A 57,671-nucleotide genomic window follows, 5' to 3' on the forward strand; every position below is an offset into this window, starting at 1 on the left:
AATCGGCAGTTGCCTGGCAGCCCAATTTATAAAACTGGGACATTCGGTCGCTATTGCCAACTCCCGTGGCCCGGAATCCTTACAAGAGCTTGCCGAAGAAACAGGCGCGGAAGCCGCTACGGTAGCATATGCGGGAAAAAATAAGCACTACATCATCGTAGCCATCCCTCAAAAGAATATTCGCGATATTCCAGAAGGCTTGTTTAATGACCTGCCGGAAAACGTAGTGGTTATTGATACCGGGAACTATTACCCGGCTCTCCGCGATGGGGTGATACCCTCATTGGAGCAAAGCGGCCTGGACAGCTTATGGGTTCAGCAGCAACTGGGCGTTCCGGTGGTTAAGGTATTCAACTCCATTTTCGCGACCAGCCTGAACCTGCCGGGCAGGCCGAAAGGTGATAAAGACCGTATCGCTTTGGCGGTTTCAGGTGATAGCGCCCAGGCAAAAGCGATTGCTTTTAGACTGGTAGACGAATTGGGGTACGATCCTTTTGATATCGGCACAATCGCTGACTCCTGGAAACAGCAACCGGGCAGCACGATTTATTGCAGGGACATTCGGCTGGATGAAGTCAAAAAACGCGTTGATGCCATGGGAACGAATTGGTCTGAGATGCGCGACACCATCATCGGACAACATCAGGCTAATGAAGCAGCCATGGCGGCCGATTTTCCGGCTTGGCTGAAGGCCTTTAAGGATTAGAAAACAAACCAATCAAAACAGCTGATCCATAAGCCAGGTGCCTTGCATCCGGCTTTTTTTTAATTCAGGTATTGCATATTTAAAAACTATTAGTAAGTTTGCACTTACCGTAAGTTAATACTTACTAATAGAAATATGAATAGTCAATTAGCTTTTAATGCGCTGGGCGATCCAACCCGCCGGGCAATCTTCGAAAAACTACAGCATCGGCCAATGGCCGTAGTGGACATCGCCGATGGCTTACCCATCAGCCGCCCCGCCGTATCACAGCACCTCAAAGTACTGAAAGAAGCCAAGCTGATCACCCTGAAAACGGTAGGCAATAACAATATTTATGAACTCAATCGCGACGGGATATTAGCCATGAGAAATTATTTAGACCAGTTCTGGGATGATGCCCTAACCAATTTCAAAGCTCTGGCCGAACAAACCGAAAAAGACAAAAAATAATATGCAAACCATCAATCTGACCTCCATCAAAAAAGAATTTACGGTCGAAGCCTCGCAACAGACCGCCTTTGAAGTATTCACCCGCAAAATAGATTTGTGGTGGCCGCGCACCCACCATATCGGCAGCGCCGAGATGACCGAAATGGTCGTCGAACCGCACGTGGATGGCCGATGGTATTCCAAACATACCGACGGTAGCGAGGCAAATGTCGGTTATGTGATGACCTATCAGCCTTATGACCTTCTCGTATTGGCCTGGCAGATAGATGGTGATTTCAAATGCAACCCTAACCTCATTACTGAAGTGGTTACCGAATTTATTCCCGAAGGACCTACTACCACCCGCGTCAAATTCGAGCATAAAGACCTGCACAAACTGGGCAACGGCAAAGTCGTGGAAAGCATGGACCAAGGCTGGGGCGAGATCATGAATCTGTATAAACAATTCGCCGACCAATGAAAATCGCATTAAGAATCGCAGCCGTCCTCATATTGTTGCATACATTAGGGCACACCATGGGCGCGCTGACCTGGAAAAACGCGCCGAACGTCCGTGTGGCTGCCGTTGTTACTGGCATGGAAAACGAACACTTTGATTTCATGGGAAGGTCATTAACATTAGCCTCCTTTTTTAATGGCTATGGTTTTATCATGATCGGCGTACTCTTGCTGATCAGTATTTTACTGTGGCTGTTGTCATCAGCGCCGGTACGCAGCATGATACTTTTATTGGGCTGTTTCTGGTTTTTATGGCCATCACGGAATTCATCTATTTCTTCCCATTTGTCGCTGCGTTCTCGCTGCTCGCCGGGATCAGTACCTTATTTGCTTATCAAAAATCAAAAGCGTTATGACTAAAGTAATCTTCGGCAATCATTCCTCGATACTGGTTCCGCGCAAAGACCGGGACAATATCAATCTGTTTTATGTTGAAGTATTGGGCGGTCAGCTTATGCAGGCCGATCCCGACCGCGACTTTATCCGCCTCGGCGACAACTTCTTTATCGCCTTCCTTTATGGCGAAGTGGAAGACGCCAGCGAGTTCCACCGCAGCGCCCGCGTCATTTGGCTGGAGCTGAAATCCGATAACGTAGCGGCGACACGCAAAAAAATCCTCGACTCTGGTTTGGTTCACCAACTGGATATACCCGATCCGCACCTGTATTTCCAGGCACCGGGCGGGCAATGCCTGCGGCTCGTAGATATAGACGAAGACCTGTCCTTTTATGAAGGAACGGGAACCGGGCCGGATATGGTCAAAATTAATGAAGCACTTAACAACCTATAAATATGGCACATGCAATCAACTGGTTTGAAATTCCAGCCAAAAATTTAGCACGGGCGAAAGCCTTTTATGAAGCGGTACTCGGTATCGAAATGATCACCCCGTTTCCCGATATGAAATACGCGATGTTCCCGGCGGATATGCAGAACGGCGAGATCGGCGGCGGCCTGCTGGAAGAAGAAGGTTATGAACCCTCACAGCAAGGCGCATTGATCTATTTGAACGGCGGCGATGACCTGGACATTCCTTTAGCTAAAGTGGAAGCAGCCGGCGGCAAGATCATCCTGCCCAAAACTTCCATTGGCCCAAACGGTTTTATGGGGCGTTTTATTGACACCGAAGGCAACCGGATCGCTTTTCATTCGATGAAATAAGTCGTGACTCTTTAAAACTGATAACTATGAATAATTACGAAAAATTCGTGCAATTACACCACCAGGAAAAACCGTTGATCATCGCTAATGCCTGGAACGTAAAAAGTGCACAACTCATCGAAGCTCAGGGCTACGCCGCTATAGCGACCTCCAGCGGGGCTATCGCGGATTCATTAGGCTATGCCGATGGTGAAAAGATTCCGTTCAGTGAACTGTTGTATGTAATTCAACGAATAGCAGCCTGCATCAGCATCCCCTTGTCTGTTGACCTGGAAAGAGGTTATACCGATGACCTGAACGAATTAAACGACAATATCCAAAAACTCATTGACCTTGGTGTAGCGGGCATCAACCTGGAAGACGCACAGGGTGAAGACATTTACTTAAAAAAGCTGACCAGCATTAAAAATTATTTAACGCAGACCAATCAACAGTTGTTTATCAATGCCCGGACGGATGGATTCTTGCAAAAACTGGAATCCCCGCTGGAAACAACTTTGAAAAGGTCCAAATTATATGCGGATGCTGGCGCGGATGGTTTATTTGTCACTGGCTTACAAGACAGGTCGCTGGTTAAGGAGATCGCCGCGTCGGTCACGCTGCCCGTAAATGTGGTTGGTGTGCCCAAGCTTGGCTCCATCGAAGCGCTGGCTGAAAGCGGTGTAAAGCGGATCAGTATGGCGGTGCTGTTATATAAAGCAACTTACGGGCAATTAGAAAAGCTCGTCCAGGCTATTCAAACGGAACAATCATTCACGCCCTTATATTAACTTTGTTTTTAGCTGCTAAGAAGGCGCACCCCACCCGAACATCGGTTAACAATACCCAGGACAAACAAAACCACCGTTTTTTAGTTATTTTGGTGGTTGATTGAAGAGCGATTTGAAAAAGGATTTATAACTGGCATTAAAATCGGGCTTATTAAAAACGCCATCATTCCGGGCTAAATTGACCATGTTATTGCGCGGATAAGTGTCGAGCATCAGTTTTATTGTGCTAATTTGATAATAGTCCTAGTAGGACGTTTGTTCATCAAAGACACTGCCTAACGCCTTTAAATCTTCTACAAAGCGATGCGTGAAGCGTCCCTCACGGGCTACAAAATGAAAGCCCCTCAAGTCGGAAGATTTTAGGGGCTTTTTGCTTATATTCGATAGTTGGAGGCTGTCGGCATATTCGTCCGAAGTTATAAACTTCGGACAGCGATGGGTGTGAATCGATTTTGCATAAATTTGAGGGGATTGGCGCAATCATTCTAAGGCAATGTATGCGCCTTTCCATATTGAATTTAGGGGATTAGCACAATCAGCCCCCATTTCTATAGCGACTAAAACCAAGTTATGCGTCCTGCTTGGCAGCAGTGCTAACTTGAACTTTCTGCAAGAAACGAACAGAAAAAAAATAATCACAATTAAAAACAAAATTATGAGAAAACTAATTGCAGCAATCAATATGACACTTGACGGGTTTTGCAACCACACGGCAATGATTGCAGATGAAGAAATACATCAACATTATACTGAGCTGTTAAGAAATGCAGGCACCCTTTTATACGGAAGGATAACATATCAACTTATGGAAAGTTATTGGCCATCTGTCGTAAAAACACTACCGGTAACAAATCAAGGGATGAATTTGCAGTAACAATAGATAATATCTCAAAGGTTGTTTTTTCCCGCACGCCGAAAAGTGTTGATTGGGGAAATACAAAATTGAAAAAGGAAGTCACTAAAGAAGAAGTTTTAAAACTCAAGCAACAGACGGGTAAAAACATTTTAGTTGGCAGCCCAAGTTTAATAGTGGCCTTAACGCATCTTGACTTAATTGATGAATACCAGCTTAGCGTTCAGCCAATTATTTTAGGAAGCGGCTTACCATTATTTAAAAACGTGAAGGATAGAGTTAATCTTAAACTCTTAAAAACAAAAACATTTGGTTGTGGTGCAGTAACTCTTTACTATGAGCCGACAAAAAAATGAGTGCATAGTTGAAACGACAGATCTTCGTGACGACAGTAACACGAACGCATAACAAAAGTATTGCTGCAAGTGGGGCTGGACATTGAATTGACGCGTTGCAGCAAAAATATGCATGTGCAAAATCCGGGTATAAGTCTCACCTTTATTGGGGATATGAATCAAATGCGCCTGTCAATAATATTGTATCATGTTTAACACATCACCCCTACATGATATTTCTATGAAAACACAAACTCGTCGTCCACTTGGTGGATTTGAAAGGTTTTTTTGGTTGTTTAATCTGGAAAGACCGGTACATTTTACTATGGTAGCAGAAATTACAGGCAACTTACCGGTTACGGCCTGGGAAAATGCCCTGGCAGCTGTGCAGCAACTGCATCCTTTACTTTCTGTAAGCATTAATCTTAATGAAAATAACGCCCCTGAATTTGTAACCCAACCCGGCGCCACTATTCCGTTAAGGATTGTGAAAGCCACATCCGAAACAGCATGGATAGCAGACTTAGAGCATGAGGCGATTAATAGATTTCATGCCGCCTCTGCTCCGCTTATAAGGGCTGTTTTGTATGAATATCAAAACAAATCAGTTATTGCCCTGATTGCCGATCACGCCATAGCTGATGGCCGGTCTTTGTCTTTCGTTATCCGCGATCTGCTGAATGCAACGAACGGGAAATATGCCGAACCTTATGCCATGCCTCCATCGCTTGATGATTATACCGACCTGCCTAAAAACGCGCTTAGTCAGTTTCCGGCAAGCGATGCAGACATTGCCTTACTCAGCCAACAGCCGCAAGCCGTTAAGACAACCCCGCAGATCCAGCTTTTGCAATTGTCGCCAGAGCTTTCCAGCCAGGTCATTAAACGTTCCAAACAGGAAGGTACTACGGTTCACGGCGCTTTGAGCGCTGCCCTGGCACTGGCCAGTAAAACCTGGAAACCCCAGCCAATTCGTTTATTTAGTCCCTCATCAGCCCGCGAAACCTTGGGTGCCGGTGAAACCGTCTGTCTATCTATTGCTGGTCGTGTAATTCCTTTTGATATGGAGAAGATTAGCGCCTTCTGGGATATTGCCCGGTATGCCAAAGAAAGTTTAGCCGGCGCCAGTTCAGAAGAAGAAATTTTGGGATTTGCCCGGGCAGTATTCGGACTTATAACGAGTGGTGTAAATGCCGAAGGTACAGCACAGTTTACAGATACCGTCCTGGCTAATGAATATATGATAACCAATGTTGGCGCTCTACCGTTTGAAAGTACCTTTGGAAAGCTAAAATTAGATGCCGTATGGGGGCCTATCACCATAACCGGCTATGAGGGCAGCCAAACCGTTGGCATTGCAACCATCAACGGCTCTATAAATATGGCGCTCACATCACCCAGCCATATGCAGGTTAAACCGGTTCTTGAATTTATGGAGCAGATTTTAAGTATGGAATGCATCCCGTTGAACAGTTTATCGCAGGAACAAAGTTTGTAATAACAGCCCTTATATAATCACAATGGCGGCATTTAAAAAGTGACGCCATTTGTAATGGCATGAAAAATAAAAACAGTGCAGGATGGAGCAGTTGGTAGCTCGTCGGGCTCATAACCCGAAAGTAGTAGGTTCGGGTCCTGCTCCCGCTACCTGATGTCTCGTCCTAAGAAAAAAGGTACACAAATCCTTTATAAATCAATACTAATCTAATTATACATCTCTCTGATTTGTTCACCGCAAAATCAGTTCGTCATAATCAACAATTTCATCAAGCTTAGCGCTCAAACATCGCTGCGCTCTTAGGCGTTACTTTGCCTACTCTTTTATCCTTGCGCGAAACAAGTTCGCAAAGCTGTATCGCGGCGGTTTCAAAATCATCGTGGCTGTCGCTGAGCAGCAGCCATGCTATATCAAAGGTCTCGCCCTCATCGAATACAAAATCAGTAATGGCCGGAATCTTCGCTTTCAAACTGGCGTGATCTTCCCGCTTAGTGGAGATCCAAATACCATTGTGCTGCGGGTTCTTTCCGACCCGCCGGAAGATCAATACGATCTTTTGATCGAAATAAATATAGAACATGCCAATAGCCGGCTTGACTATTACGCCGGCAGGTAAATAATCCAGCAGAAAATCGAACGGCACTGGCTTTTTCATGGCTCAGGAATAAATGTTATTCTTCAATAAGTGCAATATAGCTTACCTGAATGAAAAACAAAGGGCCTTTCATTTAGTTTGAAGATCTGACAGCCAGTGAAATATTGTCGCAACACACCCCTAAAATGTCCCGAATCCCCCCGCCCTGGCAGCAAAAAATCATTTAATTTTGAGATAGTTAAACAACGCTATTAAAACAATTAACGCTTACGAATTTTAACTATATATCAACACCAAAATCATTTAACTATGTTACCCATCAAACCACACCTCTGGTTCGACCAGGAAGCAAAACAAGCAGCTGAGTTTTACGCATCATTCATGCCTGACTCGGCCATCAATTATGCCAATCATTTTCCAATGCCCGGCGGCGATTGCGAAGTGGTAGAATTTACCGTTGCCGGCCAGCCGTTCTTTGGTATCAGCGCCGGGCAAGGCCTCGGGATCAACCCGTCCATTTCGTTCATGATTAACTTTGACCCCTCGCACGATCCGGATGCCGCAAAACGCATCGGCGAGGTTTGGAACAAGCTGATCGAAAATGGAAAAGTGCTGATGCCACTGGATAGCTATCCCTTCAGCGAACGCTACGGCTGGGTAGCTGATAAATACGGTGTATCCTGGCAGCTCATCCTGACCAACCCATCCGGTGAAGAAAGGCCTGTGATTGTTCCATCGTTGTTGTTCACCGAACCGGTGGCCGGTAAAGCCGATGAAGCCATCGACTTTTACTGTTCCGTGTTTAAAGACAGCAAACGTGGTAATACGGCCCCGCGCCAGGAGGATCTGGGGCCGGACAAAGCAGGCACACTCATGTTTGCTGATTTTTACATCGACCAAACCTGGCTGGCCGCCATGGACAGCGCGCATCCGCATGGTTTCAGTTTTAACGACGCGCTGTCGCTATTGATTCCATGTGAAACCCAGGAAGAGATCGATTATTACTGGTCGGAACTTGCATTTGATGGTGAACCCGGCCAATGCGGCTGGCTGAAGGACAAATACGGCGTATCATGGCAGGTAGCCTCCACCGTCATGTTCGATGCACTCAAGAATGGCAGCGCTGAACAGATCGCACGCGTTACGCAGGCTTTTATGACGATGAAGAAAGTTGACATCGCAGCCCTACAGCGCGCCTACAATGGTGAGTGATCAATTAATTTTGCTTACCTTGGTCTATGAGTATTACGGAATTCATCAGCGGAGCGCCCAGCGAAAGACAGGTCGTTTTAACCGCGTTGCACGAGGCTATAATGGCGAACGACCTGACGGTTATCCCGGTCGTGAAGCCGATGATGGGTAAGGAAATGATCTTATACGAGGAGCGTGGTTATATGAAGTACGGGCTGGCCAGTACGAAGCAGTATATGTCGCTGCATTGCTTGCCGATGTATATGAACCCGGCGCTGCATCAGCAATTTGAAAAGCTGTTGCCGGATGCTAAGTTTCAGAAAGGCTGTATCAATTTTAAAGATGAAGCCGGTATACCGGTAGCGGTCATGGCCAAACTGATCGCTGATTGTTCCGCTATCAGTATCGCAGCGATGCTCGAAAAACGAAAAAAATAGATCACCTATGAGCTGGACCTGTCCGAAATGTGAGCGAGAGCTACCAAAACCGGAGCAGCGCCACTATTGCGCGCGTGTCAGTCTCAACAGTTTGTTCGCAGGCCGACCGGCCGAACTGGTGCTGGTATTCGATAAGCTGTTGGCCGAGGTCGCGGATTGGGAGGGCGTACTCGTCGGTACTACGCCGAACTGCATCGTTTTCACCCGGCGGCTGACCTTTTTGGTGATCCGGCCGATGAAAAAGAAACTGGACCTCAAGTTCTATTCAAAAGTACCGCACCCAGAAAAACCGGTGCTTAAAAGTACCGCTGCCGGGAATAAGTTCGAAAACCATATCCGCATCTCGTTGCTGGATGATCTACGGCCGGCTTTATTTAACCACCTTCGGGAATCTTATCTGCTGTTATGATCAAAAAACAATCAAATAAATAATGACAGTATCTGAATACATCAGCAGTTCACCTGGCTAAGTGTCCGAAAAGATAAATTCGATAAAATTTCCAAATCTTAAACTAAACGGTTCGAGTTGAGTACGATTCCCGCTACCTTTTAAAAAGTCAAAAGCCTTTTAGCCGAAAGATTTGAGGCTTTTTTGTATCTTGCCCTCGTCGTTTGCGCGAATGGAGACACTCGCAATTATTTTTCGTTTAAGCGTGACACTTAACCGGGCACTCGTGTGACGTATCTGTTTTTTTTTTAAAATTTTAAAATAAAAAAGCAACCATTAAATTTGAGCAGTGTAATTAAAACCTTAACCGAATAATCATAACTCCTAACCTTAACCAACACCAACATGAGATCAATTTTCATTGGCATTAAAAATGATGCTGCAAATTATGTAAAAGCAAAACAGGAGGCATTGCTGTCCTATTCAGAGGGGAATGGCCAGTTGTTGCCTGATGTATTGTCATCAATTGTACAACAAGCCTTATCACAAATCAAAGGTCCGCCGCCTCGCATTGCCACAAAAGAAGAGTTTTACCAGGTAAACAAAGAGCAAATGACGCAGATAGAGGTGGCCCAGCGCTGCGCCATACAGGGGCTGGTTGAAAATGCGCCACTTATTGAAGGCGAAGAGGTAGAAGAAGATTTTTTTAGTTACCTGCTTGAGCCTATTGACGGCTTGCCTGTAAATACCGGCGTTTTGCAGAGAAGGACCAATATGGCCGAAATCCTGTACATTTTCGACCTGGTATTGATAGATAACGGCAACCTTGTCCACCTCGATCCGCCACCGCCGATAGAGCCTCCCGGCCCGCGCAGGCTGTTGAAGCTTAGTTTTACCATTACCGGTAAGATGATAAAAAGCCTGCTGAAGACTGCCGGGACAAAAGTAGCAACTACCGCCCTAAGCAAAGTAGGCGCCGTAGTGCTCAACATCGTGATGAAGGAGTTGGGCATGGAAAACGACAATGAAAAGATGCTGAGCGAAATAAGGAAAGTCATAAAGGAAGAGATAGATAGCGCGGAGATCACCAAAATTGAGGGTACTATTGACGGCACTTTACAGTTCCTGAGTGTAGAGTATAAAAATCAAAAAGCAAATTTGGACCTCAGCAATGTAGTCAACAGGAGAGCCCTGTTGACCGATCTGAAAAATTTTTCCAACAAGTTCTATACCGATGTTATCGGTACCTTAAAGCAGGACAGGTATGCCGTTCGGGGGCTAAAAACCTTTATGTGCGCCGCCCCGGTGCATTTGCTGCTTACACAGGAAATGGCGCTTGTAGACCCTGATTACATGAACCCAAATGAGTCGGGCTTCCTTCAAACCCTGCGCGACAATGCCACTATTTACCGCAACCATGTACAAAATGCTTATAACAAAGCGATAAACGACAGAAATAATATGCAGGTGTATACCGAACCGTTTGTTGATTCGATGGGAAATAGCGCGGTTAGGAAAACCACATGGTGGTGGAGGGACAATGTAAGCAGCCAACGCGCAGGGCAGTTTATGGATACCAAAAAGCCGGAAAGATCAGCATCACAAAACGCTCATGAATCGCTGGAGCGGCACCGGAATGATGTGCTCAATAAAAGGCGCGAAGAGCTCGGAAAACCGCAGGAAACCTTCCTGGATGTGATCGGCGACCTTCAAAATTTTTCCTTCCCGAAAGCGTAGGAATTTTTGAATTATGCAAAAAGCCCGGTCAATTGGTCATGTGCGTTTTTTTCTGTTGGTGACTTTTACGCTATGCCTGTAGTCTGCCCGTTGTCCGAAGTTTGTAACTTCTGACAGTTATACCTGTAGACTGCGTTTGCACTGATGCGAACAAATTTTTTAATAATGTAAAATCCTCCAAAGAGTTCGACATTTCGCCCATTCCTTCTATCGAAGCAAGTCAGAAGCCTCAAGTCGAAAGATTTTGAGGCTTTTTTAGTTTAAGTGCTGTTTGTAAATTAATGATACTTTGAGAATACCGGCCACAGGCTGAACCGCCAAAATAATTTCAGGCCATCATGTAGTTTTTTACACTTTCGATATACTAATTGTGTATTAATAACTTAGCAAAATCATTCGCTAACATGCAGAATATTACTGAGGATAAATTTGTAGAAGACATCAACAGAAATAATGGAATCATTCATAAGATCTGTAATATCTATTTTCATGATGCTGACGACAGAAAAGATGCACGCCAGGAAGTACTATACCAATTATGGAGGTCATACCCCAGTTATAAAGGAGGCGCCAAATTTTCCACATGGATGTATAAAGTTGCTCTTAATACAGCCATAACTTATTCAAAAAAAGGCAACCGGGAGTTTACAGCCGACCTGCACACCGGCCATTGGGACCAGGTTGCCGACACCAATGACCAGCAGCATATCAATGAAAGAATGGAGTTGCTTTATGCAGCAATCAATACACTAACTTTAACAGACAAAGCAATAACCCTGCTATATCTTGAAAGCAATAGCTACGATGAAATTGCTGAAATAACGGGCCTTACCACAACTAATGTAAGTGTCAGGCTGGTACGGATCAAAAGAGCCCTAAAAGAAAAACTGAAAAATATTATTTAATAAAATATATTATGGAAACATTAGATGAAGCCAGAAATTTCTGGCAAAAAACAAACCAGGAATCTAATCCCTCCCCGATAATTAAGGAAGAGGTAGACAATGTGATTAAGACAAGGGTAAAAATGGAGCAGAAAAATGCTGCACAATACTTTTGGCTGTCATTTGTTTTTCAAATCGTTATTTATTCTTTCGCCTGCTACCTGATCATCAAATATTGGGGTGATGGCAGGATGATGACATTAAGTGCTGCCGGGATTTTATTATATATTCCACTCACCATTATTTTAATGAAGAAATTTCAAACCTTCTTTAATCCGCCGCCACAAATTTTTGATATACGTACTGGTATCAAAAATCAATATCAATCATTAGATCAATTCTTTAGCTTCAAGAAAAGGTTTGACCTAATATCCATCCCGCTCAACTCCATTATTTTAACAGCAATATTGTTTAAACTTTATGTACCCGGCGGGATCGAAGGCCACCCGGCCGGGGCGGTAATGGTTTGTTTAGGAATGCTGGTGATCTATAGCACAGCAACCTGGTTCGAAAATAAAAAACATTTTACAAAACCTCTCAAGCGGTTCAGATTCATTTTGGAGGATATAGAGAAGCTGAATTAACCTCGCAGTTGGTAGCTCGCCGGGCTCATAACACGAAGGTCGTAGGTTCGAACCCTGCTCCCGCTACCTGATCAAGTCTTAAGTCAAGAGTCTTAAGACTTTTTTATTGGGCTTAATTAGCTACCCATCATAAGCTATCCGCATAAACTTCCGTACCTCATCATTTATATCTTCCTTATGCAGGATCCTGAAATGATGGTACACAGTATGTCTTTTAGGCACCTCCTGGATTCGCTGAAAACAAAGGTTATCATTATACCGTTGTTTAAAAGGAAATACCACATGAATAAAATTTTTGCCTGCTTGCGTAATATAAGCTACCCGCTTGTGCGCATTGGCAATACTGACCATTGTTTTGTGCGGATGAATGCTAACAGGGCCGATTTTTTGCAATTCAGCTATAAAATGATCGAACAGCATTAAAGCGTGCGCGGACTTGATGATAGAAAATGCGGATAAGTGCCTGGGATCATCCATGTCATGTTCATATAGTATCAAAGCTAAATATAACTGCGCAAATGGATGGCATCTAAAATCGTTTCGATACAATTCACCTGCTCCACTTCGGATACATGGAGTGTGTATGCCATTTTTATTCGACCATGGCGGTTTAAATACCGAAAACGTTTCGCTTGTTACCACTTAAGGAGAAGATCTGACAGTTGAAACCAAGCCTTATATTTATAATAACATTATTGAGCTGTGAAGGTGGCTTCGTGAGGTTCTAATATTGGTTGATCATTTTGAAGATACTTTTTTAATTCGGCTGCTGTCTGCATAAGTAAAGATTTGGTTTGCGGAATTTCTGCCAGGGCATTTAAACATCCAAAATCATGAATCGTACCATTATAACGGATGGAAGTCACCGGCACACCTGCTTCCGCCAGTTTTCTGCCATATGCTTCGCCTTCATCTCTTAGAACATCATTTTCAGAGGTAATAATAAGTGCAGGGGGTAATCCTCTTGATTGATCAACAGTAGCCTTTAAAGGTGATGCATAAATCTCCTTTCGCTGATCAGGGTTGGGTATGTAATTATCAAACATCCATTTCATCATCGAAGTAGTTAAAAAACGCTGTTCCCCAAACTGCTGATAAGAAGCAGTTTCAAAATTAGCATCTACAACCGGCCACATCAATACCTGCAATTTAATTTCAGGGCCGTTATTCTCCTTAGCCAGCAGCGCAGTTACGGCAGACATATTCCCGCCAGCACTATTGCCCACAATGGCTATATTTTTACCGTCAATATTAATTTCTTCACCATGTTCTGCCACCCATTTCGTAGCTGCGTATACTTCATTTACAGCCTGTGGATATTGTGCCTCCGGTGAAAGTGTATAGTTAATAAATACAGCGGCGAAACCAGAAAGCACTGAAAGATCACGTACTATTCTTTTATACGTATCATAATCGCCTAATATCCACCCGCCGCCGTGGATAAATATAAACGCGGGCAGCTTTTTGTTAATAGCTAAAGGCCTGACAATATTCAGTTTAATCGTAAAGCCGTTAGTTGTTATCGTTTTTTCAGATTCCTCAATTCCTGAAAGATTAACATCTACTGAGGCCTGTACAGCAACAAAAACATTTCGGGCATCCTGCCTGGGCATAGTTTCAAGCTTTATTCCTGCTGAATTAATATTGGTTAAAAAGGCCTTAACCTCAGGTGAGAAATGAGGGTCAACAGCAAAGTCAAGAGCCTGTATTTTTTCTTTGTTTGTTTCCATGGTTGGTAATAGTTGTTTGTTATTAGGCAAAACTATAGCCATTGATCAAATATATCAATCCCCAAAAGTGGGGGTAATACCTTAAGTACACCGAGATACTCAAAACACAGATGTCTAAGGGAGCAAGCTGCTGATTGACAATGGACACGAACGACATTTCACTGATATTCAATACCCAATATTTCGGATGCTTTTGTTTTGTACAACATAGCTTTTTTAAAAATTATTCGGCCACATCGGTGATCATTTTATTAACGATCATCCATCGGCTATCGATTTTATGAAATGACAGGAACTCATCATAATTAAACTCGTACATTTTAACATGCACTTTGGAAACAGCTATAGAGTTAACCACATCAACCGAGACGATCGTTCCTTTAAAGGGTTTGCCTGAATCTTTCGGGCTTTGGCGATTCTTTACACCGTCGAGATATTGATCCAGCGTTTTGGCGTAAGGCTGCCCCTTCACATCCCCAAACAATAATGTGCCGGGATTTAAAATATTTCCCAGGATATTAACGTCGCCTTCATATATACCTTTGAAGTAATATTCTTCCAGCGCCTGGGTGATCGCTAATGAATCTTGCTGATTAGTTTCCATTTTCTTTGTGTTTTTAATTACGCAAAGTACGGCAGGATATCTCGGGTAGCCGTGTGACCTATATCACATTTAAAGTTATGCATGATCTATGTGATGCAGGTCACTTTTCAGGCATGAAAACTTACAGAGCTCAAAGTCTCCTGAAAAAATTCAAACATTGATCCTCGCGGTTCAAATTTTTCCAAAACAATACTTATCCCAATAAGAGAGCAATAGTTTTTGCCCCGATTTTGTAAAACGGCAGCCTAATCCGGGGGTTGGTGTAAATTCTCCGAATACAGCTCCTTTATCAGTTGCATAAAAATCAATTCTAATAAAAATTTCATAGGCTTTACTTAATATTTTTGCCTGTGTAAGCATTTCATTTAAACAAAGCGGGGGCCTTTCATATTCTCCTTCCGGAAAAATTTTGTTTAATGCTTTCAGCTGTTCCCAGTTTTCGGTGTAAAAAGTACAAGTCCCTTTTTGAGGACTTATTCTGTTAGCAACTACGATACACCCCACTTCCCCGTTAAAACAAAAAATCTTATAATCTTTCGGAATTTCATATTCTCCATTCTCGCTTTTCACAAATTCTTCAATTAAAAACTCAAGATTGCTGTTAGCATCAATTGCCTGTTTTAAAACACGCTTTATATCATCAGAAGAGTATGTTTTTTTATCGAAAAGATTATAATGGTTTTTCATTAAAAAAACCGATTTAGCTGAATGGCCTATTGTTGGGCGGATAACATAATTTTCAGGCAACAGATCAAAGTTAATTTCATCCACATCCGATCCTTGCCAATATAATTGCGCCACCCTGCAGTTGTGTTTTTCAGCAAATTTTCTTGAATTGTATTTATTACTCAATTTTCTTTGCCAATTTTTCGCATTTTTCCATTTTTCAATAGGATCATCAATGTTCATTACTGTGTTTCTTACGTTTTCACAATCAGGATCTTGCCAGAATTCTTTGTGACGGGCTAAAATCCTTGCAGAAAATGATCCTCTATGGTCAAGATAGTTTTTTATATATTTTAGCACAACTTCTTGAGTTTTAATTGGTGTACAAATATTTTGTTCCCTATTATTTAATAATACAGGCTTCAAAAAAGTATCTTATGGTGGCAATAACACGAAAATTAATTTTCACAGACTCCGCCTGTTAATGTTGCAGCATATCCAGGCTGGTCTGCAAATTCAGAGAATATAATTATATTAAAAGTAAGTATAACGCAATTCTTTGGTTTAACTACATATTATATAGAAAATTAATTGAAAGATATTTCATTACCTATCTAATGACTATCAATCAGTTATGCTTTACTCAAAAATATCAAAAAAACTAATTAATCTATAAACAATATATTTTTTCAAGTGTTAAAAGGCAAGAAGATTTTCCGTAGTTCTTACCCTAATTTATCATCCGGTATTTCCGTTCATTTCAGCTGTTCTAACACACGCTGGGCTTGAATAAATAGATATATATAACTAATGTGTGGGTAATTAAATTTAATTAACATGAAAAAGGGAAAATTAGTCATCTTAATGATTGGCATGGTAGTATCCGGAATAACCAGTGCAAATGCGCAAAGCAAAAAAGAAAAAATTGAGATGTTAACACGAAAGATGGATAGTCTTGAAAAAACGTTGTCTGTCAAAAATGAAAGTTTAGTTCAGTTACAAGTAAAATTAGCAAAGCAGGAAGGTACAACGGATGCCCATAATGAAGAAATTAAACGACTGGAAAATAAAACTGACAGCCTGAAGGAAATGCTTATTTCCAAAAATATGACTATTGAAAGCCAGGCATCTAAAATCAATCAATTAAATTTAGATATTAGTGGATTACAGACCCAGCAGAAAGAGTGGACAACTAAAAATGATTCCTTGACTGTAGCGTTAAACTCCCTGAAACAAAAACCAAGTGATACCGGGATAATCCTTAATGATGCAAAACCGGCAGATCCGTTGAAAAAAGAGGATCCAAAAGCCGGGAATACGGTTTCCGGTAATAAGCCAAACCCAATAATAAAAAATTAGCAATTGGAGTTTTGTTAGACGCTCCCTTTGTTAAGTCAAAAGCCTCAGTCTAAAGATTTGAGGCTTTTTTGTTTGTTGTACAAACAGAATGCTTAGGTTATGCTGTGCTAACCCCCCGCTATTAAGGCCTTCGGCCATAATTCTTAAGTTTCCGTTGGGGCTCTCCTACCAGGCCTTATACTTACCTCGTTCCACTTTTTTACGTTTACGCCCATCACAAGGAGCCACAGGCAAAATGATACTTCCGCAATACCTGAAGCCGCCAGAAAGGGAAAGAAATGCTTTGCGAACTCAGGCGCCAGGAAATTAGCAAAACTGTTGACCAGGTAGCACAGGCCCTGGATGACCAGCAGCACACCTATTATCCGGGGAAGAAAGGTCGAACGGAAAATCAGATACCCCATCGCAAGACAATAAAAGCCAAAAAATACCAGGGCGGTGCAAAAGCCATATTCAAAAAACTGGAGCGACAAGTAGGACCAGGCCTGCAACTGTTCTGGTGTGAATGCGCTCAGCTGGTGTCCGTTCCCCAAAAACACCAAAGGCGCAAAATGAGCGAGCAAACTCACACTCTCGATAGCCGTGCCCACAACACTAAACAATACCACCAGCAAAGTGAGATTCCTGTTCACTGGCTTAAACAATTTATAAAAGATGAGTATTAGCGGTACATTGCACGCGCAGTAAAAGATTTCGACCGCGAAACCCGCCCGATAAAGCAGTTCGTGCGCCTTGATGTTGTGCGCCGTAGCTGCGGCGTCCCCATGTACCACCAGGCGGTCGCGAACAATAATTTCGGCGAAGATGCCGCCGAGGATGACAATCAGGTATAATAATCCGGCAGTGCGGGCATAAATCTGCGGCGAAGTTTCAACGGTATGATTTGGGTTCATTTTTGATCTTCTAACCTTGATTTGACGATCTCCATTTGAAATTGTTACACTGTTCTGATTATCAATTATATGAAGCAAATTTCCTTAAATCAAATATTAGCTAAAAGCTTTGAGTTTTCCAATAAATTATTCGGGTTTCGTCCTGTTGGGCTACATCAAAATAGTGCGGGATGAAGAAGTTGGTAGCTTGTCAGGCTCATAGCCCGAAGGTTATAGATTCGGGTTGTCCCCGCCATCTTTTAAAATGAAAGTCTGTTCTAATGCTGAACTTCGTCCCTAAAACGCTTCATTTAAATTCAAAAAGAATCCACGCGATCCATATTTGCCAAATGCATAATCCAGGCACAAATTGGTACGTGTAGCCTTATTAAAGAGCACACGTAAACCGGCACCATAACCCGGTTGCCATTGCTGAAATAACTTTGTACCGGCTGCGTCATTAGCAGTTTGCACATTTAAGAAAGTAACGCCGCTAACAAACTTGTTACTTAGTATGGGAAAACGGTATTCTACTTCCGAATAGTTATATTGTGTGCCTTTAAAATAACCTGAGGTATATCCCCTTCCGCTACGGAAGCTTCCATCTTTACTCGTTCCGGGCAACTCCAGGTAAGGTACATCACCGCTAACCAAATAGGACCCCCAATTCCAAAACGCAATAACATGTTCCGGATTGACGGTAGAAAGACTAAAATATTTCCTGAAATCAGTGGTGAATTGTACAGAACTTTTTGAGCTTGCCAATAATTTTGAATTAACACGGAGGCCTGCATCCGCATAAATCCCTTTATAGGCACGGTTTTGATTATCGCGCGTGGTGTATTGTATGTTGAAGAGTAAACCGTCTGCCCTGTAATCGTCCCGGTTAAACCCGTGCTGATCACTATAAATATTGTAAGGAGTTAGTTGATTTGTTGAATCCCTTCTGTCTTCAATTTTCGTTCTTATATCAAATGATGCCCCTATTCCGACGAAAAGGTTTTTTTGAACTTCTTTATATACTTTCTCCCTAATATTAAAATATAAAGAATGGAAGACGTATGGTTTCCGGGAAGGATCTGCTAATACCTGGTCAGTTTCGCTTCCTCCCGGATCCCGGCCTATGCCCAATCCCTCATCAGGGGTAACGGTCTTCGCCACAACCAGGTTGCCCTGGAAGTTCCATTTGTTGCCGGGTGTATAAACATTATGATTGATGTAAAAATAAATAATCCCCTTGGTTGTAATCGAAGCTGATGTTGCTGCTACTGATAAGAGCGTATTTGGATCATTCCCCAATTTTCTGCCTGCCACCGCCTTAATTCCCAATTGCGAGCCAATAGTTGGATTTGACGCAATATTGGGCACAATGGTAATGCCTGACGGTTTTTTATGAAGCGAATCGCGCTTTTTTTTTGGATGCAAAATATTTCGCATCAAATCACCAAAGTCATACTGCTTAGCTAGAACTTCTGCCTGCTTAACCCTTACAGAATCAGCACGTAAAGACTCTGTTTTCAACGAATCAACAGGAGTTTGTACCTGGCTATGAGCATAACCGTAAATACCTGTAAATAATGTTGATAATAAAATCTTTAGTAGTAAAGAAAAACTTCTACCGTCTTGTCTGCGCTGCATTTGAGGTGATAAATATTAAAAATCCAATTTATTACCTATTTTTTTAATAAATACAGATCAAATTTTAAACCCTGAAACTATTGAAATGTTTTACGCTTATACATATTGGTGCAGTTGTACAAGCATTGAACGGCGGGATATTGGTTTGAAGATTTGCAGCAAGAATGACTGCAGAGCATGCAGCATTCGCTGCATTTTCAGACAGGATCTGTCAAAACAAAAGCTGTTCTCATAATAACTATTTTACCAATCTTTCGTTTTATTTCCCGCAAAAAAATAATGGCAGCCACTTCAATAAGTGACACAAAAAAGAGTTTTGATCTTCAATCGCGTAATGAATCTTTTATGATATTATCCTTAATGATCAAAAATAATTTGACAAATAAATAGTCATGTTTTACCAATATGTATAAATACGTAAAGCATTTTACAAAAAGTGCACATTTATACAACCAACTGCCATTTAAGCTGAAATACTGCGAGTAAAACATCTATTTTTAATGTGTTATTAATATCATAGGTTAATTTATTTAGCTAGAACAATAATCAATTTTAGTTATCTGAAATTGTATCTCATTAAAAAATTATATGCTTTTTAACTCTTTCAGCTTTGCGATTTTTTTGCCGATAGTATTTGCCCTTTACTGGTTTGTGTTTAGTAAGAATTTAAGATTGCAAAATTTTTTACTGCTCTGCACCAGCTATATTTTTTATGCCAGTTGGGATTGGCGTTTCCTGTTTCTGCTCGTTTTTTCCACCTTGTTAGATTATTTTACCGGGATTAAAATGCAGGAAACAAAAGATCAGAAATCGCGGAAGTTTTGGTTTTGGCTTAGTGTTTCAATAAACCTTGGATTTTTAGGGGTATTTAAATACTTCAATTTTTTCGCCTCCTCATTTGCTGCATTCTCGGCAAATTTAGGCCTGCATGTAAATCCATGGACCCTAAAGGTTATTTTACCGGTTGGTATTTCCTTTTATACATTTCACGGCTTGTCATATGTTATTGATATCTATAAAAATAGGATTAAGGCCGAAAAAAACTTTATTGATTATTCCTTATTTGTTAGCTTCTTTCCCCTTTTAGTAGCAGGACCAATTGAAAGGGCAACACATCTTTTACCCCAAATAAAAAAAGAAAGGACTTTTGATTATCATAAAGCTGTTGATGGGTTACGGCAAATATTATGGGGCCTGTTTAAAAAAGCAGTTATAGCTGATCAATGCGCAGAATTTGCGAATATGATTTTTGCAAATTCTGGTTCACATTCCGGCAGTACATTAATTTTAGGAGCAATATTTTTTGCTTTCCAAATTTATTGCGATTTCTCCGGCTATTCAGATATGGCATTGGGAATTGCAAGGCTACTCGGCATTGATTTGTTACGCAATTTTGCATTCCCTTATTTTTCAAGGGATATGGCTGAATTTTGGCGGAGGTGGCACATCTCATTATCAACATGGTTCAGGGATTATTTATATGTGCCCCTTGGTGGCAGTAAAGTCGGAATATGGAAAAAAATAAGAAATACCTTTATTATTTTTTTAGTAAGCGGCTTTTGGCACGGTGCAAACTGGACCTTCATTGTATGGGGGGGGCTAAATGCTTTATTTATAATGCCATCAATTATATTTAATACCCATAGAAACAATCTTGAAATTGTAGCCAAGGGCCGCAACTTGCCAACACTAAATGAGTTTTTCCATATGGTGCTAACCTTTTTAATGGTTCTGTTTGCCTGGGTATTTTTCAGGGCAAATACCCTTGGCGAGGCCTTTGCTTATATAGGCAGAATTTTTTCAAAATCAACTTTGACTTTCCCTGATATAGATACAAACAGATCACAGCTATTAAATACCATAATTTTAATAATTGTATTTGTAATAATTGAGTGGAGCGGACGGGAAAATGAATACGCCATTTCAACATTAGGTAAGCTTAGAAAAAGAAGCTACAGGTTAGCCTTTTATTCCATATTGATTTTAACAATCTTTCTTTTTATGGGAAAGGAACAACAATTCATTTATTTTCAATTTTAATTTATGAAAAGCTTTTTAAAAAATATCTTCCTTTTTATTTTAATGAATATATTGTTGCTATGCTGCGTTGTGATTATACCATACTATATTATAAATAAAAAATCCAATTTTGTTATTAATAAAAAATATAAAATAATAGTTTTTGGACATTCTCATCCTGAATGCGCCTTTAATGATTCATTAATTCAAAACTTTAAAAATTTATCCCATTCTGCAGAACCCTACTTTTATACCTATCAAAAAATAAAGATGGTTATCGCTCAAAATCGCCGGATTGAAACCGTTTTAATTGAATTTTCAAACAATCAGATAGACGAAAAAATGAACGATTGGACCTGGGGTTATAAATATATGTCAAATATGTTTCCGCAATACGAACCGTTTATGGACAGGCCCGATATTGATCTATTAATAAAAAACAATTCTAAAGACTTTTTGAATTGCGTTTCAATTTCAACCAGGCAGAATTTATTTAGAGTTATAACCTCAAACTACAACTTTTCGGGCAGTATTGGCAGTTATTTAAAAATTGAGGGATCTGACACCGGCTCATTAAAACAAGCATCAAAAACGTCGTTGGATAATAAAGCCTCATTGGATAGTAATGATAAAAAAGGCTACAATTTGTCAATGATGAATATTGAATATCTTCGAAAGATAATTAATTATTGTAAACATGAACATAAAAAAGTGTTGCTGGTTAGAAGCCCACAACACAAAGATTTTGAATTCAGGAAGAACGAAAAGATTTTTTACCAGATAAAAAATAATTATTTTTCTGACGTAGATCTCTTGGATTTTAACAATTTCCCCTTAAAGGATGACGAATTTGCAGACTATGGCCATTTGAATTACAAAGGTGCATTCAAGTTTTCAAACTACTTTAACTCAATACTAAAATCAGGCATTTTAAGCACCAGGAACAAACAATTATTTATTGATACATCAATTATTGCATTAAAAAAGAAAACCCTTTTAACCCCTCTTACAGTAGCATTTAAGGGAAATTAATTAGATGAACGACTAGCCCTGGTTTGAAAAAAGGCAAGGATGCCAAAAATAGTTTCTGCCTGCCCCATTTAATAACATCCGCGCTTTTACATTTTAAACACACCTTTTTTTGACGATTTCACGAAACAAAAAAAGCAAATTGAAATCAGCTTCAATTTGCTTCACATATCAATTTGTATTACAGTTATTTACAATATTTCACCAACTATTTTGGCAATTATATCACAAAAACAATAAAGGAGACGATGGCTGTTTACCATAACGGAATACTGCTCAGAAGAGTATGTCCGTAAAAATTAACAAAACTGCAAACTGTAACTTAATACTGCTTGAGTAAAATCAGACAGGGTAATTACAATAAAGCCAGGTGGCTTTACTGGGTTAATTTATTTTTTAATATGAACAAGTAAAAAATGTAATACGCATACGGTTCGTAATTTTAGATAGTAAATGATATTAATACAAAAAACATCATTGTACTTTCGCCTTTATATTTCCCCTCGCTGCTTAATACATCATTAAATTTTTCAAGCAGTTTTATATACCTGTCCATCCAATAATATATGGCATCGCGTGGCTGCTCTTTTGTGCTTAAAGCCCCGGCAAAGCGGTCGGTATTCACCGTGTTAACTTTATTTGCAAATTCTTCCGGAAACTCTTTTGAAAAATCATGCCCTATCACAAAGCCGATCTGGCAAATAATATCAATATTAAGTTTCTTAGTTTCAAACCAATTATACAAAGTGCGCCTACTGATGTCAAGTTTCCTTGCAATTTCACTAATGCCCATTCGGTCTCGCCTAACAATACGTTCAACTATTTGCCCATAATGAAGGTCGACACGTACAATGGTTTCAGCTGCGCTGTTCTCATAATCAATTAAACTACTGTCTGGGTAATCATTTTTGCTGTGCATAGCTTTAATTTGGTTTGGTTGAAATAATTTTAATTTTAACTAACTATATTATAACAGTTTAGATTTCATTAAATTTTATATTTCAATGATAAAACCTATCCTGCTTGTCAATAACGTAAAAACATACTTTTCTATAGTTTATTTAATCGGGACATAAATCTATTTATAATACAACATAAGTTTCAACCTATAAAAGGTCAATAAATACCTGTAGAAGGCATTGCAAATGAACAACTTAATTAAATAAATATTACACTAAGCTTTTTTTAAAGTTAAATAATTTAAAAAGTTTACAGCGCGGGTTAAATCATAAACAGTCAATGTTTAGGATTGCCTTTTAATTAAGCAACTTGCTACATAATCCACCAGGCAACAATCAGTAGGGAGAGTACATCTGAAATTTTTAATTTTTATAACTTTTATTTTTTGAGCACAGGCAATTCCGGATTTTGCAGTAAAATAAATAAAAGGGATTTGGTTAGCATATAAACTGGCAGCCATGTTTTTATAAACGTTGTAGGCGTTCATACCCGGCATTATAATTTCACAAATTACAAGATCAGGCAATTGTTTTTTAAATTGTTTAATAGCATTAATGCCGCTATCTGTTTTTGACACATTATAGCCTTCAGTTATCAAAAGGCTGGCTATATCTTCCCTGGCACTATTGTTATCCTCAATAAGCAAGATATTATTCACGATGATTACTTGATAAAGGGTTGTTAATTAAGAATTATATTTAAAGCTGTTTATTTTCTATTTAAAGCCTCATAATATTGTTTTGTGATATCATGAAAAATCCCCGACAGCTTTTCACACTTGCCGTTATAAAATTCCGGATAGCCAATAATCCTGATTCTTTTTAAATTTCCCCTGGCGGTTATCATATCAACTTCAATATCAAATGAGCGTCCTTGTTTTAAGGCTTCATTAAATACCCTTTTCCCAATTTTACGGCTTTCTCCTTCTTTATAAAACTTAATGGATGTTGTCATATCCGGAACAAAATCTTCCGACACTTCCATTATCTCTTTTAAAACTTTATTCCATACAGCGGTTTTTGTTCTGAAATCCATTGTCCAGGTTCCGATACGGGATATCTCACTTGTTTTACTTAAAATTTCCGAGGTTTGTTTGTCTTTCTCTTCCCTTAATTTAAACTCAGTAATATCCTCTGTATACACTAATAACCCTCCAATATCACCAGCGCTTTTATACCACGGCCTTATATCCCATTTTAACCAACAGGTTGATCCATCGTCCTTTTCAACTAAGGCTTCATCACATGTATTAATATTGCCTTTTAAACAATCCAAATACATAGCTTCAGAGTTTAACTTTGTTATAGGTAAAATATCATAAACACTTCTGCCTATCAGGCTGGTATTTTGCAAATTATAATCCAAAATCCACTTTTGTGAAACTGCTAAAAAACGCATATCCTTATCAAACATAGCAATGGCTATTGGAGCTTGCTCAATAAAAGTTTTATATCTCTCATCATTTTCCGCCTGCACATCACTTATAAGCTCTTTTGTAGATCTTTCTTTTAAATATCTTTGATAACATGCAGAAAAATTTGATGGATTTGAAAAATTAAGCATTACAGCCATCTGGTTTTTATTGCAGAGCTTTTCACTGATATATTTATCGGCAAATTCCATTTGCAGGTTTCTATAATACAAGAAAATAGTAGTTTTGTATTTTGCTTTAAAATCTCTTTTAAGTTTTGATTCAGAAATAAAATGTTTTTTTGCAAGTTTTGCTATACTTGGAAATGCGGTCAGAACGCATGATTTTAAGGTTTCAACTACTTCTTCAAGTAATTTCGCGTTTAAAAATAAATTACCAGGCACTTTTTGCGGGGTATCATGCAAGCTGTTGGATTGCGTAGTATTCAAAGGGCTTATATCAGCAACATGAACATAAAAGCCTTTTACTTCGCTATCTTCAACGTCAGGTATATATGTTGCCCTCGAATTCCTTATTACTCCGGACGGCGTAGATATTAATAGTTCAAAAACCTGCACCTGGCCATTTAAGGCTCCATTAATATAAGCTAAATTTTTTTCATATAATGTTGGCCCTATAACATCCCTGATGTGCATTTTATTGATCATATCATCAGGCGTAATTCCAAACCAATCAATATAGGCTTTATTGGAAAATCTGCAAATAAGATCTTTATCCCAATAGGCCAGTATAGCGTTGGTATGTTCGGCCACGTCAAAAACTATTTCACTAAATTTAATATTATGATCTGAGGCCATAAAATTTCTCCGTTTAGTTTAACGCAATAGTTATTGATGGATTGATGGATTGATAGACATAATCCTTTAGGGAGGATATTAATGTTTATCATAAAATTATCGCACAATTTAAAAATGCAAATAAATAATTAAATAAACTACACTTTTATGATATTAATCATAAAAAAAATTAATAATATCCGTTTTTTATACTATCTCTATATCAACCAGATTTAGGTTTAGGTCCAGGTCTAGCCTTTCGAACTTTGAATTGTTGCTAATAAAGTCTGGCAGGATGGCTTTCATTTTTATTACCATTAAATCAACATTATTGAGCAGGTTAAGTTCCAATAGCTCATTAATAAGGCTATTAACTTCGGGATAACAATTGGGTATTGTTTTCGAAATTTTAATGTCTTTATTATAAGTAGGGATCACTTCCTCCTCTTCATTCAGCAACTCTTCGTATAGCTTTTCTCCCGGCCTTAAACCTGTAAATACAATTTTTATATCTTTACCAGGTATTAAGCCTGCTAATTTGATCATGTTAGCGGCCATGTCGACTATTTTAACAGGCTCACCCATATCAAATAAAAATATTTCTCCTCCCTTGCCCATCACCGCCGCTTCAAGTACAAGTTGCACAGATTCAGGAATTGTCATAAAATACCTGGTAATATCAGGATGTGTTACAGTAACCGGCCCCCCTTTTTCAATTTGGGCTTTAAACCGGGGAATTACTGAACCATTTGATCCAAGTACATTTCCAAACCTTGTGGTAATAAATTTAGTTTGATTTAAAATATTATTATGCCCGGTATAGTAAAGATTTTTTTCAACTAACATATTATTTAGTGACTGAATGTACATCTCTGCAATACGTTTGGAAGCGCCCATAATATTGGTAGGCCTAACGGCTTTATCGGTAGAGATCATTATAAATTTTTCAACACCAAACTCAAGAGAAATATCAGCCAGGTTTTTTGTTCCCCAAACATTGGTTAATATAGCCTCGGTTGGATTGTTTTCCATCATTGGTACATGCTTATAGGCTGCAGCATGAAACACTATTTGGGGTTTGTATTGATCATATAAAGTTCTTATCCGATTAGCATTCTGAATATCAGCAATAAATATCCTGGTTTTGTTTGTACTAAACCCGTCTTCTATCTCCAACTGCATTTCGTGCAACGGTGTTTCGGCCTGGTCACATAAAACTATATATTCCGGATTATAGCTTAGTAATTGCCTCACCAGTTCAGAACCAATAGAACCCGCTGCTCCGGTAACTAAAATTCTTTTACCGACAATGTTATTAAGAATATGTTCCTTGCATAAGTTAATGGGTTTGCGCTCCAGTAAGTCTTCAATTTTCAAGTCTTTAAATTGTTTAATATTTGGCTGCCCGTTAATCCACTGGTTTGAAGGAGGAACCGTTATCACTTTAATGCCCAGTTCGATGCATTTTTCTACGGCCTGTTTTTTTCCATCAATTTTAATATCTTCGGATGTAATAAGCAAAGTTGTAATAAAATATTTGCGCTTTAAACTCTCTATTGCTTTTATAGGGTATACCTGTGTTTGCTGAAGGCACTTATAAACCCTGTCTGTGCCGGTATCAATAAAACCCTGAACGTTTAAACTGTAGCCTTTTTGAGTCTCAAGCGTATTTTTAATTAATATTGATGCATTGCCTGATCCATAGATCAAAACATTTTCTTTTTCCATTTTATGTCCGGGCTCCTCCAGATATTTAAAAATATCTTTTATAATTATGCGCATACCCATTAATAATGATGAGGATATAAAAAAGTTTATTAATAAAACCTCCCCAAGCCCCTTTAAATCAATTTTAAGATAAGGCGCAAATAATATATGATACAATAGCACGAATACAATATTGCTTACCAACAGTGCCACTAAAATCCGCAGCATATCCCTGGTGTTAGAATGCCTTACTATATGCGTGTGAATGCGCAATAGCAAAAATATTACCACAGCATTACTGCAATAAAATAACATATAATAAATATGGCCTTGTTTTGTATTAAGGTTTTCTTTTAGAAAAAAAGATAAATAAATAGAAAATAATACAATCATCAGGTCAATTGAAAGTACCACCCACCTTGAATGGAATTTCTCCTGGAATAATAAATTTCTGAGATAAATCATAAAATTAAGGATTAAAATCAGGCATACCTGTATAATGGAAAAAAATCTATTTCGGCATTTTCATCAATACCTTTTTCATCAAGAAGTTGTTTATAAATGGCAGGATTGGCTATAAATCGCCAGGTATTAAAATCTAAACACTGAGTTGAAAAGGATGCTTTCCAGTCAAAAAGCCTGTCGTGCTTAAAACCCAGCCCGCCGCCCAGGTTAAAGTATTTCATCCCCATTTTTCTTCCTATCCGGGTAATTTCATCAACCAAAAACTTTGTTGGGCTTTTGTGAAGGTATTCTGCTTTTGTACCTACCAGGTGAGCCTGGATTATGCCATTTGTAAAAGTAATTATAGTGCTTGACATAACTGTGTCACCATTATATACCATAATTATGCGGGCATCATACTCATCAGTATTTAATATTTTATTAAAATATTCTTCATTAAACAAGTAATAGTCCGTTGCGCCAACACGTCGCATAGTTTCAGTATAAATTTTCACAAATGTAGCTACGGCACATGGCCCATTTTCTTCCTTTACATGGTAGCCCATTTTCCAGGCATGTTTTATAGCATCCATAGTAGACTGGGTATATTGTTTACGTTGGTCTTCAATACTTACCGATAGATCAATGATAACTGTTTTTCCATTTTCATGCACTCCGCCAAACTTATCAAGCAGTACTTGTTGCTTATAAAAGGGATGCATCCGGGCAAATACCGAAACATAGTTTTCTTTTAAAAGGAACCTGGTGAAAGCAGTTTTAAACTTATCAATAAATGCTTCATCAACTTTTTCCATAATTTTGTTTGAAATTGGCCCCGAAAACCCATAAACGCAGGTAAGATCATGGTAGGTTGACCCTGGGATATCTCTTTGCAGCAGAGGGAAAGCTATATAATCGTCATCTTCTTCATAAACAAATAAAATTGGAATATCTGATGTTTCAAGTGAATGAAAATGCCATGTATGATAAAAGTCATATTCGGCTGCATTCCTAACATAATACCTCCATTCCTGCCTATTGTGAATAGTTAGTTTTTTTGTCATAAATTTCAGGTATTGTTTGCTTACAATCAGTTGTTTGATTTTTCTAAGGCAAAGAACTTATTTTTTGAAATACTCATGCAAATAAGGTCATTTTCTTTCCCAGTAATTACAAACCCAGCCTTTTCATAAATTGACAATGCAGAAATATTTGCAGGGTGTACCTTTAAATAAATGCGGTCCAGTTGTAAATCCCTAAAACCATAGCTTATCATTTGTACAGTTGCCTGGTAACCTATGCCTTTGCCCCAAAAAAGCTTGTTTCCTATAAAAAGGTGTAATTCAGCACAACCATCTTTAATATCTAATAATTGCACATTACCTATATATGTATTCAATTCTTTAACACAAATTGCAAACCTGGCCTGGTTGGGTTTAGCAAGTTGTTCTTTAAGCCATGCAGTTTCGGCTTCAGGGCTGATAAAGTGTGTTGGTTTAAACCCTGTATAAATCCACACCTTAGGATCATTGCGCCATGAATAAGAAATTAGAGCATCTTCTACGACTAATGGCCGAATATATATTGATATAATCATACAAAATGTCTTAAAATGTTTAACATATGGAACATGTCCTGAAGGCTATACCGCTGATCAATAGGAAATGGTACCAGGCACCGTGCAAGGTAATTCTCATACATCCCTTTTTTAGTCCATTTAAACACATTGGGCCAATAGGTGGCAACAAAAATTTTTTTCTGTATTAAATGAACCTTCAGGTGGCTGTCGTTACTTAAAAAGGGGTAAACCATTGGAGCGCAATTTTTGGGCACGTTAAATTTTAAAAGATTAAATTCTGCTAAATGCTTATGCAAAAAATTAAAATTCCGCTCTCTTTTACCAGCGCATTCATCATAATTAATACTTGAAAGAATTCTTTGGGTTAACTTAGACATTGACCTGATCTCATTATTTTCCAGATCTTTATTATTTGTCTGATAATCCTGGTAACCACCTTCTACCCCAAATTCAATACTTTTAATAAGGTGAGAAAACCGGTTAACTGAAATATCTACCGGCAATTTTTTGGGTAATTTTTTTTTTATTTGGAGATAAGCGCCGTCTGAAACGCCAAAAAACTTACGACAAGAGTAAAACGTATCAACGCCGGGTAAGGGCTCAGAAAAAAAAGCCTGCGAATTATCAATTATAAGGTTTTTAATCTGATTACTTAGTTCTATTACTTTTTCTTGTTTAATTCCAAAATAATTAGTGTACAGAAACCCGGCGTACTGCTCAATTTCAAAATTAATTATGGGGTCAAATTTTTCATCGATCGAATAAAACTGATGCTTTATTTCAAGTTTTTTTATCGGTTCCAATAAAGCATCACAAGTGAAATAAGGTATATAAATTTTGGAATACCTTTTTTGTTTCAGAATATATTCCAAAGCATTACGCCCAGTGTTTAATTGAATGAGATTAGGATAGTACTCGTTTCCAGTTGGCAGTTCAAGCTCTAAATAACCACCAATAGGTTTTAAAGCAGCGTTATTTTTTTGCATAGCGATAGTTGAAGCTGATAAATTAAAAGTCTGTTAACCTTGATCGCGTTGATACATTCGCAAATGCGGGGGTTGATAATATTCATCCAGGTTTGCGGGGATGCGTGCATTATAACCTATTACCTGTTTTAACTCCGGGCTTAAGCCGGCTACAAAATCGTATCCCAAAAACCGTGAATAATCCATTTGTTGTTTAAAAAACGGACGGCTATATCCCAAAGTTAAGGCCCTTCGTGGTTCTGAAGTATAGTTTACACCCGCTGCATGCCAAATATTTGAATCAAAAAGAATTATACTGCCTTTAGGTACAATTGCCCGCTCTGCATCATGGTAAAAGAAAGTTTCATCGGGCTTATGTGAGGTTTTATGTGAGCCCGAAAGAAAATAGGTTGCCCCATTTTGATCAGTGAAATCATCCAGTGTAACAATCATCTGAATCAACAATTTGGCATCGCTCATATAGGTCCGGACATCTCTATGCGGGTTGCTTACATAGGTACCCTCGTCTTTACCGCGTATAATAGCATTAATACCATTAAGTATATAATTTCCTCCTAAAAAATAGGTTATTTCGTCATGGCAATACATTTTTTCGAGAAACGGAATACTGAAGTTATTACGATCTAATAAATGGTGAAGGGTACCATCCATGTTTTCACTGATACCATTTTTTTCCTGGATGCTTCTCCTATATTTATAACCGCTTTCCAAATCATTATTTATTCTTTCAATAAAGTCTGGTTCAACAGCATTTTTATAAACAATCCATCCATAATCCCGTATATAAGTTTTGAAATTATTTAATGTCCTTTCAGAATAGCCAAATTGAGTTTCCATAATGAAAGGGCAGATCAGGTATATAATATTATTTACCTGTTTTATTTTAATTGCATAATGTTTAACATTTGAGCATTCACCAGGTGAACATCAAATTTTCTCTGTGCAAAGGTTAGCCCGTTCAATCCGTATTTAATAATATCCTTAGGATTGTTGATGAAAGCTTCCATTTTTAAAATAAGCGCGGGAACGTTTTTCACAGGAATTAAAAAGCCATTTGTTTCAGTAGAGGAATCAACAGTTTCTCTGCACCCAACAGAATCACTGGTAATTAAAGCCCTGCCCATAGCCATACTCTCGAGCAAACAACGAGGCACGCCCTCTCCATAATATGACGGCAGCACCGTAACTGAGGCTTCTTTTATATACGGCCTTACGTCATCAACTTCACCCAAATAATGGATGGTTTTGCCAAAGTTTATTTTTTTATATAATTCGGGGCTTATAGCATCAATGTTATTATCATAAGCCCCAATGAGTTTAAATTTTACTTCGGGGTGCTTTAAATGGATGAACCGTGCAGCTTCATAATATTCACGGATCCCTTTTGCATTAATTAACCTGGATATCATCAGGAAATTGATATTTTCAGTATTTGGCGGGTTATAGGTATAATGTTCCAAATCAACCCCTGAACCATTAACTACGAATGCATTATGTTTATTTGTTAATATTTTTTTATGAAGCAATGTTTGATAATCGTCTTTATTCTGAAAAATTATTTTCAGCCGCGGACTTTTCGCTAAGCTAAATTTTAGCATCAAACGGGTAATAATACTTACCAGGTCCTTTTTGTCAGTATTGGCGAAATTATAGCCAAGGCCCGAAAGCATTGGTGTTATTCTTTTAACCCTGCATAATTTTGCGAGTATAGTACCATATATTACTGGTTTAAATGTGTAAGGGAAAAAAATATCGGGTTTTAATTCTCTTATTATCTTATATAACTTAAGGATATATTTGACATCCGAAAAAATAGAAACATTACTGCCCTTAAGCCCATTTTCATAAATGCCAACATTTAAAGAGTTTAACTTTTCGCGAAATTGTAATTGTGTAATAGGTGGTGTAAAAACATATACTTTATGTTTTTTAGCTAACTCTTCTATTAGTTTACCTCTAAAATCCATCAAAGATTTTGATGTATCGCAGGCGATTAATATTTTTTGCCCTGTTTTTATCATACCAATAATAAATTAAAATTGTGACAGGCATATGGCGCCCTTCAAGCAGTGTAAATAACGAGATAAGAATTAAAGCAGAAAGGCTGACCTTAAAAGATTGGTACAGGGATAGGCTCAGTTTGTTGAAAAACTTTAGCAGTGACTAAAATAGGAATAGGAATGAAATCATTCCTGGCATCAAATAAGTTTATGAACCAAAAACCTTTAGTTCAAAGATAACCTAAACTGCCATAAGCAGCTTAGGTTATAAAATAAAGGGTTAAATGAAAAATTAATTAGATAAAATTGCTCCTGTGCCTTTTTGAACAAGTGATGGCACATTTGCAGCAGGATCAAGTACAGAACTATAAGAATAAGACGGTACCCAAGTTGAAATTGCGGTAGTTATATCATTAGATCCGCAATTTGAATAAACATTAGTATTTACACCGCTGAAATATCCCGGAGGGTCACCTGCCAAGTTGGTACTGATTGGTTGTTTACACCCTGAGAAATATTCATTGTCGGTTCTAACTGTTCCCCCAGCTCTTGCACCCAACGAATAACCACTGTTGTTTAAGTGGTAGTTATTGAAAACATGCACGCTGCCATAATTCATATCAGGTTCGCGTTCACTTACATTGTACCAAAAATTGTGATGCAATGTAACATGCAGGTGGCCAATATCACTTTCATGTCCTGCAATACCACCACTTATTAAGAATGACAAGTTTGTATCGTGGAATCTGCTCCATGACACTGTTACAAAGTCGGATGCACGGGTAATAGCAATATCTTTACCCCAATAAGCCCAACCATGATTACGGTCAGTTGCAAAGTCGCAATGATCAACCCAAACATGTGTAGTTGAAAATTTGATCATTAATGCGGCATCGGTTACGTAATTTCTAAATGTTATGTTCTGAACAATTATATTGTTTACAGTAAACATATAAAGTGATATGCCTTCGATAACTGCTCCCGGTTTACCAATAATTGATTTGTTAGATGAAACGTAAACAGTTTCGTCGCCCGAGCCCTGAATTGTTCCGCTTACATAAATAATTTTAGGTGAGTCACCTGCAACCGCTGATTTTAATTCAGACAGGGTTGATACAGTAACTGTTGAGCCGCCTGTACCTCCTGTTGTTGTTCCGTTAACCATAGCGTATCCCATCAATGCAGAATATATCCCGGTTTTTGTAGCTGTTGTACCAATAGGCGCAGTTGATGAGCCTGTACCTGTAGAAGTTGATGTACCGCTTGAGCCATCCAGGGTATAAGTATACTTTCTGCCATTGGTTGCCGGATTTGTGTTATCTGACGCGGAAAAAAATAAATCCTTATCCCAAAGACTAAAACGTCCTTTCCCCAGATCGCGAATGTCCTGGTGGACAGCATGTGCCGGGCCTATTTCCTTTCCGTTTTCAAAAAGCCGGAGAGTTGACGCTTTAGGGTCGGTATTGGAATCGCCAGATTGGCTTAGTGGATAGATAGTTTTATAGGCATATCCACCATCTGATTTTATTTTCGTCAGATCAACAGTAAAAACATTTGCTGCCGCAAACGAATTTTTTGAAACTGACAGGGTACTATCCGGCCCACCCGAGGGCGCTTCCCCATTTTTTTTACAACTACCCAGATAGATAATTGCGCATAACACCATGCTGATTACAGCCACTTTTTTAAAGGTTCTTGTTTTTCTTTTCATGCAATTTTTAATTTAAAGTTTCCCAAACGGCACACCGTAGAAAAAATTACAACTAAAAATTAAAATGAAAAGACTTTACTAAAGGTATAATAGGTTCAAAAACTTAGTTTTAACAACTATAAGCTATAAAAACAGTGTAAAATTCAAATGTAAAAAAGTGTATAATCTATACACTTCATGACATTAATATGACATTAAACAACTTTTTCACCGGGGACTAGTACTTCTTTTTTGATGTTTTTAACCCCATAAAAGCTCTTATACCACCTAATAAAATTTGAAACGCCGGTATGTATCGAAGTTGTGGGCTTATAGTTCAACATCTTATCGAGGTTAGATACATCGGCACAAGTTTCAGCAACATCGCCTTCCTGCATTGGCCTTAGTATTTTTATTGCTTTAATCTGTACCTTCTTTTCAATCTCTTTTACAAAATCAAGCAGACTTACCGGGGCACCTCTTCCTATATTGAATATTCGGAACGGTGCTGTTGAAGTTGCCGGATCTGGTTTAAGAGCATCCCAACCCGGATTGCTTTCCGCAGGCTTGTCAATTACATGAGTAATGCCATCTACAATATCATCAACGTAGGTAAAGTCCCTTTTCATATTTCCATTGTTAAAAACTTCAATGGGCTTGCCTTCCAATATTGATTTGGTAAAAATAAATAGTGCCATATCCGGCCGCCCCCATGGGCCATACACTGTAAAAAAACGTAATCCGGTTGTTTTTAAATTAAATAGGTGACTATAGGTATGGGCCATCATTTCATTGGCTTTTTTTGAGGCTGCATATAAAGAAACCGGATGATCAGCTATATCATGTTCATTGAAGGGCATCTTTTTGTTCAAACCATACACGCTCGAAGAACTTGCATAAACTAAATGGCTTATTTTAAAATGCCTGCAGCACTCTAAAATATTTAAAAACCCTTTAATATTTGAATCTATGTATGTTTCCGGATTAGTTAGGCTATAGCGTACACCAGCTTGTGCTGCCAGGTTACACACGGCATCAAACTGATGGGTTTTAAAGCAATTTTCCAACTGCTCCTTATCAAGCAAATCAAGTTTTATAAAAGTATAATTTGAGTAGTTTTCGCTTTTAACCGGCTTACCATAATCAAGGTTGGTACCATTAATGCCATTTTGCCATAACCTGGCGTATTTTAACTGAACATCATAATAATCGTTCAAATTATCAATACCAACAACGGTATCGCCTCTTTCCAATAAGCGCGTAGCCAAATGATGGCCAATAAAACCGGCTGTGCCGGTGATCAAGATTTTCATAAAGTTTAAGATTAAAATGTAAATTGAACCTCGACAGGTAAAGAGGTTTTAGAGATGCTGTTTAGTACCTTTAGCTATTAAACAGCATCTAAAGAATATTTATGCAGAATGTAAATTATTAATTAAAAACCCGTATAAAGCATGTCGGTCATAGGTGTTTTCAACAGGCATAAGGCCTGTTGAAAACTTATAGAGTGATCTGCAATGTGTTTTACACTTATTTCATTGTATAGGTGTATTTCCTGCCATTAGCAAGGGGATTTGTGTTATCAGAAGATGAGAAAATTAATACATCACCCCAATGACTGAATTGGCCCTGGCCATAACGACGAATGTCATTATGTACTGCATGTGCAGGACCTAACTCAACACCATTTTCGAAAAGGCGGAGAGTAGATATTGTGGGTTGCTGATCCGAGTCACCAACTTCAGGGAGGTGATACCCAATTTTATAGGCAAATCCGCTATCAGATTTTAAACCTATCAAACTTATAGCGCCATTTGAAACCTCCGTTGGGGGTGTTACTGGGGCTACTAAAGTTTTTTTACAACTATCCAATAAAATTATTGAACAAAAGAGCATAATTGACAATGCTGCCTTCAAGAGATTTTTTGTTTCCATGATGTTTTTGATTAAGATCGTATTTGGAGCTTTAGCGTTAAAGCTTAAAATTTCTATTGAAGTGCATTCAATATCGAATCGATAAAAAATCCGGGATTTCTGTTATGCAGAAATTGCTGAACTAGTTTTTTACTGGCGCTAACCCTTTTATTCATTGTTGAGCTTATAGCGAATGCCAGGTCGATTGCGTTATTTACTTCGGCTTTTGTGATTCCGGGAATATTTTCTATTTCACCGGCACACAAGGTTGAAACAACTGCCGGGTTTAAGATCATCATTTGCAATAAAACATTTGGAAAACCTTCTTTTAAGGAAGACACTACACATATTTTTGCATGTTTAAAGTAAGGCATTGGATTATCTGTCCATCCTTTAAGTATTACCCTGCTTTCAAGTCTGTATGCTGTTATTAATTTTTCAAGCATAATTTTTTGAGGGCCTTCACCAAAAATTAACAATTTTAAATCAGGATGCTTCTTCTTAATGTATAAGAATGCACGAATTAAAACTGAAAAACCCTTCTCAGGAATGAGTCTCCCGGCGGCACAAATAAAATCTATTCCCGCATCCGGGTCATTAAGAGGCAACCCTGCACTAAGCTTAATTTGCGCTTGATCTATGGGGTTTTCCTGGATTATAACTTTTTGAGCTTTAACAAAGGTTACGTTCTTTAAAAAATCATCCCGCATTAGTTTTGTCTGGCAAACAACCAAATTTATTGCCGGATAGCCCAGGCGATAAGCCAATTGGTAACTCCATTTTTTCAAGCCGTTATACCTGGTAAAAACAGAAGTGCACTCTCTTGCTATAAGTTTCGATTCCAAATATCCAATTCGTTTCAAAAATCCTAACCAGGCATTTAAATATGGATGGGTGCTAAATATTACATAGCCGGATCTATAAGGTTTTAATAAATTTATAAGCCCAAGGAAACCAGCAAACATGCTTTTATCAGTAACATATTTTATATCATGCCCGGCTGGAATTTTCAACCCCCTATCAGCTACTTTTTTTAAAAATAAAATAGGTGCTTTACTAGCTAGTGCAGCCATCAGCAACACACTTTCGGCCCCGCTGGCAACATCAGACATTGATACAAAAACAACTTTATTTTGTGCTGTTTGCATTAGTTAGGCTTTATTACGATTCCTTATATTTCTTACCATTTTTTTTAATGGGGTTAATGCACTAAACACTTTACGTTTACCATCAACTATGAGTAGATCACCTGTAAAATTTATAGTATGCAATCCTTCATTATAAGGCAACCGGGGCAACAATTGAAACACGGTTTTGTATTGAAAATCGGTTTCGCTGAGTTTAGTTATTTCATTTATCATGACCGATCCTCCATAACATTTCTCTGGATTTTGGCTTGGCATGTAAAGTTTTTGTTTAACAATAAATAGCCGCCCGGCAGATCTGCTCACAGTAGGGGCAACGCTAATTGGATTTAAGCCATGTGCTTTAAAAGGCGAATCTAAAGTATCTGAATAAAATAAATACAACTCCCTTCGATTTTCGGAAACACTTGTAAATAACCAATACTTATTTTCGAAAAATATAATTGAACTATCTACAAAGGGCCGGCCTTCCAGTATTACCCTTACTTTATTAAATTGATACGGTTTTTCTACATCAACCTGGTACAATGCAACTTGCTTTTCCGAAGACGTTTCAGGTATGCAGTAAATGTTATTTTCTGCTTTAAACAGGTAGGGGTAAGAAAGATGCGCTGAATGTTTTGAAATACCTTTTACCTTCTTTTTATCATTAAAGTTCATGGTATTTATCATCATTATCTCACCTTTTCCATTCCAAAAATTTAGTTCTTCATAATATAAGTGTATACTGCCATTTATATCAATTGCAAAAGGATCAGCAGCATATTCTACGCTGTCTTCCGGAAGCCAATTTATTTTGCCGTTAAGCTGCCGGGAACTAATAAAATTTTCAGGGCTTTGAGCCAGGTAACCAATATTCCATTTATCGTAAAAAAAAAGCTTATTAACAATCAAGTTGAATATTGCCCTGGTTTTCATACTTTAAATAATTTTGTAAAAAACCGCAAACCAAGCGCTGATATTGGCAAATAATCACTTTCTTTGATTAATTCCCCTCCAAAACTGTCTTTGAATTGGTTAATTCTTGCCAGTGCTTTATCTGATGTGCCTTGAGCATACCCGCCTAAATCATATATTTCAAAACTTTGCTCTTTAAAAAAACACATATCTTTAAAATGCAGTAACCGGTTTGCTCGTCCAATTATTGCCCTTAATTGAGTATCAGTTTCGTTTCGGAAAAGCGAGGCAGATTGCAATAATCTTATTCTTTTTAATGAGTCATCCTTCAGATAAGAATGCATTACGATATCCTGGTTGTTGTAAATAGCTTTTGTTATAATAATACGGTCCTGGTACCTATAAAAATCCTTGTTTAATTTGGGCAAATGTTTGGTAATGGCAAATGCATTATAAAAATCAATAAAATGTTGTATGTCTGTTTCGGTTTCAGTAATTACACCATCCTTTATTGCCCTGCGGATCTCATAAGTAGTGTTCTGATCAAAGCCTTGTTCAAAAGTTTCTTTTGGATCAGCGATATTAATTATTTTTGTAAAAAAGGGCTCTCTATAATATCCGGGAACTATACCGCTAAAAGCACTTTGCTTGTAATAACTAAGCAGAAAATTCCATTTTTTAGGTTTGTTAGCAAACCAGATAACGTTTACCGGCATTAAATGAAATGCCGTGCTTTTAATTGTGATCATAAAATTTTAAAAATACTTTTAAGCCGTTTGATATACCTGGGCCTGATTAAATTTTTGATTTTTCAGCCATTGGCTAAACACCAATAATTTCCATATTTGGGGAAACCGGTTCCACTTTCCTTCCATGTGCTGCTGTATCATTATAGATGTTTTTGCGACATCAATACCAGGGATGTTTTTTAGTTGACTTACTGATAGATTATCCAGCACATAATCTTTTAATTCGTTTCTAAACCACGACTCCAATGGCATAGTAAAGCCTGATTTGGGTCTTTCAAAAAAGTGTTTCGGAACATATTGATATAAAATATCTTTTAAAATTCTTTTTTGTACGCCATTATTATATTTGTAACAATCAGGGAGCTGTTGAGCAAAGGTTACAACACGGTGATCCATAAGCGGGGCCCGCGCCTCAATAGCAAATGCCATAGAGGCTCTGTCTACCTTCGTATTTATATCACCATTTAAATAAGTTTTAACATCAAATGCTGACATTTTTTGTAAAATACTTAGGTTTTTACCTGCCCAAATATTCATAAACGGAACATCCATGCCCCGCTCCGGTTGCTTTAGCCATGAATACTCCAGCCCGCCGAGCATAAGGGCATAAAGAAATTCTATTTTTTCAGTACAAATCCCCATAGCTATAAGTTGATTACGGTACCCCGGTAATAATGCAATCAAGCTTGAGAGCGCTCTCCTTAAAACAATCGGGTATTTAAAAAGATAGTGCACCGTTTTTATCCATCGATACCTTGTATACCCCATAAAGCTTTCATCGCCGCCATCGCCGCTTAAGGCTACTGTTACGTGTTTTTTGGTGTATTTACTTAACAATAATGTGGGTATTGCACTTGAATCTGAAAAAGGCTCATCAAAGTATTCACCAAAGTTTTCAATTAAGTCAAGCCCCTCTTTTGCACAACACTCAATTACATGATGATCTGTTTGTAAATGCCTAGCAATTTTTTCAGCAAATACACTCTCATCAAACCCTTTTTCATTAAACTTAATACAAAATGTTTTTACTCTGTTAATGTTTTCAGTTGCAAGCGCTGCAACTAATGAAGAATCAATACCGCCTGATAAGAATACACCAAGATTTACATCGGCATGCAGCCTTATTTTAACTGAATTTGCTAATAGCTGTTTAAGTTCTTGTTTGGCGGTTAAATAAGTCCCGTCATATTGGCCAATATTAAGATCCAGGTCCCAATATTTTGTTGTAGTAAACTCGCAGGTATTCAGATAAAAACTAAAAATATGACCGGCCTTAAGCTTTTTAATTTCTTTCCATGCCGACCGGGGCTCGGGTATGTATCCCCAAATAAAATATTCACTGATGCTGCGTTCGTCTAAATTTGTATTTCTTCCGAGGGAAATTTGTGCAGGCTGGCTGGCAAATTCAAAGGTAATTCCGTTATAAGCGTAATAAAAAGGCTTTTTGCCAAGCCTGTCTCTGGCTCCAAAAAACTTTTGTTTCTTTCTATCGTAAATTACAAAGGAAAACATCCCATTAAAATAGTCCACGCAGTTTTCTCCATATTCCAGGTAAGCAGCTGCAATAACTTCTGTGTCAGAATCCGTTGTAAATATATATCCCAGTGTTCCTAATTTACATCTTAACTGTTTATAGTTATATATTTCACCGTTAAAGACCAGTTTCAAATACTCATAGGTAAAAGGTTGATCCGAGCGATGGTCAAGATCTAAAATTGCAAGGCGGTTATGACCCAGAATAACCGAGTCAACACGTTCAAAACATGAGTAATCAGGCCCCCTAAATTGGGCCCGGGCTAACTTTGCCCTTACTTCATTGTCTGTATAATTAGCTGTAGAGCCGTAAATTCCACACATATAAAAAATTTAAATCAATGGTAATAGGAAATTTATTGAAGCAGGAGATTTTCATAGGCCCGCCCTATTGTATCAAGGGCAAACCTTCCATTTATATCTGCTTTAATTTTATCATGCTGCCATGCCTGATTACAAGCGCGTATTATCTGTCTTCTTAATGTTACGATGTCATCTTGTTCTGCAATAAAACCATTAAAGCCTTCGCGAATCAATTCTTTTACCCCCCCAACACGAAATGTAACAACAGGAACTCCAACTGAAAGTGCATCAAGGATCGCATTAGGGAACCCTTCTGTAAATGAGCTTAAAACCAGTAAATCATGTTTTGAAATTTGTGATGATACATCATTAATTTCTCCTTTAAATACTACACGATTTTCAAGATTGCTTGAGCTAACCTTTGCTTTAAGTAAAGTCATTAAAGGTCCATCGCCTACAATTGTCAAAACGTAATTCTGTGGTAATTCCTTTATAATTTCTAATAACCTGAATAAGCCTTTTTCTTTGGTTAACCTGCTAACAATTATTAATCTTTTTAAGCCTGATATAGATTTATCGTTTTTTAAAATGGTAGTTTCATTGATTGGATTATGTATAACTTTTAATTTGCCCGGGCGAATGCCGTATGAAGCTGATACTGATTGAAGCATTTCTTCTGACTGGCACACAATAAAATCAAAACGGATTGCGCATATTTTTGTAAAGAGGTTATAAAACCTGGTCTTGAACCCATAAAATAGTTTCATTTGCTGTGGATTGTTGGACATCCTTGCTATTAAATTGGGGATTTTAACAAAACAGGAAACAATAGCTGTTAAAATATTAATATGATCTGTGGTTGAAAAAACGGCAAATGGTTTTTCTTTTCTAATAAGTTTATACAATTTAAAAAACGATCTGGATGCTTTAATGGTTTTAAGATCAATAAATTTGATGCCTGAAATATTTTTATCAAAACATTGCTCAAAGGCATTCAGATAAATAACCGACACTTCATATTCCTCTTTATTAAAATATTGTGAAAGCAACCAATAAACCCGCTCCGAGCCGCCTGCACCAAGCGAACTTACGATAAGAAATATCTTCTTTTTCATATAAAATACGAGATAAGTGAAAGGCGAATTTTAGTAAACAACAGCTATGTCTTTAATGGGCTCATCTTCTATTTGATGAGCATCAATTTTTTGATACTGTAGTATAGCAAAATATAGAAATATGGTAGGCCCATCAACACTCATAAGCCATCCGTTGTGCGATAAAGCATTTAAAGACACCGCTATAAAAGAAAATAACAAGGCTACATATAATGCGTTTTGTTTTAACCGGATATTTTTCATTGTTTGCCAAAACGACTGTGCAATTTTGTAATAAATTATAATTAATATACCTAAGCCTAAAATTGGCCCCAGGTAGGTAATAAACATTAAATAGGCATTATGCGAGGTTAGTCCGAATGTAAACGTTTGATTTCTGTAGGTTACCTCCTCCCAACTTTTCCCGTAAAAAATAATACCAAAAGGATAGTCAGCTAAAATTTTCAGGTTTTCTGCAGCAAGATCCACACGGTTAAACTCATTAGCTTCCTTTGCCTGATTTTTGGACATGATATTGTTTTTTTCATCCAAATTTCCCTTTAACACATAGGTATAAACAGCAAAACCTAAAATTACAGTTGCAGCAATAAGCAACACAGCCTTAAACCGATAATAAATTAACAAGAATAACACTACCGCCCCCCCAAAACTTATAAATGCCGAACGATTCATACCTAAATAAATAGAGGTTATGCAAACACAAAAAACAATAATTTTCACTAAAAGATATTGCCTGAAAGTACATGCCGCAACAAAAGCAAAAACTGTGAAGGCAGCTATTTGATACCCAAAGGTGAACTGTGTTGTTGCCAGCCCTGCCGGGCTTTGCTTTACTTGCTCGTCAAGCATCCTGCTTCGCAGCGGATCAATTATAGATGGAAAAGGATGATCTAAAACCATTATAAGCATTGAACCCATCAATAGTATAAACATTATAAAAACTGAAAGATTAAAACGCTTTTTACTTAATCCGACAAAATAATTGAAGTATAGCGAGCAGGTTAAAATTGTAACGAATATTGCAAAAAATGCTATGTAGTCGCCCATGCCAACTATGTAATATAAAAATACAGCTAAAGTGAACACCAGCATTTCCTTGTAATATGTAAAATCAGAATACCGCAAGGGCTTTTCCAGAAAGAATAATAGCAGCGAACCAAAAAGTATAGGGGCCGGTACTTTTAAAAAATCTGTCATGAACATTCCAAATGCAAGTGTGTACAAATAGAAGATTATTGAAAAATAAAAAATGAACTTTTTGAGTAACATATTAACGGATGATTTTAATTAATTAGCCTTTTTAGTGTGTAGAGCATTATTTTAATATCCATCCAAAAGCTCCGTCTATCAATATATCCCAGGTTTTGAATAATTTTAGAAGGTATTATCTCATCTATATAAAATTTTTCGGGGTCATCAGAATGTGCTAGCAATTCATTTTCATTAAAATATTGAATAGATGCCCAATCTGTTATGCCTGGCTTAACACTCAGAACCCTGAGTTGCGTCTCGTTATATAATTTTACGTACTTATTAACTTCGGGTCGGGGGCCAACAAAACTCATATCACCAATAAGAACATTAAATAATTGTGGCAACTCGTCGAGTTTGAATTTGCGCAGCCAATAACCAACCGGGGTAATTCTATGATCATGATTACCGATGGTTAATAATCCAAGGTGGTCTGAATTAATAAACATAGTTCTGAACTTAAAAAGTTTAAATACACAGCCATTTTTTCCTACCCTATTCTGCATGTAAAATATTCCACCATTTGAGTTTAGCGTAATAAATACTGCAATTAAAAAAAACAAAGGGGTCAGCAAAAAAATTGATGCAAGTGCAAAAACGATATCGAAAATTCTCTTAATAATCATTTTTAGTCCTCCTATATTTATCACGCCTCAACTTTATAGTCCAAAGCTATAGCCTCGCTTTTTACATAACCCATTACAGCATTTACTGAGCCTATTACCGTTTCTATAATAAAATCTAATTCAGCATTGGTTAATTGGGGGTAAATTGGCAATGAGATCTCTCTTGAAAACTGCAAATAAGATGATGGATAATCACTTATTTTATACCCCAGACTTTTAAAGAATGTTAACATTGGTAATGGTATGAAATGTACATTTACAGCCACACCCTTACTAACTACATCTTCAATAATCTGATCACGCTGAAACTCCGATAAATTTTTAATTCTCAAAGCAAATATGTGGTAGGATGATTCGCGGTTGTCCTTAAGAAGCGGGGGTGCCATGAACCAATTCATTTTCTTGAAACCTTTACAGTATTTTAAAGCGATCAGCTTTCTAACAGGGAGAAGCGCACACTCGTATTTTTTAATTTGTGCTAATCCTATAGCGGCACATATATCAGGCATGTTAACTTTTAAGCCCTGGAAAAGTACATCGTATTTCCAACCGGCGCCCCTGGATTTAGCAAATGCATCCTTATTTTGCCCATTTAATGTATACATCTTTAAATACTGATACTCCTCGTAGGTATCAAATGCCGGGGGTAGATTTAAACAAATACATCCTCCTTCGGCAGTGGTGATATTTTTAACCGCATGGAAGGAGAAAATGGCAATATCACTTTGCTTCGCTGCGGCCAAACCGTTAATTGTTGCCCCAAGGGAGTGAGCCGCGTCCGCAATTAGTAATATTCTTCCTAAAGCTCTTTGTTTGTTGGATTCGGCATTAAACAAACTGTTTATTTCCGGCATCCTTATTATATTATTCAATTTTTCATAATCACAGGGCCATCCGGCAATATCCACAGCAATTATTGCTTTTGTTTTAGGAGTTATTGCTTTAAGCACAGCCTTTGATGATATACAAAAATCATCGTTTACATCTACTATTACAGGAGTTGCTCCACAATGCAACACACACAACGCCGTAGCACAATAGGTATAGGCGGGTACGATCACTTCATCACCTGCTTTTATTCCAAACCACTTCAGCATTAATATGGCTCCAGACGTCCATGAGTTAACACATATGGCAGCATCTGAAGAAGTGAGCTTTTTCACCTCATTTTCAAGCGCAATAACCTTAGGGCCTGTAGTTATCCACTTGGAGTTAAGCGTACTTACAACTTCGTCAATAACCGATTGATCGATATACGGTGGTGCAAATGCAATGTTCATAATTTTATTGATTAGTAGGAGTTTAAACTAAATGATAATGAGACACATTAGTAATAGAAGGCGAACATTTGATATTAGAGGCTTATACCCCGAAAGTGAGCTATTATGTCTTTTATAAAATCCTTTGTCAAGCGCATGTAGATAAAATATTGCTCCGTGAGGTAATCCATCAAAGTATAAGTTTTGTAGTTTAAATCAGAGATGGAGACAAACCGGGTATGGTATTTTGCTATAAATTCTTCGAGCTTATAAAATGCTTCATCAGAGCATGTTTCAGGGTGATAATTGAATGTCCAGGTATTGTTTGCTTTAACAGTAGCCTCAGGCAACTGTACCGGGATCCACCTGAAACCCAGCCGCGTATATGGTGATTTTAATAACCCATCGCTAATTGTTTGTATTTCAGAGTTTCTGACCAAAGCAATAAGGGTATTAGTATCAAACGTATGAGCGGGTGCAATAAACAATGAAGCTTGTACATTTTCACGCTTAAAAATCTTTACCGCAGCTTTTATCTTTGCTTCCTGTGTGTGCAGTGCTAAACCCGCAAATTCCGAACGTCTATTAAGTTTAAACAAACCTGAATTTTTATTCTGATACCGATGTTCAAAACCATGCATCCCAATTGTGTATCCTTTATCTTGCAGTTGACGGACCATTTGCCAATAATCCGGATTAAAACTTCCGCATGCGTTTAACTTAGGATCTTGATTATCAGGAATTACGGCAATTATGGGTTTTATCTCGTAACGATCAAACAATTTAAAAAAACGCTCCCATTTCTGCAGATCATTTGTTGGGCACAAATCATCTAAACGGATTAAATACTGCAACATTTTATAATTGATTTAAGGTTTTATTACAATAGCATCTTTAGGATGCGTTAAGATCCCATTGGTCTTTTTACCGATTTTTGAGGATTTATAAACCTGTTTTAAAATCAGATTCTCCCAATCCTTAAGAATTCTATCGGCATTATTAGTGTCATTAATATTTAAGGCGTGATTTCCAAGCTCAGCTTTTAGTTCAGGATCAATCATTATCCTTCCTATTGCATCAGCCATTGCTGTGATGGAGTTTCTTGGGATTAAAACACCATTATGCCAATTTGTAATGATTTCTGAAGGACCAAAATCACAATTCATTGCTACACACGGACAACCAAAACTCATAGCTTCAACCAGTGCATTTGGATAACCTTCGTTCCTGGATGGCAAAACAAACATCTCAGCCTGGCTGTAATAATCCTGCAAATTAGTTTTAGAACCTGGTAATATTACCCTTTCCCGTAACCCGATATTATAAACCTGGCAAATGAGGTTGGCCCTTTCCTCACCTTCCCCAATAATAAGTAAATCAATATCGTCAAGTCTGGCTTTAGCATAGGCTGCTATAAGCATATCAAAACCTTTAACATAAGCCAACCGGCCTACTCCAAGAATAAATTTACGATGATGTACTTTTTCAGAAGATACTGGATTAAATAATGGTACAGCATTAGTTATTCTATATATGTTATCAAGGTTTTTAAAGGCCTCATTTTGCAGCAAACAATCTTCAACTCCTTTAGCGCTAACCACAACAGCTGCTGCTTTTTTGTATATCAAGGCAGCTAAGCGTTTATGAAAATAACCAAATTGATTAACAGTACGATTGGGCGATGTCCTTTCAGAAACCAGGTAAGGTGTCCTGCTAATATTACAGGTAATACCGGCCCAAATATTTGCTGAAGTAATAAAGGATACAACGAAAACCGGTTTATGCTCCAGTAATAATTTTATTAGCTTATAAAAGGTTTGCAAAACATAGAAAATTCTATGCCCCGGAAAATTTTTATCGCGCTTTAAAATATAAATAACCTTTACGCCCTCATCAATTGGATAAGCTGGTGTATTAGTATTTAATGAAACAATAAATGTTTCAAAATTTAATTGGTTAAAATAATTTGCCAGGGATATTAAAACCCTTTCGGCTCCGCCCCTCATTAACGAGGGAATAATAAAGAATAACCGTTGCTTTTCTGAGACAGCAGGCTTTGTTTTCATTTTTGATATAACTCTTAAATACCTTAAAGCAAATATTTTACCGTATCATAAGCTTTGCGAAGCTGTTTATTACGTAACTCAAATAAAAGGTATCGCCTTATATATAAAAGCAATAGTTTTTTCTTTTGCAATGCCGGGTAAGTAAAATGTTTGATAATAAGGTTAAAATCACTGATCATTCTTTCCATTCTAATTTTTGCATTAATCATACTCCAAACGCCTCCCTCATGATTTCGATAACAGCTCATCACTTCCGGTATTACATAAATTTTGCTGTCGGTATGAAGTGTAGCAAAAAGCTTAAAAATTTTATCGCCCGCATAACAACTAAAAAACCATGGATTTGCAAACAGCTGATGAATTTTAGGAATATTCCGGTATAAAACACTTGCGGTTTTAGTTTCTTCTTGTTTCCCTGCAAGCAAATCAAAATAGGTATGTACTAATGGTGTTGGCTTTGGGTGTACATAAAGGGTATGATTGCTGGCATCAACTACCCGGGTATAATGGCAGCATATAACATAATCCTGATTGTTTTCTAAAAAGTCTACTTGCTTTTGCAACTTAAGCTTATCAGTCCAATAGTCATCTCCCTCACAAAGGGCAATATATCTTCCTTTACATGTATTAATACAACTAATTAAATTTTGGTGGATCCCTTTGTTACCGGCAGCCGAAACAACTTTTATTTTATCAGGATACTTGCTTAAAAATAACTTAACAATATTAGAGGTGTTATCTGTTGAACAATCATCGCCAATAATTATTTCAAAACGGAAGTTTGTTTGTTGTAGTAGAAAGTTGTCAATGGCTTGTGCAATAAACTTTTCATGATTATAAGTGAGGCAGCATATGCTAACCATAATCTCATCATTCATATTGTTCCATTTAATTTTACACTGGTAACAGGTGCAATTTGATTAGGCATCAACGTAACCGGCAGCTTTTGTTTGTTTTTTTCTCCATCTTCAAAATTTTGAGTCCGCAATAATAACCTGCAAATAAGATCCAGGTCTGAAAATGTTAGCGTGTGGTATAGCGGCAGGCAAACAATCCTGCATGCAATTGAATCACAAAAAGGCATATCCATTTTATTTACATAAGGCAGCGCCGATAATGAAGGATAGAAATATCGCCGGCAATAAACTTGTGCAAGTTCCAACTTATCTTTACTATCTTTCATCAAATCTTCGGTTTTAAAAACTATCGGAAAATAGGCATAATTGTATCCCTGTTTATTTTCAAGTTTTTGAAATTTAACGTCAAGATTAGCAAGGCGCACCAGGTAATGCTCGTATAACAGCTTCCTTTGTTTAAGTATTTCGTCAACATGTTTTAGGTTACATAAACCCATGGCTGCATGAAATTCACAATTTTTAGCGTTGATGCCTTGTTCTGAAAAGGTGTCTATGCCTGAATAGCCAAAATTACGCATCAAAGCCATTTTTCTAAGCAATTCTGGGTCACGGGTGAATACGGCCCCGCCTTCAATTGTATGAAACAATTTAGTTGAATGAAAGCTGGTAATGCTTATATCCCCATAATCAAATACTGATTTGTTGTCATACATCGTACCAAAACAATGAGCAGCATCATAAATTACTTTTAAACTGTATTTTTCTGCAATCTGTTGTATAGCTGTAATATCGCAAGGATTGCCAAAAACATGGGTTGCAAGTATAGCCGAGGTTTTTGGCGTAATTGCAGCTTCAATTTTACTCGCATCAATATTGAATGTTTCAGGATCAATATCAACAAATACAGGATTGCATCCCTGCCATACAATGCTGCTGGTAGTTGCTACAAATGAAAAAGGTGTAGTAATTATGTCACCACTTAGGTTTAATGCTTTTATTGCTACCTGCAAGGCTATAGTCCCGTTGGTTACAAACAATAAATGTTTGACTCCCAGGTACTCCTTTAGATTTAATTCAAGTGTATTTACCAAGGGCCCGTTGTTTGTTAGCCATTGCCTTTCCCAAATACTTTTCACGTAGTTTTCATACTCCTTTTCAGGAGGCAAAAATGGTTTGGTTACTGGTATCATCTTTTTAGAATTAATTGGTTAAAATCTTTTAGTGCAGAAATTTTTATCAATAGGCTAAAACCATAATAAAAAACCATATAAAATATGCAAACTATGCCAATTCGAATAACAGAGTGAATAAATAGCAGTTCAAGCATCATGTCGAGAAAGTAACAGCCTAAGCCTATAGTGCCGGCTAATAGTAAGATTGGGAGAATATCTTCTATTTGTTCCTTCATTGGATAAGATATAAGCCGGCCGCTGTATGTGGAATTAATAAAATAGGCTAAGAAATTAAAACCGAGCTGAAAATATAACAATCCATAAATTCCAAAGGGGATGAAGAGAAATATCCCTATAACGCTTAGTACTTTTTTAATAACCTCCAGTTTTAAAAACAACGCACTTTTACCCGTTACCTTTAATATATTCAGATTATAAGCATGCAGAGGGTACATTATTCCGCTTATACACAAAATTTTAAAATAAGGAACTGCAGGTAACCATTTATCTGTAAGTAAAAAATGAAATAACGGCTGCGCAATAACACATAAAAAAATCAATATAGGAGCATTCCAAAAGATCACCTGTTGCATTAGTTTTTTATAAACTTTTTTTAATTGAGAAGCATCATCAGCTATTTCAGCAAACATGGGATAAGCAACCTTATTAACAGCTGCAGAAATATTTCCAATTGGCAATTGACTTATAGTATCAGCACGTGAATAAAAACCAAGCTGAGCCGCAGAAAAATATTTACCTATAATAATTGAATAAAGATTTTGATAAACAGTATCCAGGAAACCCGATAAAGTCATTTTATAGCCGAAATTTATATGCTTTTTAAAACATTCCTTGTCAAACAATAGCGCTGGCCGCCAGGGGGAGAAGATCCAATGCATAGCGGTTGATAAAAATGATGTACATAATCCCATCCAAACCAAACTCCAAACGCCATAGCCCATTTTTGCCAATATTATACCAAGTATACCGCCAGCTATAGCTGCAGGTATCTGCATATTGGTTTGTCTCTTAAATTTTAGTTCTTTAACCAATAATGTGCTTTGAACGCTAAAAAATGCATTTAAAATCAGGATCAATCCGTAAACCCGAACTATGGCTTTTAACAACGGTTGATTATAAAAGCCTGCAATTAATGGCGCTCCAAAAAACAGCAATGAATACAAAATGCAGCTTCCAATCAGGTTAAAATAAAATATTGTTGAAAAATCCCGTTGATCTGCATTAGTTGTGCGAATAAGTGAAGTTGTTAAACCTCCATCTACTAACATATTCCCTACTGCAATAAACAGGGATAGCATTGCAATTAATCCAAATTGCGAAGGCTCAAGTATCCTAGCCAAAAAAATCTGGATACAAAATCCAACGACTTTAGAACTTACTTGCTGCCATAATGACCATACCAAACCTGAAACAGCTCTTTCTTTATAATTCATATATGGATCTGTTATAATCGGGCGTTTACTATGCTATCCGGCAAAAAGGCTTTTAAGTCATATAGTACGGTATGCGGTTTACACAAGTCTTTAAGGTTCATTTCTTTAAATTCCTCGTGTGCCACAGCAAGTAAAATACCGTCATATGTTCTTTTTTTTGATTCACCGTTCTCACATATTACACCGTAAGCACGCCTGGCCTGCTCGGCATTAGCCCATGGGTCATGAATGTGTACTTTTATATTATATTCTTCAAGACGCTTAACTATATCAATTACACGTGTATTTCGAACATCAGGGCAATTTTCTTTAAAAGTAAAACCCAGCACAAGCACTTCAGAATTTATTAGTGATGTACCACGACATGTCATTTCTTTAATAAACTGGTCAGCAACATAAGCCCCCATTGAATCGTTAATACGCCGGCCGGCCAAAATAATTTCCGGGTGATATCCCGCCTCCTGCGCTTTTTGCGCCAGGTAATAAGGGTCGACCCCAATGCAATGCCCCCCAACCAGGCCCGGGCGGAAATTTAAAAAATTCCATTTTGTCCCTGCAGCCTCCAATACTTTGTGGGTATCAATTCCCAGTTTGTTAAAAATCATGGCCAGTTCATTAACAAATGCAATATTTATATCACGCTGGGCATTTTCAATAACTTTAGCGGCTTCTGCTACTTTAATTGAGTCGGCCTTGAAAGTGCCTGCTGTAATAATAGAACTATATAGTTTATCAACAATATCAGCAGTTTCCAGATTTGAACCCGATGTGATTTTACGAATATTGGCAACGGTGTGAAGTTTATCTCCGGGATTGATCCTTTCAGGAGAATACCCGGCAAAAAAATCAATATTGTAACGAAGCTTTGATGTCTTTTCTAACACCGGCATGCATTCATCTTCTGTTACCCCAGGGTAAACCGTTGATTCATAAATCACTATGTCGTTTCTTTTTAATATTTTGCCAATTAATAAACTTGCATTTATTAATGGCGTTAAATCAGGGCGGTTGTTTTTATCTACAGGAGTAGGTACCGTTACAATATATATATTGCATGCGCTTAGCTTTTCAAGTTCATCAGTTAAATATAAACCAACCGGTGTTGTGCAAACATCTGTATTTACAGCTTTTAATTGCGCCTCACTAATTTCTTTTGTGTGATCCAGTCCCAATTTAAGCTGCTCAATACGATGAGCATTAATATCAAAACCAAATACCTTATATTTCTTTGCAAATTCTACGGCTAATGGAAGACCAACGTATCCCAAACCTATAATACCTATTTTATAATTTAACTGTTCAATTTTCATGATCTTGTTTTGAATTTTGGATTGCTATACTTTTAAGAGGAATACGGGTTACAAGTGCGCAACTTATATTATCAAACACGATGAGCACATTTTTTCCCTGGATTTGCACTACTTTACCAAGCTTATTAACCAGGAGACCATCTTTTATCCTGACATTATCCCCTATGGCAATACCATGGAGGTTTACAACCTCTATATCTTTGTATATAGTGAGATTGTTTTTTATCTGATCAATAACATTATCGCGCACTATGGCAGGTTTACCCATATAGTACACAAAACCCATTACGCCTAAGGTATACAGCACCTTAGAGTGTTCATATAAATTAAGTCGTACAAAAACATATGAGCTAAATAAGGGAAGGCTAACATCCTTTTTTCGATCGGCCCATTGATTTTGAACTTCTCTAAGCGGGCAATAAGATTCTATTCCCTGCATTTTTAAAAGTTTATCAACCTTTTTTTCCCATCTTGGCCTGGTATAAATAACAAACCATTTTCTTTCGTACAAATTAGCCATATGTATTTTAGCTAAGTTTAATTGGGTTTCCATAAAATATAATGAATTGAAAATTATAGTCCTCAATACCAGGTTACTTACAGCTTCGCCATCTCACTTACATGATGCAGCTGTGGTAGAATATGATCTTTAAAAAACCTGGAGGAAAAGCATCCTTTTTATAGTTATTTAAACCATTAATAATGGTGCATCAGAGTTTGGGAAGAGTGTATAGCTTCGCCATTCCACTTACAGACCAAACTTTCCAAAAACAATAAATATTAAACTAACAATTTATCAAACCCGGGATAAGCCAAAACAAATTAGTTCGTACCCCTCCCGGCTGCATTACTATCATTACTATATGCTGAAGCGTACCCATACCCTCCATATGCATAAGATTGACGATTTTCCTTAGTGGCATCATTAAGAACAACCATTAAATTTTTCAATTTTTTATTTTCGTATATATCGCGTAAAATATCTAATTGTTCTGTAGTTGTATAATTGTAACGAACAAGATAAATGCTCAATTCAGCAAACCTGGCTAAATTGAAAGCGTCCGCAACAGCTCCAACCGGTGAGGTATCAACTATGATATAATCAAATTCAGGCTGCAGCTTATCAAAAAGCATGTCAACACGGCGGTCTATAAGCAGTTCAGCGGGGTTTTCAGGTAATTTACCACACCCCAATACATATAAATTATTAGATTTTTCATATGGTTGAATATGTTCAAGCAATTCTTCGGTATCACCTTCAAGAAAATCAGTAATACCTTTTTGCTGATTAATTCCCATAGTATCAAGCAAATCAGGCTTGCGTAAATCAAACTCCATTATTAAAACCTTTTTATTTAACATAGCAAGCGTTAAAGCCAGGTTAATGCTAAAAAAAGTTTTCCCTTCCCCCTTCATGCACGACGTAATTAACATTACTTTATGCGGAAGCCCCTGGTTTAATAGCCCGATATTGGTTCGGATGTATCTAAACAGCTCCGCTATATTTGTAGTGCTGCCCTTATATATCGCTATCGGATTTTGAGCTTCATCATGATGACACAACTCTCCTAGTACCCTTACTCCTGATATGTTAAGCAAACTCTCAGTAGATTTTACTTTTAAGTTTAGTTTTTGTCGTAAATAAATAAACAAAGCTGGCATTAAAAGGCCTAAAACACTTCCAAGCAAATAGGTTAATTGCTGCTTGGGGTATTCAGGAACCGGGTCATAAGCCGGTTTATCAATTAGCTGGGAAGTTGGAATGGTTGCAGATAAAGACAACGCTGTTTCTTCGCGTTTTTGTAATAAATATTGGTACAAATTAGTTTTAACACCTTGTTCTCTGCTGCGCTGTAAAAGGCCCCGTTCCAATGCAGGCACAGAACGGATCCTGGAATCATAATGCGCGGAATTAGATTTGAGTTGCTTATGTTCTATTACAAAGCCTTTTTTAATATTACTAAGGTTTTCTTTAATGTTAATGCGAAGACCTTCAATTTGATCACTAAGGTTTTGAACAAGGGGATTGTTAATATTCGCACTATTCAGCATCCTGTTTCTCTCAAGCTGCAGATCATTAAAGCGGCTTATTAATGTATTTAATACAGGATCTTTAAGCCCCATTGTACTTGGAGCCACATTGAATTTATTGTTGGAATTACTTAAATATGATTCAATGGAGTTTACTATGCCTAACTGCACATTTGAGCTTTCAAGCAATTGATTATACTCTGCAGACTTAGTTAAATTGACTTGTGCTCCTGCACCTACTTCTGCGGCTGAATTTTGCTGTTTATAGGTCTCGATATCACCTTCTGTGTATGAAAGTTCTTCTTCCATAGTTTTTAACCGTTTGTCTATAAATAAAATGGTATTTACAGCCATGGTATTTTTTTTCTTTACATTTTCAGCATTGTAGGTATTTATTATATTGGTTAGGATATTAACACCCCTGTCAGGTATAGCATCTGTCAAACTAATAATTATAGTATTTGATTCTTTAATAACAGGGTTTACCTGTAATAAGCCTTTACTATAAGCGGCGGCCTTTCTGCTTAAATTATTAAATTTAATATAAACTATCTGATCGTCAGCAGATATGCCAGGCCCTTTATTTACTATAAATTCGTAATCGGGATGCCGGATTGTTTGGCCATAGTTGTATATCCAGGCATGTTCTCCATCTTTCAGTAAAAAAGTGCTTTGTGAGTACGTTTGCAGCTGAAGCAGTTTGATGTATGCACTTTTAGCCAGTTTATTTACTTTAACAATAAAGGGAAGCTCTTTATCATAAATTTCCTTTTGCATAAAACCATTACCTTCAAAGTATGATGTTTCCAGGTCTAACTTTTTTAATGCAGTATATATAAGGTCCTTTGAACGTAAAACTTCCATTTCATTATCCACAGTTTTTGTTTCCATAAACATGTTTAGGTCGCTAAAAGCAGTTGCCTTAAGTATTCCGTCACCCTTTTTATCATCGGGAATTTGTAGTGTACTGGTAATTTTATATAAAGGTGTAGTATAATTTAAATAAGCCCACGCAGCCAGTAAACTAACAAGCAAAGTAATCACAAACACGTACCAGCGTCTTAGGTAAGGCCTAAGATTCTCTCTGAAATTATTGGCGGGCAAGGCTTGTTTTAAAATAAAATTTGTTTCCATGTTAGCTAATTTTTAACATTAAGCAATAGTTATATCATCTTTTTAAAAGCACAGCAGCCAAAACTGCAACGGCGGAAATAGAAGCTATAACTAAAGGCAGCAGACGTGTATTCTGGCTATATTCTACCGCTTTTGATCTATCCGGTTCAACATAAACAATGTCATTTTGCTTCAAATAGAAATAGGGTGAATTCATCGATTCCAATTTATTCAAATTCAGCCTTTTCATTAATTTGGTTGTACCGTCGTTGCGTATGATCAGTACATTTTCTCTTTTGCCATATACCGTCATATCGCCGGCCAGGCCTAAAGCTTCAAGAACATTTACCTTTTCATCCGGAATTATAAATGACGAAGGCTTATTTACTTCCCCTATAACGGTAATTTTGAAATTTACAAGCTGAACTTCAACAACCGGGTTTTTTACATTTTTATTCAATTCTGAAGCAATGGACGTTTGGGCATCTTCAATTGTCATCCCTTCAATTTTAAATTCTCCAATAAGCGGTAATTGAATTGTTCCGGTCCTGCTCACTTTATATCCGTAAATTTTTGGTGACCCATCAGTTGAGTTACTTTTATTGCCAGAAAAAAGAATATTTGATTCCGGGCTTAAGCTGTTCACCGTAACATTTACAATGTCATTCTCTTTAATTCTAACTTCCTGCTTTTGAGGATCATTAACTACTGTAGCATTTGCCATGTTACTAAAATATACCAGGTCTCTTTGAGGGGCGCAGCCTGTTATAATTAACAGGGAAATTAAGCAGCTACGGTGGAAAAATCTTGTCATTAGTTTCGTAATTAAAGTAGGTCTTGATCTATTTATAAATCAAATTTATCTATTTGAAAGTCAGTTTAATACAGATTTAAGTGATTGAATTTAAATTGTAAAAAGGTAACATAAGGTATACATAACCTGTATAATTGACTTAAACTAAGTTTACAAACTCTGTAAAAAGTGGTGTAAAAAATGGTTATTTACGCCCGAATTGAACTAACTTTAATCGACAATCTGAAGCGGTTTATTTAGAAATCAATTAAAAACAGCGTAATTCTTCATAATAAATGAAAAATTCATTAAAACATTTTTAACCTTTTTAAGAGAATTTTAAAGGTTATTAAAACAAGGAGGGGCGAGTTTTATTATGCGGACCTATAAAGCCATTGTATAAACCCTATATTAACTTAAGTTTTTAGTTAATATAGGGCGACAATATATTTCAGGAGCACATTTTGTAAAGACCGGGATGGTCAAAGATCATTAGCTTGTGCAGTGTATATTAATACTTATTATCAGATACTTATTCAACCGTAACTGATTTAGCAAGATTGCGGGGCTGGTCAACATTACACCCGCGCATAACGGCAATGTGATAGGCCAATAATTGTAAAGGGATGGTTGCTAAAAGAGGCAAAAAGGCTTCATCGGCATCGGGTATTTCAATACAATAATCTGCCATTTTTTTAACTTCGGTATCACCTTTTGTTACAATAGCTATAATTATTCCTTTCCTGGCTTTAACTTCTTGTATGTTGCTTATTACTTTTTCATACGAAGAATTTTTTGTGGCTATAAAAACAACTGGCATTTGCTCATCAATTAACGCAATGGGGCCATGTTTCATTTCGGCGGCCGGGTATCCCTCCGCATGAATGTAAGAGATCTCCTTTAATTTTAATGCGCCTTCTAATGCAACAGGAAAAGCACTGCCCCTGCCCAGGAACAGGCAATTACCAGCATCTTTAATTTGTGCGGCAATTTCTTTAATTAAATCGTTATCAAGTAAAAGTGTCTGAATTTTCCCTGGTATTTCTTCAAGCTCGGTTAGTAAGCTGGCTAATTTTGATGCCGTTAACGTCCCTTTTTGTTGTGCAATGTATAAAGCTATCATTGTTAACACGGTAACTTGTGCGGTAAATGCCTTGGTTGAGGCCACCCCTATTTCAGGGCCGGCATGTGTATAAACACCGGCATGTGTAATTCGGGGTATTGACGCACCTACAACATTGCAGATTCCAAAAATTGTTGCACCTTTTTCTTTAGCTATTTCTATTGCCGCCATAGTATCAGCAGTTTCTCCCGATTGGGAGATGGCAATTACAATATCTTTTTCATCTATGATTGGATTGCGGTACCTAAATTCAGAAGCGTATTCAACTTCTACTGAAACACGGGCAAACTCTTCAATTAAATATTCTCCGGCTAAACCTGCGTGCCATGATGTGCCGCATGCAACAATTATTATACGGTTTATATCCTTTAACTTATCTGCATAGGCTTTGATCCCTCCTAACTCTACTTTTCCGGTTGCAGGATAAATGCGGCCTCGCATACAGTCTTTAACTGAGCGGGGTTGCTCAAATATTTCTTTTAGCATAAAGTGCTCAAAACCGCCTTTTTCAAGGGCTTCAAGTTTAAGTTCCAATTCCTGTATTAACGGGGTTTGAATTACATTATCCAATTTTTTTATTAAAAGCTCTTCACGTTTTATCAGCGCTATCTCGTTATCTTTTAAATAAATAACATTTTTAACATACTCAACAATCGGAGTAGCATCCGAGGCAACAAAATATTCTCCATTGCCTACACCTATAACCAGTGGGCTTCCTTTTCTGGCAGCAATTAATTGGTCAGGATTTCCCCTATCAATAATTACAATAGCATAGGCGCCAATTACAGTATTAAGGGCTAACCGAACCGCTTCCAACAGGTCAGTCTGTTCTATATTTTGAATTTCTTCAATAAGATGTATTAAAACTTCAGTGTCAGTTTCGCTTTTAAATTCATGCCCTCTGTTAATTAATTCCTCTTTAAGCGTTAAATAGTTTTCAATTATGCCGTTATGAATAATGTGCAAACGGTTATCATTTGAACTATGCGGATGAGAATTAATATCAGACGGCGCCCCATGTGTTGCCCAGCGGGTATGACCAATGGCAATATGCCCGCTTCTGTCTTTATCTTTGGCAAAGTCATCAAGAACTGAAACCTTACCTGCCTTCTTAAAAACGTTAAAACCATCAACGTTAATAATAGCAATACCTGAACTGTCATAGCCACGATATTCTAACCGTTTTAAACCTTTTAATACTATTGGCCATGCATCACGATAGCCTACGTAACCTACTATTCCACACATAATTTTTTAGATTAATATTAATTAAGCGGTTTATAATTTTTTTATAAATCAAAGTTATTTAATTGATTATCTAC

The 57,671-nt window shown here is 37.6% G+C and carries 56 protein-coding genes and 1 tRNA gene; 20 read left to right on the plus strand and 37 right to left on the minus strand.

The window, feature by feature from the left end; genetic code table 11:
- The 11 genes from JWQ54_RS25920 to JWQ54_RS25970 form a co-directional block, all read left to right on the plus strand.
- On the plus strand, positions 1-706 hold a 706-nt coding region (locus JWQ54_RS25920; protein ID WP_299590767.1), incomplete at its 5' end, for an NAD(P)-binding domain-containing protein.
- 135 nt (positions 707-841) lie between these two features.
- A complete protein-coding gene (locus tag JWQ54_RS25925) occupies positions 842-1,156 on the plus strand; it encodes a helix-turn-helix transcriptional regulator (protein ID WP_299590768.1) in 315 nt (104 codons plus the stop codon).
- Between the two features lies 1 nt (position 1,157).
- The gene (locus JWQ54_RS25930; protein WP_299590769.1) at positions 1,158-1,616 is read left to right on the plus strand and encodes an SRPBCC family protein; all 459 of its coding nucleotides are present in this window, start codon (positions 1,158-1,160) and stop codon (positions 1,614-1,616) included.
- Entirely contained in the window at positions 1,613-2,014 is a 402-nt protein-coding gene (locus tag JWQ54_RS25935) for a hypothetical protein (RefSeq protein WP_299590771.1), read from the plus strand. Before JWQ54_RS25930 ends, JWQ54_RS25935 begins: the two co-directional genes overlap by 4 nt.
- Complete coding sequence (locus JWQ54_RS25940; RefSeq protein ID WP_299590772.1) at positions 2,007-2,444, plus strand: hypothetical protein; 438 nt, start codon at positions 2,007-2,009, stop codon at positions 2,442-2,444. The genes JWQ54_RS25935 and JWQ54_RS25940 overlap by 8 nt, the downstream gene beginning before the upstream one ends.
- Before the next feature lie 2 nt (positions 2,445-2,446).
- Positions 2,447-2,815 (plus strand): VOC family protein, encoded by a 369-nt coding sequence (locus JWQ54_RS25945; protein ID WP_299590773.1) that lies wholly within the window; start codon positions 2,447-2,449, stop codon positions 2,813-2,815.
- A gap of 26 nt (positions 2,816-2,841) precedes the next feature.
- Positions 2,842-3,585, plus strand: coding sequence for an isocitrate lyase/phosphoenolpyruvate mutase family protein (locus JWQ54_RS25950; RefSeq protein ID WP_299590775.1), 744 nt, complete (start codon positions 2,842-2,844; stop codon positions 3,583-3,585).
- Between the two features lie 655 nt (positions 3,586-4,240).
- On the plus strand, positions 4,241-4,459 hold the full coding sequence (locus tag JWQ54_RS25955) for a hypothetical protein (RefSeq protein WP_299590776.1): 219 nt from the start codon (positions 4,241-4,243) through the stop codon (positions 4,457-4,459).
- A gap of 68 nt (positions 4,460-4,527) precedes the next feature.
- Entirely contained in the window at positions 4,528-4,794 is a 267-nt protein-coding gene (locus JWQ54_RS25960; protein ID WP_367187140.1) for a dihydrofolate reductase family protein, read from the plus strand.
- Between the two features lie 220 nt (positions 4,795-5,014).
- Positions 5,015-6,271, plus strand: a complete 1,257-nt coding sequence (locus JWQ54_RS25965) for a condensation domain-containing protein (RefSeq protein ID WP_299590780.1) — start codon at positions 5,015-5,017, stop codon at positions 6,269-6,271.
- A gap of 77 nt (positions 6,272-6,348) precedes the next feature.
- Positions 6,349-6,420 (plus strand) — tRNA-Met (locus tag JWQ54_RS25970).
- Positions 6,421-6,545: 125 nt separating this feature from the next.
- Here JWQ54_RS25970 and JWQ54_RS25975 read toward each other — a convergent pair.
- Positions 6,546-6,926: a hypothetical protein gene (locus tag JWQ54_RS25975; protein ID WP_299590782.1), complete on the minus strand. Its 381-nt coding sequence runs from the start codon at positions 6,924-6,926 to the stop codon at positions 6,546-6,548.
- A 249-nt stretch (positions 6,927-7,175) separates the two neighbouring features.
- On the opposite strand from JWQ54_RS25975, the gene JWQ54_RS25980 reads away from it, so the two are divergent.
- The 6 genes from JWQ54_RS25980 (at position 7,176) to JWQ54_RS26005 (ending at position 12,147) form a co-directional block, all read left to right on the plus strand.
- Complete coding sequence (locus JWQ54_RS25980; protein WP_299590783.1) at positions 7,176-8,078, plus strand: VOC family protein; 903 nt, start codon at positions 7,176-7,178, stop codon at positions 8,076-8,078.
- Positions 8,079-8,104: 26 nt separating this feature from the next.
- A complete protein-coding gene (locus tag JWQ54_RS25985) occupies positions 8,105-8,494 on the plus strand; it encodes a hypothetical protein (RefSeq protein WP_299590785.1) in 390 nt (129 codons plus the stop codon).
- A gap of 7 nt (positions 8,495-8,501) precedes the next feature.
- Positions 8,502-8,903 (plus strand): DUF5655 domain-containing protein, encoded by a 402-nt coding sequence (locus tag JWQ54_RS25990; RefSeq protein WP_299590786.1) that lies wholly within the window; start codon positions 8,502-8,504, stop codon positions 8,901-8,903.
- 384 nt (positions 8,904-9,287) lie between these two features.
- Positions 9,288-10,619: an insecticidal delta-endotoxin Cry8Ea1 family protein gene (locus tag JWQ54_RS25995; RefSeq protein ID WP_299590787.1), complete on the plus strand. Its 1,332-nt coding sequence runs from the start codon at positions 9,288-9,290 to the stop codon at positions 10,617-10,619.
- Positions 10,620-11,023: 404 nt separating this feature from the next.
- Positions 11,024-11,524, plus strand: a complete 501-nt coding sequence (locus JWQ54_RS26000; RefSeq protein WP_299590788.1) for a sigma-70 family RNA polymerase sigma factor — start codon at positions 11,024-11,026, stop codon at positions 11,522-11,524.
- Between the two features lie 11 nt (positions 11,525-11,535).
- Positions 11,536-12,147 (plus strand): hypothetical protein, encoded by a 612-nt coding sequence (locus tag JWQ54_RS26005; protein WP_299590789.1) that lies wholly within the window; start codon positions 11,536-11,538, stop codon positions 12,145-12,147.
- 120 nt (positions 12,148-12,267) lie between these two features.
- On the opposite strand, the gene JWQ54_RS26010 is transcribed toward JWQ54_RS26005, so the two are convergent.
- From JWQ54_RS26010 to JWQ54_RS26025, 4 genes are all read right to left on the minus strand, one after another.
- Positions 12,268-12,624: a DUF5655 domain-containing protein gene (locus JWQ54_RS26010; RefSeq protein ID WP_299590790.1), complete on the minus strand. Its 357-nt coding sequence runs from the start codon at positions 12,622-12,624 to the stop codon at positions 12,268-12,270.
- 215 nt (positions 12,625-12,839) lie between these two features.
- Entirely contained in the window at positions 12,840-13,877 is a 1,038-nt protein-coding gene (locus JWQ54_RS26015; protein WP_299590791.1) for an alpha/beta hydrolase, read from the minus strand.
- Positions 13,878-14,100: 223 nt separating this feature from the next.
- Positions 14,101-14,481: a nuclear transport factor 2 family protein gene (locus tag JWQ54_RS26020; protein WP_299590792.1), complete on the minus strand. Its 381-nt coding sequence runs from the start codon at positions 14,479-14,481 to the stop codon at positions 14,101-14,103.
- A gap of 171 nt (positions 14,482-14,652) precedes the next feature.
- Positions 14,653-15,573 carry an ATP-grasp fold amidoligase family protein gene (locus tag JWQ54_RS26025; RefSeq protein ID WP_299590793.1) on the minus strand — a complete coding sequence of 307 codons (921 nt, stop codon included), beginning with the start codon at positions 15,571-15,573 and terminating at the stop codon, positions 14,653-14,655.
- A 411-nt stretch (positions 15,574-15,984) separates the two neighbouring features.
- Between JWQ54_RS26025 and JWQ54_RS26030 the strand changes: the two genes are divergently transcribed.
- Positions 15,985-16,506 (plus strand): hypothetical protein, encoded by a 522-nt coding sequence (locus JWQ54_RS26030; RefSeq protein WP_299590795.1) that lies wholly within the window; start codon positions 15,985-15,987, stop codon positions 16,504-16,506.
- A gap of 143 nt (positions 16,507-16,649) precedes the next feature.
- Here JWQ54_RS26030 and JWQ54_RS26035 read toward each other — a convergent pair whose 3' ends face one another.
- The gene (locus tag JWQ54_RS26035; protein WP_299590796.1) at positions 16,650-17,399 is read right to left on the minus strand and encodes a DUF4386 domain-containing protein; all 750 of its coding nucleotides are present in this window, start codon (positions 17,397-17,399) and stop codon (positions 16,650-16,652) included.
- 276 nt (positions 17,400-17,675) lie between these two features.
- Entirely contained in the window at positions 17,676-19,016 is a 1,341-nt protein-coding gene (locus JWQ54_RS26040) for a BamA/TamA family outer membrane protein (RefSeq protein ID WP_299590798.1), read from the minus strand.
- Positions 19,017-19,802: 786 nt separating this feature from the next.
- Here JWQ54_RS26040 and JWQ54_RS26045 point away from each other — a divergent pair.
- Together JWQ54_RS26045 and JWQ54_RS26050 are read left to right on the plus strand one after the other, a co-directional pair.
- Entirely contained in the window at positions 19,803-21,056 is a 1,254-nt protein-coding gene (locus tag JWQ54_RS26045; RefSeq protein ID WP_299590800.1) for an MBOAT family O-acyltransferase, read from the plus strand.
- A gap of 249 nt (positions 21,057-21,305) precedes the next feature.
- A complete protein-coding gene (locus tag JWQ54_RS26050) occupies positions 21,306-22,067 on the plus strand; it encodes a hypothetical protein (protein WP_299590802.1) in 762 nt (253 codons plus the stop codon).
- Positions 22,068-22,506: 439 nt separating this feature from the next.
- On the opposite strand, the gene JWQ54_RS26055 is transcribed toward JWQ54_RS26050, so the two are convergent.
- From JWQ54_RS26055 to glmS, 30 genes are all read right to left on the minus strand, one after another.
- Entirely contained in the window at positions 22,507-22,983 is a 477-nt protein-coding gene (locus tag JWQ54_RS26055) for a helix-turn-helix domain-containing protein (RefSeq protein ID WP_299590804.1), read from the minus strand.
- Between the two features lie 324 nt (positions 22,984-23,307).
- Positions 23,308-23,682 (minus strand): response regulator, encoded by a 375-nt coding sequence (locus tag JWQ54_RS26060; protein ID WP_299590806.1) that lies wholly within the window; start codon positions 23,680-23,682, stop codon positions 23,308-23,310.
- A gap of 50 nt (positions 23,683-23,732) precedes the next feature.
- Positions 23,733-25,253, minus strand: a complete 1,521-nt coding sequence (locus JWQ54_RS26065; protein WP_299590807.1) for a PAS domain S-box protein — start codon at positions 25,251-25,253, stop codon at positions 23,733-23,735.
- Positions 25,254-25,439: 186 nt separating this feature from the next.
- Positions 25,440-27,404 (minus strand): nucleoside-diphosphate sugar epimerase/dehydratase, encoded by a 1,965-nt coding sequence (locus JWQ54_RS26070; RefSeq protein ID WP_299590809.1) that lies wholly within the window; start codon positions 27,402-27,404, stop codon positions 25,440-25,442.
- 17 nt (positions 27,405-27,421) lie between these two features.
- Complete coding sequence (locus tag JWQ54_RS26075; RefSeq protein ID WP_299590810.1) at positions 27,422-28,447, minus strand: GNAT family N-acetyltransferase; 1,026 nt, start codon at positions 28,445-28,447, stop codon at positions 27,422-27,424.
- Between the two features lie 26 nt (positions 28,448-28,473).
- Positions 28,474-28,980 carry a GNAT family protein gene (locus JWQ54_RS26080; protein ID WP_299590812.1) on the minus strand — a complete coding sequence of 169 codons (507 nt, stop codon included), beginning with the start codon at positions 28,978-28,980 and terminating at the stop codon, positions 28,474-28,476.
- Positions 28,977-29,948, minus strand: a complete 972-nt coding sequence (locus tag JWQ54_RS26085; protein ID WP_299590813.1) for a hypothetical protein — start codon at positions 29,946-29,948, stop codon at positions 28,977-28,979. Before JWQ54_RS26085 ends, JWQ54_RS26080 begins: the two co-directional genes overlap by 4 nt.
- A gap of 33 nt (positions 29,949-29,981) precedes the next feature.
- Positions 29,982-30,785: a phytanoyl-CoA dioxygenase family protein gene (locus JWQ54_RS26090; RefSeq protein WP_299590815.1), complete on the minus strand. Its 804-nt coding sequence runs from the start codon at positions 30,783-30,785 to the stop codon at positions 29,982-29,984.
- Positions 30,786-30,826: 41 nt separating this feature from the next.
- Complete coding sequence (locus JWQ54_RS26095) at positions 30,827-31,969, minus strand: glycosyltransferase family 4 protein (RefSeq protein WP_299590817.1); 1,143 nt, start codon at positions 31,967-31,969, stop codon at positions 30,827-30,829.
- Between the two features lie 271 nt (positions 31,970-32,240).
- Complete coding sequence (locus tag JWQ54_RS26100; protein WP_299590819.1) at positions 32,241-33,659, minus strand: pectate lyase; 1,419 nt, start codon at positions 33,657-33,659, stop codon at positions 32,241-32,243.
- Between the two features lie 194 nt (positions 33,660-33,853).
- On the minus strand, positions 33,854-34,951 hold the full coding sequence (locus JWQ54_RS26105; RefSeq protein WP_299590821.1) for an NAD-dependent epimerase: 1,098 nt from the start codon (positions 34,949-34,951) through the stop codon (positions 33,854-33,856).
- A gap of 217 nt (positions 34,952-35,168) precedes the next feature.
- The gene (locus JWQ54_RS26110) at positions 35,169-35,573 is read right to left on the minus strand and encodes a hypothetical protein (protein ID WP_299590823.1); all 405 of its coding nucleotides are present in this window, start codon (positions 35,571-35,573) and stop codon (positions 35,169-35,171) included.
- A 53-nt stretch (positions 35,574-35,626) separates the two neighbouring features.
- Positions 35,627-36,700, minus strand: coding sequence for a glycosyltransferase (locus tag JWQ54_RS26115; protein ID WP_299590824.1), 1,074 nt, complete (start codon positions 36,698-36,700; stop codon positions 35,627-35,629).
- A gap of 3 nt (positions 36,701-36,703) precedes the next feature.
- Entirely contained in the window at positions 36,704-37,615 is a 912-nt protein-coding gene (locus tag JWQ54_RS26120) for a hypothetical protein (RefSeq protein WP_299590825.1), read from the minus strand.
- Entirely contained in the window at positions 37,612-38,343 is a 732-nt protein-coding gene (locus JWQ54_RS26125; protein WP_299590827.1) for a hypothetical protein, read from the minus strand. The genes JWQ54_RS26120 and JWQ54_RS26125 overlap by 4 nt, the downstream gene beginning before the upstream one ends.
- Positions 38,344-38,361: 18 nt before the next feature.
- A complete protein-coding gene (gene asnB / locus JWQ54_RS26130; protein WP_299590828.1) occupies positions 38,362-40,200 on the minus strand; it encodes an asparagine synthase (glutamine-hydrolyzing) in 1,839 nt (612 codons plus the stop codon).
- 32 nt (positions 40,201-40,232) lie between these two features.
- A complete protein-coding gene (locus JWQ54_RS26135) occupies positions 40,233-41,294 on the minus strand; it encodes a glycosyltransferase (protein WP_299590829.1) in 1,062 nt (353 codons plus the stop codon).
- 30 nt (positions 41,295-41,324) lie between these two features.
- Positions 41,325-42,491, minus strand: a complete 1,167-nt coding sequence (locus JWQ54_RS26140; RefSeq protein ID WP_299590830.1) for an O-antigen ligase family protein — start codon at positions 42,489-42,491, stop codon at positions 41,325-41,327.
- An 86-nt stretch (positions 42,492-42,577) separates the two neighbouring features.
- A complete protein-coding gene (locus JWQ54_RS26145) occupies positions 42,578-43,195 on the minus strand; it encodes a sugar transferase (RefSeq protein ID WP_299590831.1) in 618 nt (205 codons plus the stop codon).
- The gene (locus JWQ54_RS26150) at positions 43,192-44,451 is read right to left on the minus strand and encodes a DegT/DnrJ/EryC1/StrS aminotransferase family protein (RefSeq protein WP_299590832.1); all 1,260 of its coding nucleotides are present in this window, start codon (positions 44,449-44,451) and stop codon (positions 43,192-43,194) included. Before JWQ54_RS26150 ends, JWQ54_RS26145 begins: the two co-directional genes overlap by 4 nt.
- Positions 44,452-44,525: 74 nt before the next feature.
- The gene (locus JWQ54_RS26155; protein ID WP_299590833.1) at positions 44,526-45,287 is read right to left on the minus strand and encodes a DUF2334 domain-containing protein; all 762 of its coding nucleotides are present in this window, start codon (positions 45,285-45,287) and stop codon (positions 44,526-44,528) included.
- A 12-nt stretch (positions 45,288-45,299) separates the two neighbouring features.
- Entirely contained in the window at positions 45,300-46,496 is a 1,197-nt protein-coding gene (locus tag JWQ54_RS26160) for a glycosyltransferase (RefSeq protein WP_299590834.1), read from the minus strand.
- A 23-nt stretch (positions 46,497-46,519) separates the two neighbouring features.
- A complete protein-coding gene (locus JWQ54_RS26165) occupies positions 46,520-47,374 on the minus strand; it encodes a glycosyltransferase (protein WP_299590835.1) in 855 nt (284 codons plus the stop codon).
- The gene (locus JWQ54_RS26170) at positions 47,371-48,543 is read right to left on the minus strand and encodes a DegT/DnrJ/EryC1/StrS aminotransferase family protein (RefSeq protein WP_299590836.1); all 1,173 of its coding nucleotides are present in this window, start codon (positions 48,541-48,543) and stop codon (positions 47,371-47,373) included. Before JWQ54_RS26170 ends, JWQ54_RS26165 begins: the two co-directional genes overlap by 4 nt.
- Positions 48,540-49,979 (minus strand): lipopolysaccharide biosynthesis protein, encoded by a 1,440-nt coding sequence (locus tag JWQ54_RS26175; protein ID WP_299590837.1) that lies wholly within the window; start codon positions 49,977-49,979, stop codon positions 48,540-48,542. Before JWQ54_RS26175 ends, JWQ54_RS26170 begins: the two co-directional genes overlap by 4 nt.
- Before the next feature lie 11 nt (positions 49,980-49,990).
- Positions 49,991-51,289 (minus strand): nucleotide sugar dehydrogenase, encoded by a 1,299-nt coding sequence (locus JWQ54_RS26180; RefSeq protein WP_299590838.1) that lies wholly within the window; start codon positions 51,287-51,289, stop codon positions 49,991-49,993.
- Complete coding sequence (locus JWQ54_RS26185) at positions 51,279-51,842, minus strand: UpxY family transcription antiterminator (RefSeq protein ID WP_299590839.1); 564 nt, start codon at positions 51,840-51,842, stop codon at positions 51,279-51,281. Before JWQ54_RS26185 ends, JWQ54_RS26180 begins: the two co-directional genes overlap by 11 nt.
- Before the next feature lie 269 nt (positions 51,843-52,111).
- Entirely contained in the window at positions 52,112-54,454 is a 2,343-nt protein-coding gene (locus JWQ54_RS26190) for a tyrosine-protein kinase family protein (protein WP_299590840.1), read from the minus strand.
- Between the two features lie 34 nt (positions 54,455-54,488).
- Positions 54,489-55,247, minus strand: a complete 759-nt coding sequence (locus tag JWQ54_RS26195) for a polysaccharide biosynthesis/export family protein (protein ID WP_299590841.1) — start codon at positions 55,245-55,247, stop codon at positions 54,489-54,491.
- Positions 55,248-55,758: 511 nt separating this feature from the next.
- Positions 55,759-57,597, minus strand: a complete 1,839-nt coding sequence (gene glmS, locus JWQ54_RS26200; RefSeq protein ID WP_299590842.1) for a glutamine--fructose-6-phosphate transaminase (isomerizing) — start codon at positions 57,595-57,597, stop codon at positions 55,759-55,761.
- Positions 57,598-57,671: the final 74 nt, after the last annotated feature.

The sequence above is a fragment of the Mucilaginibacter sp. genome (assembly GCF_028288225.1).
Classification (GTDB): Bacteria; Bacteroidota; Bacteroidia; order Sphingobacteriales; family Sphingobacteriaceae; genus Mucilaginibacter.

What these genes read in the sequence shown, in the direction of transcription:
- JWQ54_RS26120 (WP_299590825.1), bottom strand. Translation starts at nt 37,615, where the DNA reads ATGAAAACCAGGGCAATATTCAACTTGATTGTTAATAAGCTTTTTTTT.
- JWQ54_RS26050 (WP_299590802.1), top strand. Translation starts at nt 21,306, where the DNA reads ATGGTTATCGCTCAAAATCGCCGGATTGAAACCGTTTTAATTGAATTT.
- JWQ54_RS25995 (WP_299590787.1), top strand. Translation starts at nt 9,288, where the DNA reads ATGAGATCAATTTTCATTGGCATTAAAAATGATGCTGCAAATTATGTA.
- JWQ54_RS25925 (WP_299590768.1), top strand. Translation starts at nt 842, where the DNA reads ATGAATAGTCAATTAGCTTTTAATGCGCTGGGCGATCCAACCCGCCGG.
- JWQ54_RS25945 (WP_299590773.1), top strand. Translation starts at nt 2,447, where the DNA reads ATGGCACATGCAATCAACTGGTTTGAAATTCCAGCCAAAAATTTAGCA.
- JWQ54_RS26000 (WP_299590788.1), top strand. Translation starts at nt 11,024, where the DNA reads ATGCAGAATATTACTGAGGATAAATTTGTAGAAGACATCAACAGAAAT.
- JWQ54_RS26065 (WP_299590807.1), bottom strand. Translation starts at nt 25,253, where the DNA reads ATGGCCTCAGATCATAATATTAAATTTAGTGAAATAGTTTTTGACGTG.
- JWQ54_RS25980 (WP_299590783.1), top strand. Translation starts at nt 7,176, where the DNA reads ATGTTACCCATCAAACCACACCTCTGGTTCGACCAGGAAGCAAAACAA.
- JWQ54_RS26030 (WP_299590795.1), top strand. Translation starts at nt 15,985, where the DNA reads ATGAAAAAGGGAAAATTAGTCATCTTAATGATTGGCATGGTAGTATCC.
- JWQ54_RS26055 (WP_299590804.1), bottom strand. Translation starts at nt 22,983, where the DNA reads ATGCACAGCAAAAATGATTACCCAGACAGTAGTTTAATTGATTATGAG.
- JWQ54_RS26165 (WP_299590835.1), bottom strand. Translation starts at nt 47,374, where the DNA reads ATGAATGATGAGATTATGGTTAGCATATGCTGCCTCACTTATAATCAT.
- JWQ54_RS26010 (WP_299590790.1), bottom strand. Translation starts at nt 12,624, where the DNA reads ATGGATGATCCCAGGCACTTATCCGCATTTTCTATCATCAAGTCCGCG.
- JWQ54_RS26100 (WP_299590819.1), bottom strand. Translation starts at nt 33,659, where the DNA reads ATGAAAAGAAAAACAAGAACCTTTAAAAAAGTGGCTGTAATCAGCATG.
- JWQ54_RS26190 (WP_299590840.1), bottom strand. Translation starts at nt 54,454, where the DNA reads ATGGAAACAAATTTTATTTTAAAACAAGCCTTGCCCGCCAATAATTTC.
- JWQ54_RS25955 (WP_299590776.1), top strand. Translation starts at nt 4,241, where the DNA reads ATGAGAAAACTAATTGCAGCAATCAATATGACACTTGACGGGTTTTGC.
- JWQ54_RS26095 (WP_299590817.1), bottom strand. Translation starts at nt 31,969, where the DNA reads ATGATAAAAACAGGGCAAAAAATATTAATCGCCTGCGATACATCAAAA.
- JWQ54_RS25975 (WP_299590782.1), bottom strand. Translation starts at nt 6,926, where the DNA reads ATGAAAAAGCCAGTGCCGTTCGATTTTCTGCTGGATTATTTACCTGCC.
- JWQ54_RS26185 (WP_299590839.1), bottom strand. Translation starts at nt 51,842, where the DNA reads ATGGAAACCCAATTAAACTTAGCTAAAATACATATGGCTAATTTGTAC.
- JWQ54_RS26075 (WP_299590810.1), bottom strand. Translation starts at nt 28,447, where the DNA reads ATGACAAAAAAACTAACTATTCACAATAGGCAGGAATGGAGGTATTAT.
- JWQ54_RS26110 (WP_299590823.1), bottom strand. Translation starts at nt 35,573, where the DNA reads ATGGAAACAAAAAATCTCTTGAAGGCAGCATTGTCAATTATGCTCTTT.
- JWQ54_RS26045 (WP_299590800.1), top strand. Translation starts at nt 19,803, where the DNA reads ATGCAGGAAACAAAAGATCAGAAATCGCGGAAGTTTTGGTTTTGGCTT.
- JWQ54_RS26115 (WP_299590824.1), bottom strand. Translation starts at nt 36,700, where the DNA reads ATGCAAACAGCACAAAATAAAGTTGTTTTTGTATCAATGTCTGATGTT.
- JWQ54_RS25950 (WP_299590775.1), top strand. Translation starts at nt 2,842, where the DNA reads ATGAATAATTACGAAAAATTCGTGCAATTACACCACCAGGAAAAACCG.
- JWQ54_RS26105 (WP_299590821.1), bottom strand. Translation starts at nt 34,951, where the DNA reads ATGAAAATCTTGATCACCGGCACAGCCGGTTTTATTGGCCATCATTTG.
- glmS (WP_299590842.1), bottom strand. Translation starts at nt 57,597, where the DNA reads ATGTGTGGAATAGTAGGTTACGTAGGCTATCGTGATGCATGGCCAATA.
- JWQ54_RS26040 (WP_299590798.1), bottom strand. Translation starts at nt 19,016, where the DNA reads ATGCAGCGCAGACAAGACGGTAGAAGTTTTTCTTTACTACTAAAGATT.
- JWQ54_RS26140 (WP_299590830.1), bottom strand. Translation starts at nt 42,491, where the DNA reads ATGACAGATTTTTTAAAAGTACCGGCCCCTATACTTTTTGGTTCGCTG.
- JWQ54_RS26135 (WP_299590829.1), bottom strand. Translation starts at nt 41,294, where the DNA reads ATGAAAAAGAAGATATTTCTTATCGTAAGTTCGCTTGGTGCAGGCGGC.
- JWQ54_RS26155 (WP_299590833.1), bottom strand. Translation starts at nt 45,287, where the DNA reads ATGTTGCAGTATTTAATCCGTTTAGATGATTTGTGCCCAACAAATGAT.
- JWQ54_RS25940 (WP_299590772.1), top strand. Translation starts at nt 2,007, where the DNA reads ATGACTAAAGTAATCTTCGGCAATCATTCCTCGATACTGGTTCCGCGC.
- JWQ54_RS26085 (WP_299590813.1), bottom strand. Translation starts at nt 29,948, where the DNA reads ATGCAAAAAAATAACGCTGCTTTAAAACCTATTGGTGGTTATTTAGAG.
- JWQ54_RS26080 (WP_299590812.1), bottom strand. Translation starts at nt 28,980, where the DNA reads ATGATTATATCAATATATATTCGGCCATTAGTCGTAGAAGATGCTCTA.
- JWQ54_RS26180 (WP_299590838.1), bottom strand. Translation starts at nt 51,289, where the DNA reads ATGAAAATTGAACAGTTAAATTATAAAATAGGTATTATAGGTTTGGGA.
- JWQ54_RS25990 (WP_299590786.1), top strand. Translation starts at nt 8,502, where the DNA reads ATGAGCTGGACCTGTCCGAAATGTGAGCGAGAGCTACCAAAACCGGAG.
- JWQ54_RS26170 (WP_299590836.1), bottom strand. Translation starts at nt 48,543, where the DNA reads ATGATACCAGTAACCAAACCATTTTTGCCTCCTGAAAAGGAGTATGAA.
- JWQ54_RS25985 (WP_299590785.1), top strand. Translation starts at nt 8,105, where the DNA reads ATGAGTATTACGGAATTCATCAGCGGAGCGCCCAGCGAAAGACAGGTC.
- JWQ54_RS26035 (WP_299590796.1), bottom strand. Translation starts at nt 17,399, where the DNA reads ATGAACCCAAATCATACCGTTGAAACTTCGCCGCAGATTTATGCCCGC.
- asnB (WP_299590828.1), bottom strand. Translation starts at nt 40,200, where the DNA reads ATGTGTGGAATTTACGGCTCTACAGCTAATTATACAGACAATGAAGTA.
- JWQ54_RS25930 (WP_299590769.1), top strand. Translation starts at nt 1,158, where the DNA reads ATGCAAACCATCAATCTGACCTCCATCAAAAAAGAATTTACGGTCGAA.
- JWQ54_RS26070 (WP_299590809.1), bottom strand. Translation starts at nt 27,404, where the DNA reads ATGATTTATCTCAGAAATTTATTATTCCAGGAGAAATTCCATTCAAGG.
- JWQ54_RS26150 (WP_299590832.1), bottom strand. Translation starts at nt 44,451, where the DNA reads ATGAACATTGCATTTGCACCACCGTATATCGATCAATCGGTTATTGAC.
- JWQ54_RS26125 (WP_299590827.1), bottom strand. Translation starts at nt 38,343, where the DNA reads ATGATCACAATTAAAAGCACGGCATTTCATTTAATGCCGGTAAACGTT.
- JWQ54_RS26090 (WP_299590815.1), bottom strand. Translation starts at nt 30,785, where the DNA reads ATGGAAACTCAATTTGGCTATTCTGAAAGGACATTAAATAATTTCAAA.
- JWQ54_RS26020 (WP_299590792.1), bottom strand. Translation starts at nt 14,481, where the DNA reads ATGGAAACTAATCAGCAAGATTCATTAGCGATCACCCAGGCGCTGGAA.
- JWQ54_RS26015 (WP_299590791.1), bottom strand. Translation starts at nt 13,877, where the DNA reads ATGGAAACAAACAAAGAAAAAATACAGGCTCTTGACTTTGCTGTTGAC.
- JWQ54_RS25965 (WP_299590780.1), top strand. Translation starts at nt 5,015, where the DNA reads ATGAAAACACAAACTCGTCGTCCACTTGGTGGATTTGAAAGGTTTTTT.
- JWQ54_RS26160 (WP_299590834.1), bottom strand. Translation starts at nt 46,496, where the DNA reads ATGAAAACAAAGCCTGCTGTCTCAGAAAAGCAACGGTTATTCTTTATT.
- JWQ54_RS26195 (WP_299590841.1), bottom strand. Translation starts at nt 55,247, where the DNA reads ATGACAAGATTTTTCCACCGTAGCTGCTTAATTTCCCTGTTAATTATA.
- JWQ54_RS26005 (WP_299590789.1), top strand. Translation starts at nt 11,536, where the DNA reads ATGGAAACATTAGATGAAGCCAGAAATTTCTGGCAAAAAACAAACCAG.
- JWQ54_RS26175 (WP_299590837.1), bottom strand. Translation starts at nt 49,979, where the DNA reads ATGAATTATAAAGAAAGAGCTGTTTCAGGTTTGGTATGGTCATTATGG.
- JWQ54_RS25935 (WP_299590771.1), top strand. Translation starts at nt 1,613, where the DNA reads ATGAAAATCGCATTAAGAATCGCAGCCGTCCTCATATTGTTGCATACA.